Here is a 48,451-nt window from a genome sequence, read left to right on the forward strand (position 1 = left end):
TCAGTCTCGACGATGCACGCAGGCGAATCGAAGCGTGGCGCATGGACTACAACTCGGTGCGTCCGCATAGTGCCCTGGGGCAACTGGCGCCGGACCAATTCCGGCAATTGCATCAACCGAAAATTGGCGAGTCCACTAACTTACGAATGGTGTACTCGGCGGGGTAAGGTCAGACGATCTACAACTGGCGGCAGCATTTCGGCGGCCTGGAGGCGGCCGACGTGAAGCGGCTCAAGCAGCTCGAGCAGGAGAACGCGCGACTGAAGAAGATGCTGGCGGAGCGTGATCTCGAACTGGACGTGATGAAAGAGATCAACGCAAAAAAGTGGTGAGCGCGCTCGCCCGACGCCAGCAGGTCACGTACGCGAAAGTGCGGGGCCTGTCGGAGCGACGTGCGTGCGCGCTGATGTCGGTGGCGCGATCTGCATTGCATTACGAATCGAAGCTCGCCGTGCGGGACGCACCGGTACTTGCGGCGATGAGCATTCTGTCGGCGCAGTATCCCCGCTACGGCTACCGTCGAATCCAGATTTTTCTGGAGCGGCAGGGTCACCCGATGAGCGCGGACCGGGCGTGGCGGCTATGGCGTCTTGCCGGCTTGCAGGTCCCGCGCAAGCGACCACGCAGGCGTGTGGCGGTTCGCCGTCCCCGGCCACAGCCGGCGACGGCGGCACGGCACGTCTGGGCGTACGACTTCGTCTTCGATGCATGTGCCAACGGCCAGCAGTTGAAGTGTCTGACGGTGATCGACGAGTACACGCGTGAATGTCTGGCGATCGATGTGGCTGGATCGATTCGCTCGGGCCGCGTCATCGAAGTCCTGTCCCAACTGGTCAGCGTTCATGGCGCGCCGCGCTACTTGCGTTCGGACAATGGCCCGGAGTTCGTGTCGCGGGCCATCCTGAAGTGGGCCGCGCAGAACAGCATGGAGATGGCGCTCAACGATCCCGGCAAGCCTTGGCAGAACGGCGCAGACGAAAGCTTCAACGGCAAATTCCGGGACGAATGCCTGAGCCTTGAGTGGTTTCGAACGCGCCCGGAAGCGAAGGTTGTGATCGAGCAGTGGCGACGTCACTACAATGCTATCCGACCGCATTCGAGTCTGGCATACCTGACGCCCGACGAGTTCAAGCAGCAGTATTGTTCAACTGAAGCAACCGAGGCCGTTCCTCAAGATTGAAATGGCTCGAAGAAATCAGGCAGGTCACGCGGGCGATGCCCCGCCCCATATGCTCCGGGTGGAAGAATAGCCAACCGGGCGTCGGGCGATCCGAATCCACTGACGTCCGGATCCAGAATCCGATGACCGTTCCTTCGGCTTCGGCGACGTAACCGATCGATCCTTCTATTACCTCCGGTGAGATCTCGAGATCCTGCTGCCACAAGTCGAGCCATTTCTCCGGATAACCCCAATGCGGCTCCGAACGAAAGTCAAGTCTGAGTTGATAGAACCCAACGCAGCACCTCGTAAAAATCGCAGGTGTCGTGTGAATCGACTGACGCCACGTATGCGTGTTACCCCCTGCCGCGAAAGGCCATTGCCTCTCAAGAGAGAGGTATCTGTCGAGTAGATTTTAGTTAACTGAAACCTTTTTTAACCTTTCTGTCCGATTCTAAGGCGCCGTATGGCCGATGTGGCTCGGCATGAAAGCCGTGACAGGCAAGGGCGTGCGTCGCTCCAGCCGAGAGCATCTTTCTTTTCGAATAAATCAATCTCAAAAATAATCAAGTGATTTCACATTTATCATGCTGCGGATCGTTTAATGTTCTATGCCTCAATCGTCGTGAAGGCGCTTTGTAACAACGCATTTGATGGTAAGTAATGTCATGACAATTGTTGACCATCTTTCGGTTTTGGCTGTGCGAGCATCTGCTGAAAATTCCGAGTGAGACCAACCATGCGCCGACTGATGCGCGAAATAGAAGCTCGGCGCGTTCAACGGGGAACGGCCAAACAGAAAATTATCTTCGATCAAGCTTCGCTGAAAAGCGAAGAGCATGCGCTTTGGGTCAAGGCGACCGCATGGGTCATGTCGGTCGTGATGTATCTCAGCCCCGCAGCGCTTCTGATCGACCAAACTGCGCATGCTGCGCCGATCATCGATCCGCGCGCGCCGATCCCGTTTCAGCCGACGGTGACCGCGACTAGCTCGGGCGTCCCCGCTATCAATATCCCGGCGCCGAACTCCAATGGTGTGAGTCTCGGACAGTATCAGTCGTTCAACGTGGGACCCGAAGGCCTCGTGCTGAATAACAGCACGATTCCGGGTACGCCTCTGCTGGGCGGTACGCTTGGCGCGAACCCGAATCTGAACGGTCGACCTGCGTCGTTGATCATCAACCAGGTCACGTCGAACAATATCGCGGTACTGAACGGACCGCTCGAGACCTTCGGTGCTGCGGCGCCGATCGTGATCGCGGCTCCCGGCGGGATATCGACAAACGGGTTGTCGCTGACGAATATCCCGAATCTCACGCTGACGACCGGCACGCCACAATTCATCACAGGCATCGGTGGCACACCGACCGATTTCGCACATGCGGGTGCGGTCGCGTACGACGTTCGATCCGGCAACATTTCGATCAACGGACCGGCAGGCGTAAACGGCCCGGGAGCAGGGATAGAAGGGACGGTGGGGAATATCGACCTGATCGGGCAAACGGTGACGTTGGCGGCCCCGATCCGCGCGGATCAGCGCATCAACGTTGTGACAGGCAACCAGCTCGTCACTCCGACCACAACTGGCAATACCGGCACCGCATACGGTACTGCAGCAAACGGCTTGCGGAACAACGTCACGGCCATTCAGACGCCGAACGGCCTGGCGATCGACGCGAACCAGTTTGGATCGGTCACCGCTGGGCAGGTTTATATCGTTCAAACCGCGGCTGGTCTTGGCGCCAACATGCAAGGTCCGCTGACCGCGACGGCGGGGAACGTCGTCGTCAATTCGAACGGCGACGTCACGGTCGGTCAAACGTTTGCCAGCCAGAACGTGAATCTGACGAGCGCGGGCAACACGACGATCAACGGCACCGGGCTCGCGAACCAGAATTACACGGTCAACGCAAACGGCGACATCAGCGCGCCGGGTTCGGTGTCGGCCGGGCAGAACGTCGCGATGACCGCAGGCGGCAATCTGAATGCCGCCTCGGTTGCCGCGAATGGAGAGGCCAGTCTCACGGCCGGTCAATCGATGTCGATCGGTTCGCTCTCCGCGCACGATATTGCGCTGCAGACGACCAACGGCGATCTCACGGTAGGCGGCTTGAGTGCACCGGGCACGGTATCGGCGAAGGCGGGGCGGGATCTGACGGTCAACGGGGCGGTGCAGGGCGGCAGCACGGTCGCGCTGACGGGCGCACGTAACGCGACCGTCAACGGCCAGGTGTCGGGCGTGGGCGACACCACGATTGCCGCGAAGATAGGTTCGGCGACCGTGAATGGCAACGCGCTGTCGAATGGAGCGCTGTTGGTGACGGCAGGCCAGAATGCGGCCGTCGGCGGCACGGTGCAGGCTCAGGGGCCGGTATCGATTGCGGCGAATGCCGGCTCGATTACGGGCCAAGGGAACGTCACGTCGTCGCAGGGCGCAGTGAACCTGAATGCCGGTCAGGCGATCGGGCTGAATGGCGCGGTGCAGAGCGGCAGCACGGTCAACGCGACGGCCGGTACGAACGCGAGTTTCGGCGGGACGGTATCCGCACCGGGCGCGGTGACGATTCAGGCCGGGCAGGATACGACGCTCGGCGGCGACATTACGAGCGGCGGAAATCTGAGCGTAACGTCGGGCGGCAATACGAACGTGCTGGGCACGGCCGCGTCGATCGGCGACATGACGCTCGCGGCCAACGGCGGATCGCTCTCGACCACCGGCAACGTGGTGTCGCTCGGCGCATTGAATGCCAGCGGCAAGCAGGGCGTTAGCTTGGGCGGTACGGTCTACAGCGGCGGCAACGCATCGATCGGTTCGAGCGCGGGAAGCGTCTCGGTCGCGGGTGCGGTGTCGACGCCGGGCGCGGTGACCATCAATGCCGGGCAGGACGCAATGGTCGCCGGCACCATCCAGAGCGGTCAGAGCACGACGATCGCCGCCGCGCGCGATGCAAACCTGAACGGTGGTCTCGCGGTCAGCAATACCGGTAACGTCAGCGTGACGGCGGGCCGCGACATCAACGGAACGGGTGGGCTCAGCGTCGCGAACGACACGACGCTCAATGCCGGCAACAACATCGCGATCTCCGGCGCGATTCAGACCGGCAACAATCTCAGCGCGACGGCCGGTCAAAATCTGTCGGTCGGTGCGACGACGGCGGTCGGCACCAGCACGCTGACCGCGACCAACGGCAGCGCGACGCTCATTGGAGATACCCTTTCGGGCGGGACGACGACGATCACGGCTGGCACGGACCTCAATGCGCAAGGCAGCGTCAAGAGCCTGGGCGATCTGAGCGCGAATGCGAAGGCGGGCAACCTGATGGTGGCCGGTCCGGTCTCGATGGCTGGGAACGCGACGCTAAACGCCGGTCAGAACTTGACGCTTAACGGCCAGACGACCGCCTCGAAAGATGCGAGCCTGACGGCGACCAACATGACGACGCAGGGCGTTGCAGTTGGCGGCAATCTGAACGCGACGGCAACGAACAACCTCGACACCTCGGCGGGTCAGCTCAATCAGCCGTTCAGCGCCACCGCACCGGCCTTGTCGGTGGGCGGTAACGCGACGCTGTCGGGCGCGAACGTGACGACAGCGAACGCGGTGGTGGGCGGCACGACGCTGATCACCGGCACGCAGAGCATCACGACGGGCGGCTTCGCAGCGTTCAAGGGTGACGCGACGCTGGCCGGTGGCACGGTATCGAACGTCGGTACGCAGATGGCGGCCGGCAACCTGAATGTGTCGGGCACGAGCGTCACGAACACGGGCAGCCTGTCATCGCTGCAGACGGCGAATGTCACTGCGGCGACCCTCAATAACGCCGGGACCATCTACGGGCCGACCGCAAATTTCAACGTGTCGGGCGCGACGACCAACTCGGGTGGTTTGCTCGCGACCAACGCGCTGAACTTGACGACCGGCAGCCTGAGTAACGCGAGCGGTCTCATTTACTCGGGCGACGTCAACAATCCGACCGCCGTAGTCGGCAACACGACCGTGACGGTGACGGGCGGCAATGGCTCGTTCGACAATACCAATGGTCGGATTTTCGGGCAAAACGTTGCAACGCTGAACCTGCCGAACCAGACGCTCGATCCGTCGGTAGCCAGTTATGGGACCGTCAACGGCGGTAACGGCTTGAACCTGTCCGCGCAGTCGGTGAGCAATTCCGGGACGTGGACGCTGCCGGGAACGGCCGTCACGGTCTCGTCAGCCAACGGCATCAACAACGCCGGCACGATCAACCAAGGCGCGGGTTCACTGACGCTGAACGGCGCGGTGGGCAACACGGGTGCAATCAACGGCAACGACCTGACGATCAACGGAACGCTCGCCAACGCGGCGAGCGGTACGGTCACGGCCAATGACGGGTTCACGCTGAACGGTTCGGGCACGAACGCCGGCACGGTGCAGGCGGCTAACACGCTGACGATTACGGGATCGAGCTACGACAACGCGGGCGGTACCACGAAGGCGGGCAATAGCAACAGCCCGGCCGGCAGCGGTAACGCGACGATCAATCTGAGTGGTGATCTCGGGAACGCAGGCGGCACCCTGACCGCGACGAACGATCTGTCGATCACGGCAAACAACGTCAACAATACTGCCGCAGCGTCGGTCACGACGACCACGACCACGAAGACGGTCGACAACGCGGGGCTATTGATGGCCACGCAGATCGGCACCGAAACGATCTATGCGATCTATAACCTCGGCAAGGACGGCGGAACACTGACCCTTTCGCAGGCAACGCTGCCGGCCACGCTCGGCGGGCTCTTGTCGACTGGGGGTGAGCAGCCGACCAACACGACCGTTTGGTCGACACAGGTCAACCGTCTGACCTATCAGGGTTGGGGGGATCCATCGTCACCGGTTGCGACGTCGGGATCGGTCCAGTTCGCACTCGTGCCCACGAGCAATGCGCCTCGCGGCGCCATCTGGGTGATCCAGTCGCCGTCGACGCCGGTTTCGGGCGCAACGGCGGTCCAGACCTTGGCTTTGCCGACGGTCACCGAGACCACCACTACGACCGGCGCGTCCGTTACGCCTTCGATCATTGCGGCCGGCCACGACCTCACGCTGACCGCCAATACGCTTAACAACCAGAGCGGGACCGTAAGCGCTGGCCGCGATGCCAACGTGGATGTGCAGCAGCTCCAGAATGGCGGTTCGAGTTTCACATCGTCTGTGACGGACACGGTTGATGCTGCTTCTCTGAATGCGTTCCTGACGTCGTTGCAGACATTGCAGAAATCCGGACCGATTGGCGTGGCTGGCACGGCGAATCCGGATGGCACGTACCAGTGCGTTGGGGGAAGCTGTCTGGTTGGCACGCCGACACCACCGGCCACATACACGATCAGTGCGCCGGGTACGGTACAACTGAAAACAGTCTCGTCGAGCACTACGACGCAAGGAGCCGTCGGGCAGATCCTCGCCGGTAATAATCTGAATCTGTCAGGCGGCAACCTGACCAATGCCGGTACGCTGTCTGCGGCCAACGATGTGAACGTGAAGGCAGCCAGCTTCACGAATCAAGGCTCGAACGTCGGCTCGAAAACCGTCACGGCGGGATGTGCATCCGGTTTTTCCAACGCAGGCTGTTCGTCACTGATCACGACTAATCCGAACTCGGAGACATACAGCTACCAGCAGACCAACAGTAACGTAACGGCAGGTCACGACATCGTCATTGCAGCGACCCAAGTCAATAACACGTATGGCAATCTGGTCGCTGCACACGACATCGTGATCGGCGGTGCGGGCACGACGGCTAACGCTACGACGCAAGCATCGAGCGTCAGCAACACCTCGGGTGCGATCGAGGCGGGTAACAATGTCAATCTCAACGCCGCGGTAGTCACGAACACGATTGCCGCGCCGGTCACGGTTCATCAAAACTACGGCACCGCTTCGCCATACACGGGATGCGGGCAGAACTGCGAAGCATATATCGAAGTACAGTCTGCCAAGCCGTCGACGATCACCGCGAACAATAACCTGTCGATCACGGCGGGCGTGTTCAGCAATACGGGTAGTCTTGTCGCGGCGCTGAATACCGCGACGATCAATGCCAGCTCGAGCGCGTCCAGCGACAACCAGTATCTGCACGCGTACTGGACGGGCAATCCGGCCGGTATTCGCACGTGGGGCTGCCAAGGTTCAGCCGCGACCTGCCAGAATCTGTACGGCGGTGCTTTCAGCCTCGGCGATGCGCAGGCTGCCCCCGGCTTGCCGTCGAACGTCGGTCTGTCGGATTTCGTGCCGGCTACGATTCAAGCGGGCAACTCGCTGTCGGTGAATTCGCCGACGCTCACCAACACCGGTAACGTGATCGGTCAGACCATCGCGCTGACTGGCTCGCAGCTCGTCAACGGCATCACGAATCCGAACGTCTTTACACCGCCGCCTGTCGTGTCGGGACAGGTGATTTCATTGGGGCCGGTAACGACACCGAGCGGCGTGGCGACGTCCGTCAACGCGTTCGGACGGGTCGTCGACGCTAATGGTCAGCCTACGTCGGTGACAGGTGCGACCGGTTTGCCGGTGAACACACCGATCGGCACACGGACCGTCGGCATGCCGGTAGCGCCGATCGTCACGCAGGCGAATACGCCGCTGAGCACGACCGTCAAGACGATCTCGGGGCAAACCACGACGGTCACGTACCTGACGAACAACCCAGCTGTGCAGGTCGTGGACACGGTTTCGTCGGCGTCGCTGATTGCCAATCTGCCGGCGAATCTGCAGCCGGGCAGTGTCCCGTTCTATTACGACCCGTATACGGAGAATCAGCAGATCGAGCAGGCGGCGCTGCAGGCGACCGGTAAGAGCAGTTTCTATAGCACGACGAGCGCTACGGATAGCACGAGTCAGGCGTCGATCGCCAATCAGGACAAGGCGGCACTTTACGGTGCGGCACTGGAGTACGCGAAGGACCACAACATCGCGCTCGGCACGCATTTGTCGGACGCACAGCTGGCGATGGTCGATCATCCGATGCTCTGGTATGTCGAGCAGTCGGTGCCGGAGCCAGGTTGCAGCACGACCGGTGGCGCGACGTGCCCGACGGTGCAGGCGTTGATGCCGGAAGTGCTGTTGCCGAAGAACTTCGCGGTGGTGAACGCCGACGGTGAGATTACGGGCACCAACGTCACGCTCAACTATGCGAACAGCATCCTGAATACGGGGACCGTCACGGCGCAGAACCTGACGGTCAATACGAATTCGCTGACCAACGAGCAACGTTCGACGAACGTCGGCACGATTTATCAGACCGGGCAGGACGGCGTGCTCCTGCAAACCACGGGCACCGTGGTGCAGCAAGGCGGTTTCATGTCGGCCGCCAACTATCAGCTCAATGCGCAGTCGATCGCGCAGATCGGCGGGGCGCTGCAGCAGGTCAATGCCGACGGCAGCGTGAATCAGGCCGCAACGCAGCAGATGCTGTCCGACCTGAAGACGAAGCTCGGCGGAAATTTTTCGCAGCAGACGGTCAGCGACAACCTGCATACGGATGTTGTCGACGGCGACGCGTGGTACGACCAGCTCTTCATGACGGCGGTCATTACCGGACTGTCGATCATGTCGGGGATGGCGGCATCGGCCGCGATCGGGGCGATGGCGTCCGCAGCGTCGGGAACGACGTTTGCGGCGGCGGTGCCGGCGAGCACATCGACGATCGCGATTGGCGCGACGCAAGTGACGGTGACGACGGCGGCGGTTGGTGCGGGCACGGCCAACGTCGCGTTGTCGGCCGCTTTCGCCGGCATGATGAACAGCACGATGAGCCAGCTGAATGCCGGTGGCGCATTCAGTGTCGGGAAGATGCTTGAAACCGGGGGCGTTGCTGGGTTCACGGCCGGCCTGACTAACGGCATTACGTTTGACGGCGGCACTCCGGGCTGGTCGTGGAGTGCTTCGCCGAACAGTCTCGCGTCGCTGGCGGGCGTGCAGTCGGTGGGCAATACGCTCGTGCCGCAGGCCGGTGCAGCAACGGGTGCGTTGCCGACAACGATCGGTGCGCTAGCAGCCGAGTCGGTTCTACAAGCCGGCGTGCAGACGGCGATCGAGGGCGGCAGTTTCCTGACCAATCTGCGCAACAGTGCGGTATCGAACGTAGCGGCAGCAGCGGCGTTCGCGATCGGCAATGCGGCAAGCGTACAAGGGTCTCCTATCGAGGTCGGCACGCCAGGCTACTGGCTTGCTCACGCCGCGCTTGGTTGTGCTGCTGGAGCCGCATCGGGACAGGGCTGTGGTGGTGGTGCGATTGGCGGGGCCGTGAGCGCGGCGTTCTCGCCGGATGTGGTGAAGGCGATTGATCCGACGGGCGCGCCGCTTGATGCTGGTCAGCAGGCGGTACTCGCAGCGTTCGCAACGCTTGCTGGTGGTGGCCTTGCTGGTCTCGCCGGTCAGAATGCGATGGCCGGTGCGACCGCTGCGCAGAACGAGGCGCTGAACAACACGGGGGGCCATGCGGCCGACGCAACGAAAAAAGGCGGCCTGCTGAGCGCGGTCGGCACGTGGCTGCAGAATACCTACGGCGATCCGCTTGGCTCCTTCAAGAACTGGGGCAACCAGTTTGTAGGGCTGATGCAGGCCAACAACGGACAGACGCCCCCGTCCGATCCGGATCCGCTGGTGCAGGCTAACAACGGCAATCCACCGACCACCGGAGCCTCGCCGGTGACGCCAGCGGTGCCCATATGCGATCCGCCGATTTGCACGATGGTGCCGGGATCACCGGGCACGCCGAGTAATGCGATTCTGGCGAGCGGTAGTAGCGACAGCGGTTCAGGCGGCACGAACGGTCATGGTTCCACAAACAACGTCGGATTCGATACATCAAATCTTGAAAGCAAGTTGAACGGTTACTTGTTGGACCCGACACATCCTCAGAATCAAACTAAGGCGAACTGGTTCAGTCAGGCGCTGGGTTTCGACCAGAGCAACTGGCAAGATTTGGCTAAACAGTTGTACTTTGATACGGCCACTGCAGTGCAGACGAAGACTACGCAATACGGACAAACTTACGAACAGGTCATCCCGATCAAAGGAACTAACGGAAAAACTATAGAGACGACGTTTGTCTTCATGAAAGACAATTCCGGAATGGTGCGACTCGTGACAGGAATCCCTGCGAAAAAATGAATGCGATGAAAGAAAACGACACGTTTGCGTTGTCGAAGCCCGTTGAGGCAACAGTCATTGGGGAGCACCGAACTGTGGTGCTGCCACTCGGAACCGTTGTGACCGTAGTGTTGGTGTTCGGCGACCCGACTTCGCCCGCAGGCTACGAAGTGGAAGCCTTCTTGCCGAAGGACGATGCCTATGCGTTGGCAACTGTTGAGGCTCGTGACCTTGGGTAATTTGTTGCCACAAACAACGCGAAAAACGGGACGACATTTGATCAATTTGAAGAGGATGAGGTTGATGTGTCGATAGTTTCGGAAGTTATCGAGGCTCTTGATGTTCGGATTCTCGAATTGCAACGGAAGGGAAGCTGTAACATTGAATTTGTATATCGTTGGACCGCTGAAAAGCAGCCGCTTACAACTAGAGTTTCGACGGAAACGCTCGTTTTGGAGTTGAAGGGTTTTCGAGGGTTTCTTGCTGCTGCTTTAAATAAAAATCTCGGGGTCGTATTTTCCCTCTGAATAAAAATTCAATCTTTATGACTCTATTTGGTGTTGCGGTTCGATTTCCGAGTATTTGATGTAATGTCACGAGCAAGGGGGATTATTTTGGTGCAACTTGCGATTCGACAGTGGCCGATAACGATGGGTGAAGAATGACAAATATTGGGATGAAAGCGAGGATTCGGGTTCGTGGCTCCATTGCGATTACCGTGCTGAGTTTGCTACTTGGTGCGTGCGCATCGAAACCCCCTTACGATTTCGATGCGCAAAAAATGTCAACGGTCAAGACCATTGCGGTCGATGTGTCGAGGCCCACGGCATATTTTGCCGTTACGGCCGGGGGGCCGGTATTCGTTCCGATTCCTGGCGTGGGCCTGTTGGCTGCGGCTGTCGGCGGGGCAATCGCCGGCGGGACGGCGGCCGTATCGACTCGTACCAACAAGGATTTCAACGATCTCGTCAAGAGTGAGCTTGGCGATACCGGACTGAACCGCAAGTACATCGAGGCACTGGAGGCCGAGCTACGAGCGCAAGGCTACCAAGTGAAGGAAGTCAACCTTGCTCAGGCTGGCATGCCCAAAATTGCAGGAGATTGGCTGCATCCGACGTTGAAGGGTGACGCGTATACGGGAGCGGATGCGATTCTAATTGCGCCGGCTACTACCGGTTATGGCGCACAAGGGCTGGGTTGGCCATATGTTCGATCGGTTAACAGCCAAATTCGAATTTTTTCGGCGGCAACGTTTGAACCAATTTTTTCGCAGAATATATTTCTCCCGATTCCTACTCATCTGAATCCGACCTCCGGTGGTGGCGGCGTCAATAAAAATACCGGCTCTAACTCCGCCTCGGATGTCAAGGACAATGGTCCTTTTGTATATCCTTTCTATGCCGACCTGGTGAAGGATCTGCCCAACGCCATCAAGGGAATCGATGAAGCACTCATGAGCTTCGTCCCACAGTTCCGCACCGCGTTACTATCCGGCCGCGGAATAACTCGATCCGCCAGCGCAAGCCAGAAGTAAGAAAACGCCGGGATGACATGATGAAAGTCAACGGAATCGAGCGATTCGTGCGCGCCAAGCATCTCTCAATACTGCTAATGATCTCATGTCCGGCTTGGCAGAATGCTGTATTCGCCGGAACCATCGTTCCAGATGGTGGTACGGCGACGTCTGTTTCGGTGGGCGCAGGTGGCCGCCAAACGGTCAATATTGCTCCTTCGGTCGGTGGTGTCTCGAACAATACCTACTCGTCGTTCAACGTCTCGAAAGCCGGCGCGGACCTCAGCAACGTCGGCATCAACGCGCGCACGATCGTCAATCAGGTAACGAGCACGAATCCGTCGCTCATCCAGGGCAACATCAACGTTCTCGGACCGCGTGCGAACGTCATTTTGGCCAATCCGAATGGCGTGACGGTTGACGGCGGAAGCTTCACGAACACCGGCCACGTCGTGCTGTCGACGGGCCAGGTGAGCTTCGCCGACGTGGCGCTGGCACCCGGCACGGTGCAGCGCAACGTCGTGTTGAACACGGATCGCGGCACAATCACGATCGGTGCAGGCGGCCTGACGGGCAATCTCATCGGTCTCGATCTGGTCGCAAAGCAACTGGCCGTGAACGGACCGGTGACGAATACTTACGACAACAAGACCGGTGTGCCCAGTTTTGTCCGCGGCACCGTCGGCAGCAGCACCACGAGCTGGAACGGGGGCATGTCGCCAACCGATAACGGCCACGACTGGCTGATCGGTATGACCTCCCCCAGAGCGGCAAGCAACGCGCTCGCGGTCGACATCACGGCCGCCGGCGGACTCACGGCCGGCCGAGTGGAACTGATCATCACCGATCAGGGCGCCGGCGTGCGCAGCCTCGGCAAGCTCTACGCAAATGCGGGCGATGCCGTGGTCACGTCAACCGGCGACGTCACGATCGCCGACAACCAGGTCTTCGGCGCACACGACTTCTCGATCTCGACGACCGGCGCAGTAACGCTACAGGGTGCCCAACTGAACGCCGGGAACAACGTGACGGTACACGCTGGCTCGATTTCGCTCTCTGACGACGCAGCCGGCCCGTCGACGCTGAGTGCAAACAACGCCGTCAACCTGACGAGCAGCGGCACCATTACGAACGTCGGCAGCGTGATCCAGGCCGGTACGACGGCAAACGGCACACCTTCCGGGGGCGACCTGACGCTGAGCGCGGCTGGCGATATTCTCAACGGATCGAGCGACGGCAATCAGGGCATCATTTTCTCGGCCAACGGCAAGACATCGCTGACTGCGGGCGGGAACATCATCAACGATAACGCGCGCATCGCATCGAACGGTGGCATGAGCCTGACGGCGGCCGGCGACGTGCTGAACGTCATCGATCATTCGGGTGGCACGAATGGCGGCCAGCCAACCGCCTATACGGATCGCGGTGGCAGCTTCCTGTTCTTCACGCATTCGACGACGGGGGTCAACGTCGACTACGGGACCGTCAATCGCCCCGATCAAATTGCCTACCTCGCGACGACCAGCGGGCCGTTGACGATCACCGGACGCAACGTAACGAATTCGGGCGGTGTCATTCAAGCGACTGGCGGCGATGTCACCATTACGGCGCAGAACGCGTTCACGAATGCGGCGGTGTTCTCGGGGAAGGCGAACTATTCGCGCAGCTGCTGGATCTTTTGTCACGCCAACGCGTCGAGCAACGTCACGCCCTACGGCGGCACGATTCAGGCGAGCGGCGATTCGCAATCCAGGGCGGGCGGCAACATCTCGATCAAGAGCGGCACAGTCGCGCGCAACGTCGGTGGCAATGTCTTTACGACGGGTGACATCAAGGTCGACGCGCCGATCACCTACGCGCAGGGGGTGACCGGATATTCGGCGATCAATCAAGACCGCGGCTTCAAGGCCTTCTTCGGCAGCACGTGGGCGCAGTTGATCGCGATGGATATCGGCGGCGGCTTCGCCGCGAATGGACAGGTCTTTCTGACCGGAGACGGCGTGATCGACGGCGGCTCGTTCAGCGGCGCAAAGGGAGTGACGGCTACTGGCGGCATCACTACCGTGCGTGCGCCGTCGAGAACGCCGGTTTCGATCGATCAGCATTTGGGCCTGACGACGTGGTGGTGGCGTTAAGCGAATGAGCTATCGAACGAAAAATCGCCTCGAAATGGGCGTCGCCGCCTTTCTGGCAATCACGGTCGTATTCGCCGCATCGATGAGCGGCGCCGCCAGAACCGCTCGCGGGTTTCCGCACGCACAACAACGATGAAAGCACCCGTCTTCCTTCGATACAAGTTGCCGCTGCTGGTCGCGAGCCTCGCGGCATGGTACATGCCGGCGCATGCGCAATCGGTGCCTCCGGCGGCACGACCGGTGCAGGACCCCGCGCAACTGATCATCGAACAGCAGCGTGAACAGGCGCGCCAGCGTCAGCTCGAGCAACCGCCGCCTTCGGTGACGATCCCGCCGCCGGCCGATACGACGCTCGATGTTCCGCCCGGTACACCGGTCGACGCGATCGTCGAAAGTGGTCCGACATTTCGGGTCGGGGAGATCCTGCTGCAATCGGCCGACGGTAAGCCGTTCGAGTCGCCCGGCGGCATGTCGCGCGCGAAACTCGATGCCGTCGTCGCTGGGTTTGCGAATCACGAGCTCGGCACGCACCGCATCAATGTACTGTTGAAGCGTCTGACTGACACCTTTGTCTCGTCAGGTTACGTGACGACCCGCGCGCTGCTCGGCCCGCAGAATTTGTCGTCCGGCACCCTTCGGGTCACGATCCAGGTCGGTCACATCTCGGGTTTTGTGGTCAACGGGCAGCCGATACATCGCCTCAAGCCCGGTGAAGCGTCGGCAGGCGGTGGCTGGCTCACCGACGTCGGTTATGCAAATGCGTTCCCTGTGTCGTCCGGCGACCCGCTTCGTCTGTCGGACATCGATCAAGGTGTCGCGCAGATCAACCGCCTGCGCCGCAATCAGGCTGCGGTGCAGATCCTGCCGGGCCAGAATGCCGGCGATTCGGTTGTCGCGATCGACAACAAGCCCGGCGACCGGCTGTATTTCAATCTCGGTGTCGACAACTACGGCAGTTCGGCAACGGGCGTTACGCGCTATCGGGCCGGTGTCGAAGCAAACAACCTGATCGGGCTGCAGGAATCACTGAGTCTCAACTTCCTTGACACTCAGGACAGCAACGCACTGGTAGGATCGTTCGCCGTGCCGTTCGGGCGCAATACCTTCAGCTACACGATCGCGGATTCGGAATACCAGCAACTGATCGGCTCGACGGCGCTGCTGTATGGCCGCACGCTGTCGCATATTTTCGGCTGGAACTATCTGGTCGGCAGAACGGCAAGCGACATCACCAGCATTGACACGACGCTGTCGTGGCGGCGCACCGACCGGACCATCAACGGGGCAGACCTCGATCCGCAGCGCGTCGCCGTGCTCCGAATCGGCGGGAACTGGCTGCACAAGTTCGTGATGAACGACGCGCAGGGGAATTTCACCGTCAATGGCGGCGTGTCGCAGGGCCTGCCGTGGTTCGGTGCAAACCACGACGAGCACGGCATCGCGCGCGACGCGGCGCATAGTCAGTTCACCAAGCTCGATGCGACAGCAACGGTTACGTTGCCGCTGCCGAAGTTGAATGGTGCGGTGCTGGTGTACCGGGGCGTATTGGGCGGCCAGTACACGAATACGGCCCTGTACGGCTCGGAGCAGCTCTACCTCGGCGGCATGGATACGATCCGGGGCTTTCGATCGGGTGAGATCGCGGGGGACCGTGGCCTCTATGCGCGTAACGAGTTCGCGTGGGTGAACGTTCCGATGTGGAAGGAAGGCCGTATCGAGCCGTACATATTCCTCGATGCCGGCAAGACGAGCCTGATCGGTGCATCGGGCTTCCCGACGCTCGCCGGCATCGGGGCCGGCCTGCGCGCCCAATGGCAGTGGCGCAAGCAGTCGCTTTCGGGAGAGGTGCTGGTCGGTCGCGCACTGACGCAGCCGGCGGCACTCGGCAACAAGGCGACACTGGTACTCGGCACCTTGAACTGGTTTTACTAGAGCGAGTTTGGTCGTGTCCGATTACCCCTCAGTTTCGGACACTTTGCGCAGCGGCCGAGGTTGCTGTGCCTTCTTATACAAGCAGGAGCATCAAGCATGCAAACGACGTTCAACCGAATTCTGATCGCGACGACGATTGCCTGGCAATTGGCGCTGCCTGTCCAGGCGCAAGCACAAACTTCGGCGTTGCCCGCGGGTGTCGTCGCAACGGTGAACGGTACACCGATCACCAAGGCCGAGGTCGACGCCGTGTTGCAGGCATCGCGCCAGCCCGATACGCCGCAGTTTCGCCAAGCGATCAAGAATCAACTGATCGCGCGCGTGCTGATTCAGCAAGCGGCCGACAAAGCGAGCTACGGCAGCAAGCCCGAAGTGCAGGCGGCCATGCGGCTTGCGAAATCGACTGCCGAGACGCAACTGTTCGTGCGCGATAACGTGAAGCCGGAGCCGGTCTCCGATGCACAAGTGAAGGCGCGGTACGATGAAATCGTTGCGTCCCTCGGAAAAGAGGAGGTCAAGCCGCGCATCATCGTGACGAAAGATGCGGCGACGGCTGCGACAGTGCTGGCCGGCCTGAAAGCGGGTCAGTCGTTCGACGCACTGGCTCGACAGTACAGCCAGGCGCCGACTGCTGCGGCCGGCGGTGAGCTGCCGTGGCTGAGCTTCAAGACGCCGGTGACAGACGGGAATACGCAAGGGTTGCCGCTCGCCGTTGCACAGGCGATTACGCAATTGCCCGCAGGCGGTGTGACGCCGCAGTCGATCGCGCTTGGCAATGACGTGAATGGCCCACGCGCGATCGTTAAGGTCGATGCGAAGCGACCGACGCAGGTGCCATCGTTTGACGCTGCGAAGGCGACGATTCAGCAGCAGTTGCAAGCGTTGGCGCTCGAGAAGGCGACGGCGAATTTCGTCGGTGGACTGATGAAGAATGCAACGATTCAACAATAAACGTCGTCACCAGAATGGCGCAAAAGCGCCCGAATCGACGACCACGTAGCAAGGCTGAGCTATAAAAGTCAGAAAGCAGGTGAGCACGATCGCCGCCGTGCACCATGCAGATGGTCCGGCACCTGCGACGAACTGGCCGGCGGCCGCGATCGCCGTGACGACCGACCAGATGAGCCACGTGAACAGATGCGGGCGAACGGTGCGCCGGTAGATCGCGAGCGCGTACGGAATCGCTGCCAGCAGGGACACGGCAGATCCGACGATACCGGGCACCGAAGCGGCACCCTGATCGACAGTCAGCATCGAAGTGCTCTTGTTCGCATGTGCCGGTCAGTATGTGGTCAGGCAGCGCAACGCGCAACTTCGCGCCGGCATGCGGCACGGTCGATTCCGCGCTGCGTCGTTGTCGATGCCGGACGTGTTCGAGCGCCAACAATCAGCACAGTGATCGCGGGCTCGCAGCCGAATCGATTGCTTGGCCGTCGAATGAGCAGGAATCGCCTCTTGAAGCAAAGGAAGACGGTTCTTTCAGAACTTCCTTTGAAGGCCAACGGCTTGAGCAATCGCACGACTGCTGAAAATTCACAGTGGTCATGCACGTCGGCCTTACCCTTTGGCGCGCTCGCACCGAGCGTGGCGCCTGCGCCCCAATTCAATGCTCCGCCTGCGCCCCGTTGACTTCCCGCCGAAACGCCCCCGGGCTCGTCCCTGTCCATTTCCGGAACGCGCGATGAAACGCACTGGGCTCGGTAAAACCGAGTTCCGCCGCGATTTCCGCGACGCTGAGCGTGTGTCCGCGCAGCAGCGACTGGGCCAGCGCGCCGCGCAGCTCGTCCTTGATCGACGCGAAGCTCTGCCCCTCGCTGCGCAAGCGTCGCCGCAGCGTCGCGGGCGTCGTGCCGAGGCGCACCGCCAGTGTGTCGAAGTCCGGCCACTCGGCGGCCGGCAGCGCCTTCAGGTGCGCACGCGTCTTCGCGACCCACCCGGTGTCGTGCCGGTAGCGGACCAGCAGGTTGCCGGGCGCGCCGCGCAGGAAGGTCTTCAGCGCCTGCGCCGAGCGGATCGTCGGCAGCGCGAGGTATGCGGCGTTGAAGGCGAGCCGGCTGTCGGGGCGGTCGAAATGTACCGGTACGCCGAAGAACTGGTGGTAGTCACCGCGCTGGTCGGGGCTCGGGCACGCGAAATCGATGCGCTGCAGCGGAATGCGCCGGCCGATCAGCCAGCAGGCGACGCCGAGCAGGATCAGCCAGAACGTCCGGTAAGCGAACGCCGAATACGGTGCGCCTGCCTGCGTGAGGACGATCTGCGCCTGGCCGTCGGCGACCACGAGCTCGCCGTGCGGTTCGTCGAGCACGACACGCAGGAACTGCAGCGCACGCCGCAGCGCCTTCTCGAGCGTGCCCGCGTGCAGCACGGCATGGCACAGCAGCGTGAAGCTGCCGCGCCGCATCGGGCGGGCCGCGAGCCCGAAGAATTCGTCATCGATCGCGCTGGCGATCGCCAGCCACAACCGGCCGTACTGCTGCGGCGTGACCGGCTCGCGCACGGCGGCCGGCAGGCCGGCGGCACGCAGCACGGCCTCGGTCGGCATCCGCCGCCGGCGCAGGCTCTCGAGCGCATCCTCGACGAAACCCGGCGAGATCATCTGCGGCCCCATTTTTTCATGTCCTCCAGACATGGCAAAAGCGATCACGATTCTAGATTCTGTTTGTCATTGATTGCAATGTGACGGCTGTCTACCATCATCGATATACCCCCGGTTCGCCGGCGGTCATAACGAACAGGAGACACGCATGTGTGATGGAGCAACCGCCCGGGTGGTGCCGGCCTACGCCGACGCCGTGGCCGGCTTCCGTATCGAGACCGCCGCCGCACATCTGCACGGCGACCTGGAGCAGGGCCTGAACGCCTGCGTCGAATGCTGCGACCGGCATGCGGCGGCGGATCCGGATGCGATCGCGCTCGACTGGATCGACGTCGGCGGCCGGCACCGCAGCTTCACGTTCGCGCAGATGCAGGCGCTGTCGGCGCGGGTCGCGAACCTGCTGGTCGAGGAGGGCGTGAAGCCGGGCGACGTGGTCGCCGGCCTGTTGCCGCGCACGCCCGAACTCGTCGCGACGATCCTCGGCACGTGGCGCGCAGGCGCCGTCTATCAGCCGCTCTTCACCGCGTTCGGACCGAAGGCGATCGAGCACCGGCTGCGCATGAGCGATGCGCGTCTGGTCGTCACCAACATCGCGAATCGCGCGAAGCTCGACGAGATCGTGGATTGCCCGCGGGTCGCGACGGTGCGCGAGGCGGGCGACGCGCTGCCGGCGCGCGACATCGATTTCCGTGCGGCGCTCGACGCGCAGTCCGCGCTATTCGAACCGGTGCCGCGCAAGGGCACCGACCTGTTCATGATGATGTCGACGTCGGGCACGACGGGCCTGTCGAAGGGCGTGCCGGTGCCGCTGCGCGCGCTGCTCGCGTTCGGCGCATACATGCGCGACGCGGTGGACCTGCGCGCCGGCGATCGTTTCTGGAACATCGCCGATCCGGGCTGGGCATATGGCCTCTACTACGCGATCACGGGCCCGCTGCTGCTCGGCCACGCCACGACGCTGTACGAGGGCGGCTTCACGGTCGACAGCACCTACGACGTGATCGAACGGCTCGGCATCACGAGCCTCGCCGGTTCGCCGACCGCGTACCGGATGCTGATGGCGGCCGGCACGGAAGCGGCGTCGCGCCTGAAAGGGCAGCTGCGGGTCGTCAGCAGCGCGGGCGAACCGCTGAATCCGGAAGTCGTGCGCTGGTTCCACGCGGCGCTCGGCGCGCCGATCTACGATCACTACGGCCAGACCGAGCTCGGCATGGTCGTGAACAATCATCACGGGCTCACGCACGTCGTCCATACCGGTTCGGCCGGCCTCGCGATGCCCGGCTATCGCGTCGCGGTGCTCGACGACACCGGTCGCGAACTCGGCCCCGGCGAGCCCGGCAATCTCGCGATCGACATCGCGCGCTCGCTGCTGCTGTGGTTCTCCGGCTACTGGCAGCAGGACACGCCGGCGATCGCGGGCGGCTACTACCGGACCGGCGACAACGTCGAGCTCGAGCCGGACGGCACCGTGAGCTTCATCGGGCGCGCGGACGACGTGATCACCTCGTCCGGTTACCGGATCGGCCCGTTCGACGTGGAAAGCGCGTTGATCGAGCATCCGGCCGTCAGCGAGGTCGCGGTGATCGGCGTGCCGGACCCGGAGCGCACGGAGATCGTCAAGGCGTTCGTCGTGCTGTCGAAGGGCGTTGACGGCACGCCGGCGCTGGCCGACGAACTCAGCCAGCACGTGAAGCGCCGGCTGTCGGCCCACGCCTATCCGCGCGCGATCGCGTTCGTCGACGCGCTGCCGAAAACCCCGAGCGGCAAGATCCAGCGCTTCGTGCTGCGCAAGATGGAAGCCGAGAAGGTCGCTCAATCCTGACTATCGAATACTGACTACGGACTGCGAATGAACATCAAGGATCGCGTTTTTCTGATTACGGGCGCCGGTTCGGGCCTCGGTGCCGCGGTGGCGCGCATGGTGGTCGCCGAAGGCGGCAACGCCGTGCTGCTGGACGTCAATGAAGACGCCGGCGCGAGCCTCGCGCACGAACTCGGCACATCCGCACGCTTCGTGAAGACCGACGTGACGAGCGAAGCCGACGGGCAGGCCGCCGTTGCCGCCGCGCGCGCCGCGTTCGGCCGCATCGATGCACTCGTGAATTGCGCGGGCGTTGCACCGGGAGAGAAGGTGGTCGGCCGCGAAGGCCCGCATTCGCTCGACCGCTTCGCGCGTGCGGTATCGATCAACCTGATCGGCACGTTCAACATGATCCGGCTGGCGGCGGATGCGATGTCGAAGCAGGACGCCGACGCGGAAGGCGAGCGTGGCGTGATCGTCAACACCGCGTCGGTCGCGGCGTTCGACGGACAGATCGGGCAGGCCGCGTATGCGGCATCGAAGAGCGGCGTGGTGGGCATGACGCTGCCGATCGCGCGCGAACTCGCGCGGTTCGGCATTCGCGTGGTGACGATCGCGCCGGGCATCTTCGCGACGCCGATGATGGCCGGCATGCCGCAGGACGTACAGGACGCGCTCGGCAAGAGCGTGCCGTTCCCGCCGCGGCTCGGCCGCCCCGACGAATTCGCGGCGCTGGTGCGCCACGTCGCCGAGAATACGATGCTGAACGGCGAAGTCATCCGTCTCGATGGCGCGCTGCGCATGGCACCGCGCTGACACTGGAGGAATGCAATCATGACGACACAGGATCCGATCGTAATCGTCGGCGCGGCGCGCACGCCGATGGGTGGTTTTCAGGGCGACCTGGCCGCGGCCAGCGCGAGCGAGCTCGGCGCGGTGGCGATCCGCGCGGCGCTCGAGCGGGCGAACGTGCCCGCGGAGCGCATCGATGAAGTCGTGTTCGGCTGCGTGCTGCCGGCCGGCCAAGGGCAGGCGCCGGCGCGGCAGGCCGCGCTGAAGGCCGGCTTGCCGCTGGGTACGGGCGCGACCACGGTCAACAAGATGTGCGGTTCCGGGATGAAGGCCGCGATGTTCGCGCACGACCTGCTGCTGGCCGGATCGGCGGACGTGGCGGTCGCGGGCGGGATGGAGAGCATGACGAATGCGCCGTACCTGCTGCCGAAGGCGCGCGCGGGAATGCGCATGGGGCACGGCCAGGTGCTCGACCACATGTTCCTCGACGGGCTCGAGGACGCGTACGACAAGGGCCGGCTGATGGGCACGTTCGCGGAGGATTGCGCGCAGGCCTACCAGTTCACGCGCGAGGAGCAGGACGCGTTCGCGATCGCGTCGCTGACGCGCGCGCAACGCGCGATCGCGGAAGGGCGCTTCGTGTCGGAGATCGCGCCGGTGACGGTGAAGGCCGGGAAGACGGAAGCCGTCGTGTCGATCGACGAGCAGCCGGGCAACGCGAAGCTCGACAAGATTCCGACGCTCAAGCCGGCGTTCCGCGAAGGCGGCACGGTGACGGCGGCCAATTCGTCGTCGATTTCCGACGGTGCGGCCGCGCTCGTGATGATGCGCCGCTCGGAAGCGGACCGGCTCGGCCTCGCACCGAAGGCCGTGATCGTCGGGCATTCGACCTACGCGAACAAGCCGGGCCTGTTCGCGACGGCGCCGATCGGCGCGATCCGCAAGCTGTCGGAGAAAACCGGCTGGAACCTGCGCGACGTCGACCTGTTCGAGATCAACGAAGCCTTCGCGGTGGTTGCGATGGCCGCGATGCGCGATCTCGACCTGTCGCACGACAGGGTCAACGTGCACGGCGGCGCGTGCGCGCTCGGCCATCCGATCGGCGCATCGGGCGCACGCGTGATGGTGACGCTGCTGGCCGCGCTCGAAGCGTATGGGCTCAAGCGCGGCGTCGCGTCGCTGTGCATCGGCGGCGGCGAGGCGACGGCGATCGCGATCGAGCGCGTCGCGTAGCCGCGTAACGCGAACGCATTGACGCGTCACGCGCGAGACGGCACGCATGCCGTCTCGCGATGCGGGCGGCGGGCAGGGTGTCCGTCGCCCGTTCTGCTTTCCGGGGCGCGCGCGATCGCGCTACGCGTTCGCCTTCGGCGACACCGCGCCGCACGCACGGATCACGAGCTGCACGACCTGCTCGGTCGTCTCGGCGAACGCCTTCTGCGTGAGCGCACGCTTGCCGCTCAGCGCGCGGATCTGCGCATCGAAATCCGCATAGTGCTGCGTGGTCGCCCAGATCAGGTACATCAACGCGTGCGCATCGATCGGTGCGAGCAGCCCGCGCGCGATCCAGCCTTCGATCACCTTCACGCGCGTGTCGAACCAGGGTTTCACGCGTTCCGACAGGATGTCCTGCATGTGCGCGGCACCGTGGATGATCTCGTTGGCCCATACCTTCGAGCCGAGCGGGCGCCGTCGCGACAGATCCATCTTCGCGCGCACGTAGCTGCCGATCGCTTCGACCGGATCGTCGCCGGTCTCGAACGATCCGGCGGCACGGTGCCAGTCTTCGAACAGGTCGTCGAGCACACGGCGGTACAGCGCAAGCTTCGTCGGGAAGTAGTAATGCAGGTTCGCCTTCGGCAGGCCCGCACGCTCGGCGATCATCGCGGTGCTCGCGCCGTTGAGCCCGCGCTCCGCGAACACGGCTTCCGCGCAGGCCAGCAGATGCGCTTCGTTGGACTCGCGGATGTGCGCCTTGCGTCGCCGCAACGGCGTGCCCGTTTCGTCGTGGCCGGTGGCGTCCGCCGCCGTTTCGTCATGTCTCATCGTTGCCCTCGCGCGGCGTGCATGCCGCGTTGGGCTTCATTCTAGTCGCTGGTTCGCATCGAACGCACGCGCCGGCCCACATCGGCGCGCGCGATGCTGCGATGCGGTGGCACGTTTCTCGCTCGCTCGATTCGCGCAAGAAAGACATTGCGCTGGGCATTTTGATCGTCTAAAACCTGTCCAATCGGACAGGATTTGACGAGCGACGGAATGCGGTGCCGGCAGTCCGCCGAACGATCGGACGAATCACGCGAACGATGCGCATCTGCACCTCGCAGGTGCGGGTTTGCCCCGACGGCAGCAATGCGCGCACCGGCATCGGCCGGATGACGGCATGACCGACCCCACAGGAGCGATACGAATGGACACGGTATCGGAAACAGTGAAGCGGGCAGCATTCGACACGTCGATCAAGATCGACGGCAGGCGGTTGTGGGACAGCCTGATGGAGGTCGCGAAGATCGGCGCGACGCCGAAAGGCGGCGTCTGCCGTCTCGCGTTGACCGATCTCGACAAGGCCGGCCGCGACCTGATCGTCGGCTGGGCGAAGGCGGCCGGCTGCACGGTGACGGTCGATACGATGGGCAACGTGTTCATGCGCCGCGCGGGCCGCGTGGCCGACGCGGCGCCGGTCGTCACCGGCTCGCACGCGGATTCGCAGCCGACGGGCGGCCGCTTCGACGGCATCTACGGCGTGCTCGGCGGCCTCGAAGTGATTCGCACCCTGAACGATCACGGCATCGAGACCGAGCATCCGGTCGAGGTCGTGATCTGGACCAACGAGGAAGGCTCGCGCTTCGCGCCGGCGATGGTCGCGTCGGGCGTGTTCGCGGGCGTGTTCCCGCTCGAGTACGGGCTGTCGCGTAAGGACGTCGACGGCAAGACGATCGGCGAGGAGCTCGCGCGCATCGGCTACGCGGGCGACGTGCCGTGCGGCGGCCGCAAGCTGCACGCGGCGTTCGAGCTGCATATCGAGCAGGGGCCGATTCTCGAGGCCGAGTGCAAGACGATCGGCGTCGTGACGGACGCGCAGGGGCAGCGCTGGTACGAGATCACGTTCACCGGCCAGGAAGCGCACGCGGGGCCGACGCCGATGCCGCGTCGCCGCGATGCGCTGCTCGGCGCGTCGCGCGTCGTCGATCTCGTCAACCGGATCGGCCTCGATCACGCGCCGTTCGGCTGCGCGACGGTCGGGATGATGCAAGTTCACCCGAACTCGCGCAACGTGATTCCGGGCCGCGTGTTCTTCACCGTCGATTTCCGTCATCCGGACGACGCCGTGCTCGCGAAGATGGACGCCGCGCTGCGCGACGGCGTCGCGCGCATCGCGGGCGAGATCGGGCTCGAAACCGAGCTCGAGCAGATTTTCTACTACAAGCCCGTCGCGTTCGATCCGGCCTGCGTGGCGGCCGTGCGCGGCGCGGCCGATCGCTTCGGCTACTCGCATCGCGACATCGTGTCGGGTGCGGGGCACGACGCGTGCTACCTGGCGCAGGTGGCGCCGACGTCGATGGTGTTCGTGCCCTGCGTCGACGGCATCAGCCACAACGAGATCGAGGACGCGACGCCTGCGTGGATCGAGGCCGGCGCGAACGTGCTGCTGCACGCGATGCTGTCGCGTGCCTGCGAGCCGGCTTCATGACGGACGGGATATAGCGCAGCCGGCAGGCTGCGCACTGCGTGACCTTAGCATTCCCAAGCATGACCGCCCCGACTGTGCATTCGCAGCCGGCGGGGACGGCTTTGTCTCCACCCAGTCGAAGGAACGTGTATGACCACCAAGCCAACCGGCGATATCGCCGCGCATCGCCTGTCGTCCACGCAACTCTCGTGCGAATTCGCCGATATCGCGCCGCTGCTCGATCCGACCGCCGCCGCGGCCGCCGCCAGCCGCTGCCACTACTGCTACGACGCACCTTGCGTGCAGGCCTGCCCGACGCAGATCGACATCCCGGGCTTCATCCGCAAGATCGGCAACGGCAACCTGAAGGGCGCGGCGACCGACATCCTGTCCGCGAATCCGCTCGGCGGGATGTGCGCACGCGTGTGTCCGACCGAGATCCTGTGCGAAGGCGCGTGCGTGCGCAATCACCAGGATGCGCAGCCGGTCGCGATCGGCGCGCTGCAGCGCCACGCGACCGACTGGGCGATGGCGAGCGGCGCGGTGCGCTTCACGCGTGCGCCCGATACCGGGCGGCACGTCGCGGTGGTCGGCGCGGGGCCGGCCGGGCTCGCGTGCGCGCACCGGCTCGCGCTGGCCGGGCATCGCGTCACGCTGTTCGATGCGCGACCGAAGGCGGGCGGCTTGAACGAATACGGGATCGCCGCGTACAAGACCGTCGACGATTTCGCGCAGCGCGAAGTCGAGTGGCTGCTGTCGGTCGGCGGCATCGCGCTGGAGACGGGCGTCGCGCTCGGCCGCGACGTGACGCTCGACTCGCTGCGCGAGCGGCACGACGCGGTGTTTCTCGCGATGGGCCTTGGCGGCGTGCGCACGCTCGCGATCGACGGCGAGCAATTGACCGGCGTGATGAACGCGGTCGACTTCATCGAGCAGGTGCGGCAGGCCGACGGGCTGGAGAACGTGCCGGTCGGGCGGCGCGTGGTCGTGATCGGCGGCGGCAACACGGCGATCGACGCGTCCGTGCAGAGCCGCAAGCTCGGCGCGCAGCGCGTGACGATGGTGTACCGGCGCGGCGTGGACGCGATGAGCGCGACCTGGGCCGAACGCGAGTTCGCGCAGAAGAGCGGTGTCACGCTCGTCACCCACGCGAAGCCGGTGCGCATCGCGGGCGCGAACGGGCACGTGACGGGCGTCGAATTCGAGGCCGCGTCGGGTGAACGCTTCACCGTCGACGCGGACATGGTGCTGAAGGCGATCGGCCAGACGCTGGTGCCGGACGGTGTCGCGGCCACGCTGCTGACCGGGGACGGGTCGCGCATCGCGGTCGACGCGGACGGACGCACGGCTTTGCCCGACGTGTGGGCCGGCGGCGATTGCGCGGCGACGGGCGGCATCGACCTGACGGTGCAGGCCGTGCAGGACGGCAAGCGCGCGGCGGCCGCGATCGACGCGGCGCTCGCGCAGCGCGACGCCAGGGCCGCGTGAGCGCGGGATACGCACCTGCACCGCGGACCTCGCGCGCACCACGATAAACGCTCTCACCGACACGGAGCCGAACATGGCCGACCTTCGCTGCACCATCGCAGGCATCACTTCGCCGAATCCGTTCTGGCTGGCCTCCGCGCCGCCGACCGACAAGGCATACAACGTCAACCGCGCATTCGAGGCGGGCTGGGGCGGCGTCGTCTGGAAGACGCTCGGGCTCGATCCGCACGTCGTCAACGTCAGCTCGCGCTACGGCGCGGTGCAATGGAACGGCCAGCGGATCGCCGGGCTGAACAACATCGAGCTGATCACCGACCGGCCGCTCGACGTGAACCTGAAGGAAATCGCGCAGGTGAAGCGCGACTGGCCCGACCGCGCGCTGATCGTGTCGCTGATGGTGCCGTGCAACGAGCGCGACTGGAAATGGATCCTGCCGCTCGTCGAGGATACGGGCGCCGATGCGGTCGAGCTGAACTTCGGCTGCCCGCACGGGATGAGCGAGCGCGGGATGGGCGCGGCCGTCGGCCAGGTGCCGGAATACGTCGAGATGGTCACGCGCTGGGTCAAGGAAGGGACGAAGCTGCCATGTCTCGTGAAGCTCACGCCGAACATCAGCGACATCCGGATGGGATCGCGCGCCGCGTACAAGGGCGGCGCGGACGGCGTGTCGCTGATCAACACGATCAACTCGATCGTTGCGGTCGACCTCGACCAGATGGCGCCGATGCCGACCGTCGACGGCAAGGGCACGCACGGCGGCTATTGCGGCCCGGCGGTCAAACCGATCGCGCTGAACATGGTCGCCGAGATCGCGCGCGACCCGGAAACGCCCAACCTGCCGATCTCCGGCATCGGCGGGATTTCGTCGTGGCGCGACGCGGCCGAGTTCATGGTGCTCGGCGCCGGCAGCGTGCAGGTGTGCACCGCCGCGATGCATTACGGATTCCGGATCGTGTCGGATTTCGTCGACGGGCTGTCGAACTGGATGGACGAGAAGGGCTACGCGACGCTCGACGACATACGCGGCCGCGCGGTGCCGAACGTCACCGACTGGAAATACCTGAACCTGAAGTACGACATCAAGGCGCGCATCGACCAGGATCGCTGCATCCAGTGCGGGCTGTGCCATATCGCATGCGAGGACACGTCGCACCAGGCGATCACCGCCGTGAAGGACGGCGTGCGGCATTTCGAAGTGGTGGACGCGGAGTGCGTCGGGTGCAATCTTTGCATGCATGTGTGTCCGGTCGAGCAATGCATCACGATGGAGCGGGTCGATGCGGGCGACTACGCGAACTGGACCACGCATCCGAACAACCCGGCGCGGGCTGATGCGGGTGCGAGCCCGGCGGAACCCGCGAAGCACGCGAAGGCGGTCTGACCGACGGCCGGCGGCGCGGTATCGCCCGCGCTGCTGCTTGTGTCCTGTTCTGCCGGCATCGCACGATGCCGGCGTCGACGTTTACGTGGAGCGCATTCGATGAAACCAGCAGCGATTCCCGCCGAACCCGACAGCGCCGCGGCGCCGGCCGGCAGCCTGTACAACGACGACCTCGCGCCGACGACGGCGGCGCAGCGCACGTGGCGCTGGTATCACTTCGCGGCGCTGTGGGTCGGGATGGTGATGAACATCGCGTCGTACATGCTTGCGGCCGGGCTGATCCAGGAAGGCATGTCGCCGTGGCAGGCGGTGCTGACGGTGTTGCTCGGCAACCTGATCGTGCTCGTGCCGATGCTGTTGATCGGACATGCGGGCGCGAAGCACGGGATTCCGTACGCGGTGCTCGTGCGTGCGTCGTTCGGCACGCAGGGTGCGAAGCTGCCCGCGCTGTTGCGCGCGATCGTCGCGTGCGGCTGGTACGGCATCCAGACCTGGCTCGGCGGCAGCGCGATCTACACGCTGCTGAACATCCTGACCGGCAACGCGCTGCACGGCGCCGCGCTGCCGCTCGTCGGCATCTCGCTCGGGCAGCTCGCGTGCTTCCTCGTGTTTTGGGCGCTGCAGCTGTACTTCATCTGGCACGGCACCGATTCGATCCGCTGGCTCGAAAGCTGGTCCGCGCCGATCAAGGTTGTGATGTGTGTCGCGCTCGTGTGGTGGGCGACGTCGCAGGCGGGCGGCGTCGGCTCGATGCTGTCGGCGCCGTCGCAGTTCGTCGCGGGCGGCAAGAAGGCCGGGTTGTTCTGGGCGACGTTCTGGCCGGGCCTGACCGCGATGGTCGGCTTCTGGGCGACGCTCGCGCTGAACATTCCCGACTTCACGCGCTTCGCGCATTCGCAGCGCGACCAGATGATCGGGCAGTCGATCGGGCTGCCGCTGCCGATGGCGCTGCTGTCGGTGGTGTCGGTCGTCGTGACGTCGGCCACCGTCGTGATCTACGGCAACGCGATCTGGGATCCGATCGACCTGACGAGCCGGATGACCGGCATCGGCGTGGGCATCGCGCTCGTGATCCTCACGCTCGATACGATGTGCTGCAACCTCGCGGCGAACCTCGTCGGCCCCGCATACGACTTTTCGAGCCTGTGGCCGAAGGCGATCTCGTATCGCACCGGCGGGATGATCACCGCGACGATTGCGATCGTGATGATGCCGTGGAAGATCCTCGCGACGACGGAAGGCTATATCTTCACCTGGCTCGTCGGCTATTCGGCGCTGCTCGGGCCGGTCGCGGGCATCCTGATGGTCGACTATTTCCTGATTCGCGGCACGCGGCTCGATACGCGCGCGCTGTTCGACGAGCGCGGCGACTTCAGCTATGCGCGCGGCTGGAACCCGGCCGCACTGGCGGCGCTCGCCATCGGCGTGCTGCCGAACCTGCCCGGCTTCCTGCACACCGCATTCCCGGCGTCGTTCCCGAACGTGCCGGCGTTCTTCAACACGCTTTACACGTATGCGTGGTTCGTCGGCCTCGTGCTGGCGTCCGGCGTGTACGGCACCTGGATGAAGTGGCGCGCCGGACAGCGCGCGCAGATCGCGAACGCGTGATGCGCGAACGCATGCGGCACCCGACAGTCAACGAGGAGGCAACGACATGGCAATCCTGATTCGCGGCGGCACCGTGGTCGATGCGGACCGCACCTATCGCGCGGACGTACTGTGTGCCGACCCGCAGGACGGCGGCACGATCCTGCAGATCGCCGAGACGATCGACGCGCCGGCCGGCGCGACGGTGGTCGATGCGCACGACCAGTACGTGATGCCGGGCGGCATCGATCCGCATACGCACATGGAACTGCCGTTCATGGGCACGACGGCGAGCGACGATTTCTATTCGGGCACGGCTGCGGGGCTGTCGGGAGGCACGACGAGCATCATCGACTTCGTGATCCCGAGCCCGAAGCAGCCGCTGATGGACGCGTTTCACGAATGGCGCGGCTGGGCCGAGAAGGCGGCCGCCGACTACGGCTTCCACGTGGCAGTCACGTGGTGGGACGAATCGGTGCACCGCGACATGGGCACGCTCGTGCGTGAGCACGGCGTGTCGAGCTTCAAGCACTTCATGGCGTACAAGAACGCGATCATGGCCGACGACGAGGTGCTCGTGAACAGCTTCACGCGTTCGCTCGAACTCGGCGCGCTGCCGACCGTGCACGCGGAGAACGGCGAGCTCGTGTTCCAGTTGCAGAAGGCGCTGCTCGCGCGCGGGATGACGGGGCCGGAGGCGCATCCGCTGTCGCGCCCGCCGGAGGTCGAAGGCGAGGCCGCGAACCGTGCGATCCGCATCGCGCAGGTGCTCGGCGTGCCGGTGTATATCGTGCACGTGTCGTCGAAGGACGCGGTCGATGCGATCACGCGCGCGCGCAGTGAAGGGCTGCGCGTGTTCGGCGAGGTGCTGCCGGGCCATCTGGTGATCGACGAGGCCGTGTATCGCGACCCGGACTGGACGCGTGCGGCAGCGCACGTGATGAGCCCGCCGTTTCGCTCGGCCGAGCATCGCGAAGCGCTGTGGCGCGGGCTGCAGGCCGGCCAGCTGCATACGACGGCGACCGATCACTGCGTGTTCTGCGCGTCGCAGAAGGCGATGGGCCGCGAGGACTTCACGAAGATCCCGAACGGCTGCGGCGGCGTCGAGGACCGCATGTCGGTGCTGTGGCATCACGGCGTGAATCAAGGCCGCATCACGCCGAACGAGTTCGTGCGGATCACGTCGACGAACGCCGCGCAGATCTTCAACCTGTATCCGCGCAAGGGGGCGGTGCAGGTCGGCGCCGATGCCGACCTGGTCGTATGGGACCCGGCCGCGACGAAGACGATCTCGGTGAAGACCCATCACCAGCAGGTCGACTTCAACGTGTTCGAAGGGATGACGGTGCAGGGCGTCGCGACCCACACGCTGACGCGCGGCGCGCTCGCGTGGGCCGACGGCGAGCTGCGTGCGGTGCGCGGTGCGGGCCGTTACCTGAAGCGGCCGCCCGCGGCCGGCTACTACGAGGCCGCACGCATCGCGAACCGGCTGCGCGAGCCGCATCCGGTCGAACGTGCGGGCTGAGTGTATCGGCCGAGGCCGGGCGAGCGCGCAGCCGGCGCGCTCGCCGCGGTGATCAGCGCGCGTCGCCCGCGCCTGCCTCATGGATCGGAATCACGGTGCGCGCGCCGCACTGGCGCAGCAGGTCGCGCAGCTCGATGATGACCGGAAACACCTCGTGGTTGCAGTCGGCGCCCTGCCGGTCGTGCGCTTCCTGCTCGCGCTCGACGATCCAGCGATCCTCGCGGAAGATCCGCTCGGTGAACCAGACGAGCAGCGGCCACGCGAGATCGAGCGCGAACGGGATGCCCGGCTTGTGGATCGACAGCAATCCGAACGTGCGGTTGGTGCGCTGCTGCGCGTCGAGCGGCACGTAGACGATCCACAGGTCCATCACGAGCGTGCCTTCGCTCGAGCGGATCTGCAGCGTCTGGTACGGGTAGCCCGTGCGGACCGTCATCACGCTCTTGTCGGCCTGGTCGGTCGGTTTCTTGCTGGCGCCGAACACGAGCGCCTCGCCGACCGGCTGCTTGCCTTCCATACGCGCGAACGTGTAGTCGACCTCGACCCAGTCGTCGCCGCGCCGGCGGCCGACGCTGCGTGCGCGCATCTGTCCCATCTGCTTGCGATGCAGGAACTGATGGTTCATGTCCATCAGGTTCTCGTGCATGAACGAGTAGTGGCACTTGACCTCGCGACCGAAGCGGCGCGTCTTGTACGCGGGATCGTCCGCCGATTCCAGCGCGGGGAACGGGCGTTCGTCCGCGAGCGTCGCGTCGCCGGGGAAGACGAAGATCAGCCCGTGCGCCTCGCGGCACGGATACGCGCGCACGCCGTTGGGCAGGCGCTCGCGGCCGAGGTACGGCACGTCGACACAGCGGCCGCTGTCGCACGCGTAGGTCCAGCCGTGGTAGCAGCAGCGCAGCGTTTCGCCGCTCACGACGCCCGCATGCAGCGGCACCTGGCGGTGCGCGCAACGATCTTCGAGCGCGTAGACGGCGCCGGATTCGGTGCGCACGAGCACGATCGGATCGCCGGCGAAGCGCACGCCGAGCGTCTTGCCGCGCTTGAGTTCGCGCGACCACGCGAGCGGATACCAGTGATCGGGATGGATGGGCACGCGGCGCAGGTCGCGTACGACCGCGCCGCTGGACGGTTCTTCGAGAGCACTGCTGTCAGACAAAGGCACTGCGCGCATGCGTGTGACGCCTCCTGGCTGGCTGGAGAGTTCCGGGCGCCGCGCGGTGCGCGGCGGGGATCTGATCTGGAGAAGTCTACGCGAAGTTGGCCCGCGAAGCTGACCCGATGCGGGTTTGCCCGGTCGCGGCAGCATGCGTTTCGTTGATGCAGCGCAAACGCGGCCGGCGGCGCGGGCCGGCCGGGTCGGCGCGCACACCGGCCGCCGCGGCGCCGGCGGTCCCTCACAGGCCGGCGTCGCGCCACAGCACCGCGTCGGTGCGGTACAGCGCCGGGAAGCGCTGCTTCAGCCCGGCGACCTTCGGCAGGTCGTTGAACGCGATGTACGGCGCGTCGGGATGCAGCTCGAGGTAGTTCTGGTGATACGCCTCCGCCGGATAGAAGCCCTTGTACGGCTCGACGCGCGTGACGACGGGCGCCGGGAACGTGTGCGCGGTGCCCAGCTGCGCGATGTAGGCGGTCGCAACCGCGCGCTGCTGCGCGGTGGTCGGGAAGATCGCGGAGCGGTATTGCGGCCCTTCGTCGGGCCCCTGACGGTTGAGTTCGGTCGGGTCGTGCGCGACCGAGAAGAACACCTGCAGCAACCGGCCGTAGGTGACCTGGGTCGGGTCGTACACGATGCGCACCGATTCCGCATGGCCCGTCAGCCCGCTGCCGACCAGCGCGTAGTGCGCGGTTTCGGAGGCGCCGCCCGCGTAGCCGGCCGTGACCTGCTTCACGCCCTTCACGTGCTCGAACACGCCCTGCACGCCCCAGAAGCAGCCGCCGGCGAGCACGGCCGTTTCCTCGTGGGAGGCGCCCGGGGTTTCGTCGAGCGTCGGTGCGGGCACGGTGCGCATCGGTTCCGCCGAACTGACGACGCGCTGGTAGCCGAACACGGCGGCGGCCGCGATGGCGATCGCGCCGATGCGGCGCAGCATGGCCGCCCGCTGCCGCGGTGCGGAATCGCGAGTGGATGTCGGGATCATGAGTTGCTCCTTCGAAATGCGGGACGGAATGAGGTGGACGGCAGGCGGACGGGAGGCGGCGCGTGTGACGGCGTCCGCCACCGCGTCCGCCACTGCGTGCGCGTTCAGCCGAACGTAAACGCATAGGCATCGACGCCGGGATCGAGAAACTCGATCGAGAACGTGCGGTCGGCGATCGCGCCCGGCTGCCGGACGAGCTGGTACAGGCGTTGGCCGGTGACGGTGCCGTAGCCCTGCGCATCGACGTCCGCGCCGTGTGCCGCGCCGGGCGCCGCGCCGTCGAGCGTCACGCGGAAGCGCACCGGGCTGCCGTTCGCGCCCGGGCCGAGCACGAGGTGCAGGTCGCGCGCATGGAAGCGGTAGACGATCCGGCCGGACGGCGCGGCGAGCGTCGCGCGCTCGGCGCCGACCTGCCAGGTGCCGGCGAGGCCCCAGTCGTTCAGGTCGGGGTGCGCGGGCGCGTCGTAACGGTGTGCCGTGTCGCGCACGACACCGCCCGGTGACGTGAAGTCGTCCGCGCGCGCATAGCCGACATAGGTTTCGGGCGAGCGGACGTCCGCGCTGTCGGCCGCTGCGAGCGCGCCCTTCGCGGGTGCGCCGGCGAGCCCGAGCGGCACGTTCAGCGCCTCCGGGTGGCCGGCTTCGGCGAGCAGCGACTGGATCGCGCGTTCCGACTGCGCGTATTCGCCTTCGCCGAAGTGGTGGTGACGGATCCGCCCTTGCGCGTCGACGAAGTAGTGCGCGGGCCAGTATTCGTTGCCGAACGCGCGCCAGATCGCATAGCCGTTGTCGATCGCGACCGGGTAGTCGATGCCCAGGTCGTGCACGGCCTTCTTCACGTTGCCGAGGTCGCGCTCGAACGCGAACTCCGGTGCGTGCACGCCGATCACGACGAGGCCGTACGGCGCGTACTTGCGCGCCCAGGCGGTCGTGTACGGCAGCGTGCGCAGGCAGTTGATGCACGAATACGTCCAGAAATCGACGAGCACGACCTTGCCGCGCAGGCCGGCTGCGCTCAGCGGCGGCGAATTCAGCCACTGCACGGCGCCGTCGAGCGACGGCAGCGTGCCTTCGACGGGCAGCGCGGCCGGTGCCTGCGGCGCCGGCGTCGTGCCGGCGGTGCGCATCATCGCGCCGCCTGCCGCCGGTGCATCACCGGACGTCGCGGCCATCATCGCGCCGCCTGCCGCGGCACCGTTGCCGCTGGCGGTATCGCTCGTCGCGGACGTCGCCGCCGGTGCGCCATGCGAGCGGCCACCGAGCTGGTCGACGAGCTTCGTCTCGAGGCCGCCCGTCGTGACGGTCGACAACTGCGCGAGCGCCCCCGTGTCGAGGCCGAGCGCGATCGCGCCGACGCCGGCCAGCAGCGCCGCGCCGATCCCGCGCTTGATCCATTCGCCGGCGCCGAGCGAGCGCTTCATCGCGGCGAACACCTTGCCGCCGATCACGAGCGCGACGCCGAGCGACGTCGCCGCGCCGGCCGCATACGCAACCAGCAGCAGCGTCGTGCCGACGCTCGCGCCGCGCAGCGCCGCGCCGGTCAGCACGAGCCCGAGGATCGGACCCGCGCACGGCGCCCACAGCAGGCCGGTCGCGACGCCGAGCAGCAGCGACGACGCGGGGCCGGCCGGGCGGCCGTCGCGCTGTGCGAACCCGGTGAGGCGGTTGCCGGCCGCGACGAGCGGGCGCGTCAGGTGCTCGGCGAAGCGCGGCAGCAGCAGCGTCAGGCCGAACACCGCGAGCAGCACGATGGCGAGCCAGCGGCCGGCCTGGTTGGCCTGCGCGACCCAGCCGCCGCCGACCGCGGCGAGCGTCGCGACGACGGCGAACGTGAGCGCCATGCCGATCAGCAACGGCAGGCCGGTACGCACGAACGGCTGGTCGGCGCGCGCGAACACGAACGGCAGCACCGGCAGGATGCACGGGCTCAGGATCGTGAGCACGCCGCCGAGATAGGCAAGGACGATGAGCAGCATGGAGCGGTCTCCAGGGGTTCGGGAAGGCGGCGGCCGGTCAGGCGGCGGCCGGATGGAAGGCGAGCGCGAGCCCGTTCATGCAGTAGCGCAGGCCGGTGGGCGGCGGGCCGTCGTCGAACACGTGGCCGAGATGGCCGCCGCAGCGGCGGCAGTGCACTTCGGTGCGCGACATCCCGTACGACGGATCGAGCGCGGTCGCGACCGCGTGGTCGAGCGGCTTCCAGAAGCTCGGCCAGCCGGTGTGGCTGTCGAACTTGGTGTCCGACGAGAACAGCGCGAGGTCGCAGCCGGCGCACGCGAACGTGCCGTGGCGGTGCTCGCCGTTCAGCGGGCTGCTGTACGGCGGCTCGGTGCCGGCGTCGCGCAGCACCGTGTATTGGGCGGGCGTGAGGCGGCGGTGCCATTCGGCGTCGCTGCGGGTGATCTCGAACGGGGCGGCCGTCGGTCCGGCGGCGGGCGGCGCGGCGAACGCGCGGCCGACCAGCGCACGGCGGCCCGTCGACGACAGCGCCGCGAGTGCCGCAAGGCCGGTCGCGCCGGCGAACAGCAGATGTCTGCGGGTGGGCATGATGGGCTCCTGGAAGCAGGTCCTGAAAACATGCGCACAGAGTAGGAGGCGGGCGGTGTCGAAGTCCTCACGGAAAGTTAAATGAATCGTGATATATCGATCGGCGTCACCACCCGGGGTCGTGACGCCGAAGCGCTGACGCAATCTCGTCCGCGCCTGGCGCATTTCGGTAGATCGAGAATCCGCCGATCGTCCCGTTGAAAATACGGAGCATCGGCCGGATACCGCGAAGTAGCGGACCGCGCCGCGGCCTTGCCGGTCGCGTCATCATGTTCTTTACATTATCCTGCTGTCTCCAACCGCCCGCCCGATCCGATGAAGCGTCCGCCGTTCTCCACTCAACTCATCATGCTCTGGGCGCTCGTCGCGGCGCTCTGCGCGACGCTTGTCGCGGTGGTCTGGATCATGGCCAGTTCCGCCGAAGGGCAACAGATCGCCGACGCGCGGGCCGCGGGCGAAGCGGCCTGCGAAGCGGTCGCCTCGCGTTACGACGCGTCTTCCGCCTCGCCCGGCGCCGGATCCGGACCGGAACTGATGCACGCGATCCTCGACATCGTTCTGGCCCGCGCACCGGACATGGAGGGCGGATTCTGGCGATCCGGCGCGACACCTGCCGAGGGCAGTTTTCTCGCATACTCGTTTCCCACCTATCAGGGCAGCGGCATCAAGCGCGACGTTCCGGAAGCGGAAATGCCGCTGATCCTCCGGACGCTGCGCGCCGCGGTCGCGACGCACGCCACGACCGCGACCGTTGTCGAAGGCGCGCAGGATGCCGTGATTGCGGTGGCATGTCCGGTACGCACGGGATCGGGGCTGTTCGTGTGGATGCTGACGCGCGCGCGCCCGCCGCTGGGCCGTCACGGGGAACTGCTGGCAACGGGCCTCGCCGCCGTGCTCGCCGTGATTCTCGCGATCGCGGCGGCGCTGGTCGTGGCGCTGCGCCGATGGAAGCGCAATCTGGCACGGATCGAGAGCGGGCTCGGGCCGGACGGTCGCGAGCATCACCTTCCGTACGTCGGCGAACCCGATCTCGACCGGGTCATCGATGCGTTCAACGAGCGGGCGCGCCGCGCCGACCGGTTGCAGCAGCAGGCCGTCGAACTCCGCACGCGCCTCGCGCAGGCCGAACGCTTCGGCATGCTGGGCAAGCTGGCCGCGCAGGTCGCGCACGAGATTCGCAATCCGATGGGCGCAATGCGGCTGAAGGCAGAAAACGCGCTGGCCGGCGATGGCGGGCGGCAGCGGGATGCATTGCGCGTGATCCTGGCGCAGATCGAGCGCATCGATGCGCAACTGTCAGGCCTGCTCGCGCTGACGCAGCCGGTGCGCGCGCATGCGACACGTGTCGACGTCGATGCGTGGCTCGTACACGCGGTGGACGCGCACCGCGAGCTTGCGCAGCGGCAAGCGATCGACTTGACGTTGTCGCTCGAGGGTCACGTCGAACGACTCGCGCAGCCGGCGGATTTTCCCGCATTCGATCCCGACCAGATGCGGCGGGCGCTCGACAATCTGTTGCTCAACGCGCTGCGCCATGCCGGCGACGGCGGCGCGGTCACGCTTGCTGCCGCGCGTCGTGACGTTGCCGGACGTGACTGGCTGAGGATCACCGTGTCGGACAGCGGCCCCGGGGTTCCCGCCGCGCATCGCGAGCGGATTTTCGAACCGTTCGTGACGGGGCGTGCGGACGGCACCGGCCTTGGCCTTGCCGTCGTCCGCGAAGTCGCCGCCGCGCACGGCGGGCGGGCGTGGCTTGACGATGTACCGCGCGATGCATCATTCGTTATTGAAATCCCATGGCAACCCTCCTCATAGTCGACGACGACGCGGCATTTCGCGACGGCCTGGCCGAGACGCTGGCCGATCTCGGTCATCGGGTCGTCGAAGCCGCAACCGGGCGGGCGGCGTTGAGCACGCTGCGCGACGGCGGCCGCATCGATTGCATCTTTCTGGATTTCCGCCTGCCGGACCTGGACGGGCTCGCCGTCCTCGCGCAGTTGCGCGGCGATCCGGCACTGGCAGCCATTCCGGTCGTGATGCTGACGGCCCATGCGACCAGCGACAACACGATCGACGCAATGCGGCTCGGTGCGTTCGATCACCTGACGAAACCGATCGGGCGCCGCGACATCGCGCAACTGCTCGCGCGCATCGTTTCCGCGAACCAGCCGCCGGCGGCCGCCGAGCCGCACGGCGGCGGGTTCGCGCACGAACCCGCATCGAACCGCCCGCGGCTGCTGGGCGTGAGCGCGGCGATGCGCGACGTGCAAAAGCAGATCGGCCGCGCGGCGACGAGCGACGCGACCGTGCTCGTCACCGGCGAGACGGGCACGGGCAAGGAGGTGGCGGCCCGCGTGCTGCATGCCGCGTCGATGCGGCATGCCGGACCGTTCGTCGCGGTCAACTGCGCGGCGATTCCGGCCGATCTGCTCGAAAGCGAGCTGTTCGGGCATCGCCGCGGGGCGTTCACGGGCGCGCACGCCGATCGCGCCGGGCGGCTCGTCGAGGCCGACGGCGGCACGCTGTTCCTCGACGAGATCGGCGACATGCCCGCAGCCATGCAGGCCAAGCTGCTGCGCGCGCTGCAGGAGCGCCAGGTGACGCCGCTCGGTGCGGATCGCCCGACCGGCATCGACATTCGGGTGGTGGCCGCGACGCACCGCGATCTCGCCGCGGCCGTCGCGAACGGCACGTTTCGCGAAGACCTGTTTTATCGGCTGAACGTCATTCCGCTGCACCTGCCGCCGCTCGCGGAGCGCGTGGCCGACGTCCTGCCGCTTGCCGCGCATTTCCTGGCGTGCGCGGCAGGCGCGCGCCCGTTGCACCTGACGAACGACGCCCAGCGCGCATTGCTCGATCATCGCTGGCCGGGCAACGTTCGGGAATTGCGCAACGTGATGGAACGGGCCGCCGCGCTGGCGCCCGGGCCGGCCATCGCCGCAACCGATCTCGGGCTCGGCGACGTGCAGAAGCTTCAGTCCGGCGGCGACGCGCTCGCGCTGCCGGCCGGGCTGTTCGACATGCCGCTGCCCGATGCGCTGGCGGCGGTCGAGCGCGCCGCGATTTTGCGCGCGCTCGAGCGCGCGAACGGCAATCGCGCGGAGGCGGCGCGACAGCTCGGCATCGGCCGTCAGTCGCTCTATGCGCGCATCGCGCATCTGGGTATCGAGCGCGACGACTAGCGGTGCCGTCGAGGCTGTCGGCATTGCCGACAACCTGTGGGGAAACGTGTCGCGAAACCCGACACGTTCCGGGCGGTGCGGCGTCCGATGCCCCGCCTGGCGGGCGTGCGCATGCTGGCACGCGGGTTGCAGATAACGATGCATCGCAACCCTTTGCCGGAGCCCGTCATGATGTCGCATCCCTTCGCCAGCCGCTCGCGGCCGCCGCGCCGCACGGCTATTCACCGTACCTGTCGTGGACTGTGCGCCGTCGCGTTGATTGCCGCTGCGACGGCGAGCGCGGCGCAGATGCCGCCCCCGCCGGGTGTCGATGCGCCGCCCCCGCCCCCACCCCCGCCCAGGGCCGGCGTCGTGCCGCCTCCGCCGCCTTTGGCTGCCGTTCCCGGCAACGACATCGCACCGGATGCACTCGTGTCCGGCACGCTTTCGCGCCTGACGATCAACCCGGAAGGTGCGGTCGACGGCTTCGTGCTGACCGACGGGACGCTCGTTGGCGTGCCGCCGCATCTCGGCACGCAGCTGATCGCGCTCGTGCGGCCGGGCGAGCGCGTAACGGTGGCCGGCGAGCGTCGCTTCGGCGACGACATCCACGCGCGCGTCGTGCGCAATGATCGCACCGGCGCGTCGCTGTCCGACCAGCCGCCGCCGCCTGCCGCGCCGGTGCCGCCCGCGCTGCGCGGCGTCAATCTTGCCCGGCTCGGCGTGTCCGGCGTCGTGCGCCGCGTGACGCGCGCGCCGCGCGGCGAGCCGGACGGCGTCATGCTCGACAACGGCGCGATCGTCAAGCTGACCGTGCCGGCCGCCCAGCAGTTCGGCGGGCTGCTCGTGCCCGGTGCGCGTGTTGCGGCGGTCGGGTACGGCACGCGCAATGCCTATGGCGAAGCGCTGCAGGCCACGGCATTCGGCTCGCCGGGCCATGTCGTGAATCTCTATGACGATGTCGCGCGCTGATCGCGCGACGCCTTTCCGCTATTTCTCAAGGAGTCCTGCCATGCACTGGATCGATCCCGCCTGCCTGCCCGAAACGCGCGGCCGCGTCACGCAGTTCCTGCTCAACCCCCACGGGGAAATCGACGGCCTGATCCTGAACGGCGACTTTCAGATTCACGTGCCGCCGCATCTGGGCCGCGAGCTGGTCCGCCATGTCGAGGTGGGTGACCGCATCCGCGTGCGCGGCATCAAGGCGCGCGATGCCCGGATGATCGCGGCCGTGCAATTGACCGGGCGCGACGGTGTCGACCTCGTCGACAACGGGCCCGCGCACGCCGCACCGCGGCCGTCGCAGGCCGCCCGCAAGACGATGGAGATGAGCGGCGAAGTCGCGTTCACGCTATACGGCGCGAAAGGCGAGTTGAACGGCGCGTTGCTGACGAACGGTGTCGCGCTACGTATGCCGCCGCATGCGGCAGCCGAATTGAGCGACTATCTGCGTGCCGGTGTCCATGTCATGGCGTGGGGGCATGGCGTCGTCACGCCATACGGTGCCGTGCTCGAGGTGCACGAGATCGGCGAACTCGTCGACGCGGACGACGAATGACCGCGCGTCGACCATGAGACCGGCGCGCGCGCTCGAGGCGCTCAATTTCTTTCTGGCCGACGTGCAGGCCGGCATCGGCCCGTTCGTCGGCGTCATCCTGCTGTCGCGCGGCTGGAGTGCCGATGCGATCGGCTCGGTCATGGCGCTGGCCGGGTTCGCCGCGATGGCCGCGACGCCGTTCGCCGGGGCGCTCGTCGATGCGCTGCGCGCGAAGCGCGCGCTGATCGTCGCCGCGACGGCCGCGACGACGCTGGCATCGCTGGCGCTGATGGTTGCCGACGACTATCCGGTGGTGGCGGTGTCGCAGATCCTGGTCGCCGTCAGCGGCGCGGTGCTGGCGCCGGCCGTTGCGGGCGTGACGCTCGGTATCGCCCGCCCGCAGGGCTTCGACCGGCAGTTCGGCCGCAACCAGATGGTGAGCCACGCGGGCAACGTCGCCGGCGCGGCGCTCGCCGGGTGGCTCGGCTGGCATGCGGGATTCGACGCGGTGTTCGCGCTCGTCGCGGTCTTCACGATCCTCGCGATCGCGAGTACGTTGGCGATTCCCGGGCGGGCTATCGACCACGCGTGCGCGCGTGGCCTCGATGCGGAACCTGCGGCGCCGCGAACGAATGCCGCGTATCGAGATGCATGCGGAGATGCGTGCGCGGGAACGGCGACGTCGCGCGTCGGCGGCTTGCGCACGCTGGCCGCGAACCGGCCGCTGGTCGTGCTCGGCGCGTCGCTCGCGCTGTTCCATCTCGGCAACGCCGCGATGCTGCCGCTCTACGGGATGGGCGTGGTCGCCACCCATCGCAGCAACGCGACCGTGTTCACCGCGCAGACCATCGTCATCGCGCAGCTCGTGATGGTCGCGGCGGCGTGGCTCGCGCCTCGGCTGATTCGCGCGCAGGGTTACTGGCGCGTGCTGCTGCTTTCCTATCTGGTGTTGCCGGTGCGGGGCGCGCTTGCCGCGATGCTGATGAGCGAGGCGGGCGTCTGGCCGGTGCAAGTGCTCGACGGTATCGGTGCCGGCCTGCAAAGCGTCGTCGTGCCGGCGCTCGTCGTGCGCCTGCTGCACGGTTCCGGCCGCGTGAACGTCGGGCAGGGCGCCGTCGCGACCGCGCAGGGTATCGGCGCGGCGCTCAGTCCGGCGCTGGGCGGCGTGCTCGCGCAGCACTTCGGTTATCCGACCGCATTCGTCGTGCTGGGCGCCGTGTCGACGGGCTCGCTCGTGCTCTGGCTCGGCCATGCGCGCTCGCTGAGCGGCGTGTGCGGCAAGCCGGGCGATCTGTCGGCCACGTCGTCATGAACGTGCTTTCCCTCTTCATGCCATTCCAGGCCTGCCCGTGAATTCCGTTTCGCTTGCCTGGCTGATTGCCGCGTCGCCACGGCGGGTGGCGTCATGCGTCCGGTCGGCTGGCCCGGCGCGCATTCCGATCGATTCCAGGCCTGGCATTCTGTCGAGGCGTGCGGTGCGATGGCCTGACGGCGCATCGCACCCGGACGCGGTGCCAGAAGCGGCAGGGCATGGCGCTTCCAACCCGTGTGCGAGATCGAATCAGAACAAATGCTGGATGCCCGCATAGACACCCGTCTGGCTATGGCCGGGTGTCGGATTGTCGTTGTAGCCGCCGCCGGCGATCGGGCCGCCGGCACCCGCCGCGTTCGACTCCAGACCGAAGTTCGCGTTTTTGCTGTTGCGAACGGTAGCAATCTGCATGTCGAAGAGCGTGCGCTTCGAGATGTTGTACGTGCCGCCCACCGTATAGATGTTGGCGTTGCCGCCGCCATGGTTTGCGTTGACGTGATAGACGGCACCGGTCAAGGCCGCAGCCGGCGTCGCCTGCCACGTGACGCCGCCCCAGACTTGCTGCGTCGACGTAATCCCGTTGTTGGCGGTCGGCGCGCCGTTCGCGTGCGAGGCCTGATAGGCCGCCTGCAGCTTGAACTGGCCCAGGAATACGTTCACGCCCGCGAAGTACTCCCGGGAATAGTTGAACACGTCCGAGAACTTGCCGTTGACGTCGCGCGCCTCGTCGTAGATGCCGCGCACCTGGAAGTACGAATTCGTGTAGGTCAGTTGCAGGCCGTCGGCACGACCTTGTGCGGTCGTGCCGTTGCCATTCCAGCTGGTTGCGTTCGACAGCGAATACTGGCCGTACACGTCGAAACCGTAGAAGCTCGGCGACTGGTACGAAATGTTGTTGCTCGTCTTGTTCCAGTTGCGCCCGCGCACGAGCGAACCGGACGACCAGGACGTCTGGCCGAGCGGATCGAAGTCCCACAACCCGTTCGAAATCGAGAGCTCGCGGCCGAGCAGCAGCGTGCCGTAAGCGTCGTTGGAAAAACCGACCGTTGCCCAGCGATCCCAGATGGAGCCGGTACCGCCGAGGCTGCCGTTCATCGCATTGAACGAGCCTTCGAGGTGGAAGACCGCCTTGTTTCCACCGCCGAGATCCTCGGAACCTTTCAAGCCCCACAGGCTGGTACCCCAGTCGCCGCTCTCGGCACGCCAGCGGCTCGTCGTGCCGCCATTGCCGTTGGCAATGCCGCTCAGGTACTCGATGCCGGCGTCGAGGCGGCCGTAGAGCGTGACACTGCTTTGTGCGTGGGCGACGATGCCTGCGGACATCAACGTGGCGGTGAGTATTGCTTTTTTCATAATTGTCTCCAAACCTGTCAGAAAGAAAAAAACGTGTTACTGCGGCACAACAGACCCGGTAAGTTCTTTTATTGAATAAATTAAGGAAAACGAAATTATCTGTCGTGAAAAACGGATCGCGTATCAACAGGGAAAGTGAGATGTTCTTTGCTTGCGGCATGTCCAGCCGGGAAAACTGGACGAAAAGGTCTCCTTGGTCGGTATTGATGTGGGACGAAACTACTGGCGAGTCACGTAGTACAACTATTCATATATGAAATGCCGGACCGTCCGATGCTCATGAAGCCGGGCTTGGGCCAGCGCCCCTTGCCGACGATCCGGAGCGCGATCAGTCCGATCCACGATGCACGCCTAACGTGCAGCGAGCACCTCGAATCGGTAAGCGATTTCAGTTGGCGTGTCACGATTCAATGCAAGTGCCGTCCGGACACCGCGGGAATTGATCGGATTGGGCGCGAGCGAAGCCGCACGGCCAAGCTCGAATGCACTCGCGACCGGCTCGATGCCCACGCAGAGGTTGCGGCTGTTCCACGGCGCGTACGCACGTCCGCGGTTGCTGATCCACAACAGCAGTGACGGCAGCGCATCGGCATCCCAGGTCAGGCGATAGCGTGTGCCGGCGACGGCGTCGGTCATCGTGACGGAACCGTCGATTCCGCAGAGCTGCAGGATTTCTTCCGTGGGCTGCGCGAGCGGTAGCTGGTCGAATGCACCGAAACCGCCCTCGCCGAGCGGTACGCGCTCGAGTGTTTCGAACGTCGCGCCGGCCAGCGCGCTCGATACGCGCGGTTCCGGACCTGCCGGGTGCACCATGCCGAAACGGTATGTGCCGGGCTCGATTCGGAATGCGCCGGTGAGCGTCGGCAGCGCGAGATTCGGGTGCAGACCGATGGGGCAGCGAGCCGACTTGCGCGCTTCGATACGGAGAACGATGTCGAAGGCAGCGCGAGCCGGATCGGCGCGCACGATGCGAGTCAGTCGTGCGATCGACGATGTCTCGGGGTATTCGATTTCAATTTCGATCTCGTGTGCGGTTTGCCTCACGAGTGACCACACGCCGGTACAGCCGTAACCATGTTGAAGGTCGTCGCTGGAGTCGAGTGCGACGTCATCCGGGACGATCGGCGTTGCGGCGGCCTTCCGCCAGCCGGGGGGCAGTCGGTCGGGAGAGTAGGGAACACCGAATGGCACGCACGGGAATTCGCTTCGCATGACGCCCAGCAGCCCGGCGGGTTGCGGCTCCGCCTGGCCGATCCACGGCGCTTCGTAAAACGGACGGATCGTGCGGCCGCCTTGCTGTAATGCAATGCCGCCGAGCATACCCCCAGCTGCATGGAGATCGAGCGCGCCGTGCGCCCATTTGAGATGCCAGACTGTATCCATTGCTTCGTCAGGTGTAGTCGGAGAGAACGCTTCTACGATAGGAAGAGGCATGCCGGAGCGGGTCAGTTCTCTTCCTCGCTCCAGCAGGTGCCGTATCTCGCCAGCAACGCGCTGGCCTGCGCAGGCCCCCAGTTCCCGGCCGAATAGGGTTTGGGCGCAGTTTTCAGGTCGAGAATCGGCGCGACCCAGCGCCATGCGGCTTCCTGTTCGTCGCGACGCACGAACAGCGCGAGCCGGCCGGCGATCACGTCGAGCAACAGGCGCTGATACGCCTCCATCCGGTCTTGCTGAAAGAAGCGGTCGAACGCGAGATCGAGGTAGACGCCTTGCAAGGTCATGCCGAGCCCCGGCCGCTTCGCGAGCGTGCTCAGGCGAATCGATTCGTCCGGTTGCAGCTGAATCGTCAACCGGTTCGAGCCTGCCAGCAGCGCCGTTGGACCGAGCGTCGAATGCGGCGGGCGCTTGAACGTGACGACGATTTCAGCCACGCGTCGCGCCAGCCGCTTGCCGGTGCGCAGAAAGAACGGCACGCCGGCCCAGCGCCAGTTTTCGACCTCGGCCTTGAGCGCGACGAACGTTTCGGTCGGACTGTCGGCCCGGATCCCGGATTCGTCGAGGTAACCCGGTACCGACTCTCCGCGGACCACCCCCGCGCGATACTGTCCGCGCACGACGCTCTGATGCAAGGCTTCCTCGGTGAGCGGCTTGAGCGCGCGCAGCACGCGCAGCTTCTCGTCGCGGACGGCGTCGGCTTCCATCGACTGAGGCGGTTCCATGGCGACGATCGCAAGCAACTGCAGCAGATGGTTCTGCACCATGTCGCGCAGCGCGCCGGTCTGGTCGTAAAAGCCGCCGCGCCCGCCGACGCCGAGTTCCTCGGCAACCGTGATCTGAATGTTGTCGATCCATTCACGGCGCCACAGAGGCTCGAACATCACGTTGGCGAACCGCAGCGCGAACAGGTTCTGCACGGCTTCCTTGCCGAGGTAATGATCGATCCGGTAGATCTGCTCTTCGGAAAAAATCTGGCCGACCGCATCGTTGATCGCCGTCGACGACGCGAGATCGTAGCCCAACGGCTTTTCGAGCACGATTCGCGAGGTCGGCGGGGCAAGCCCTGCCTGCGCGAGCGCGCGGCAAATCGGCACGAACAGCGATGGCCCGGTCGCCAGATAGAAGATCTGGCGCGATGACGCCGGCGAGAGCGCGTCGGCCAGACGCGAGAAGGCGCCGGGCTGGCTTGCGTCGAGTGCCACGTACGAGAGCCGTTCGCGGAAGCCGCGCCATGCGCTTTCATCGAACCGGGCCTGCGTCAGATGCGGTCGCACCGAAGCGTCGACCCAGTCGAGGTAGCCGGCGGTATCGAGTTCGTTCTGCGCAACCGCGATGATGCGTCCTGCGGGGGCGAGCAGGCCATCACGGTGAGCGGAGTAGAGCGCCGGCAGGATCTTGCGCATCGCGAGATCGCCGGTGCCGCCGAACAGCACGAATTCGAACGGAGCCTGGGTATCGGAGAACGGGGTGTGCGCATTCATGGGGCTTCGCTCGCGGATGCGTTGGCCGATTCGATCAGCGCGTGTACTTCGGCCGCCGTCGGCGCATAGGCGCCGGCGTGCGAGGCAACGAGCGCCGCACAGGCGGCGGCGAATCGAAGATGTTCCGTCGCGGGCGCGTCCGGGCGCGTCAGCAGGCTCGCCATCCAGCTGCCGACGCACGCGTCGCCGCAGCCGACCGTGTCGGCGACCGTGACCTTGAAGCCCGGCTGAACCAGCGTTTCATGACCGGCGAAGAGTTCCATGCCGGCCGCGCCGCGCGTGACGAGCACCGCGGCGTGCGGCGCCCACGCACGGATTTGCGCGAGTGCGGCTGCCTCGTCGAATTCCGGGAACAGACCGGCGAGATCCTCGTCGGACACCTTGATGTAGTCCGAGAGACCGATCATCGTGCGCAAGGTGTCGCGGTACGACGGGTCGGCCATCGGCGCACGAAAGTTGGGATCGAACGAAATCCGCTTGCCGGCGGCGCGCGCCGCGAGCGCAAGGTCGATCAGACGCGAAGCGAGGGGCTCGCGCACCAGGCCGAGACAGCCGAAATGAATGATGTCGGCGGCGTCGAGCCAGTCCGAAGGCAACGCAGCGGGATCGAACGCGAGGTCGGCGCTATTCTCGCCGATGAAGAAATATTTCGGCGGCCGCGTCTCGACCACCATCGCAAGCAGCGGCGGGCGGTCGACCTGCTGCGTGAAGCGCATGTCGAGGCCGGCTTCGGCGCTCTTTCGCATGAGCTCGTCGCCGAATATGTCGGCGCTCACGGCACCGGCAAAGCCGGTCGGCGTGCCGAGGCGCGCGCCGACGCGCGCGACATTCCAGCATGCGCCGCCGGCAACGCTGTGCCAGCGGTTCGTGTCGTCTCGAATGAAATCGGTCAGGGCTTCGCCGAAGATGACCAGTCGCGGTAGCTTCATCATGGGATTCGGGAGATCAGGCCGCAGCGTGGCGCTGCGTCTTGAAGCGGTTGATCAGTTGGTTGGTCGAGCCGTCGTGCGAATGAATCTGCGCGGGGGTGAGTAACTCGCCCTCGATCGCAACCGCGAGCTTTTTGCCGAGTTCGACGCCCCATTGATCGAACGAATTGATCCGCCATACGACGCCTTGCACGAATACCTTGTGTTCGTACAACGCGATCAGCGCGCCGAGGGTTGCCGGATCGAGCGTGTCCAGGCAGATCGTGTTCGTGGGCCGGTCGCCTTCGAAATTGCGATGCGGTTCGGTCGTCGAGCGCGATCCGTTCATCAATGCCTCCGACTGCGCGAAACAGTTTGCGACGAGGACGGCATGGTGATGATCGAACGCGTGATGCGGCCGCATGCACACGATGAAGTCGGTCGGGATGATCGCGGTACCCTGGTGCAGGAGCTGGAAGAACGCGTGTTGCCCGTTCGTACCCGGCTCGCCCCAGATGACCGGGCCGGTGGCGTAATCGACGCGCTCGCCGCCGAGCGTCACCGATTTGCCGTTGCTTTCCATGTCGAGCTGCTGCAGGTATGCGGGCAACCGGTGCAGATAGTTGTCGTATGGCGCGATCAGCTGGCTCGTCGTACCGAGGAAGTTCTGATGCCAGATGCCGATCAGGGCGAGCAGGACGGGCAGGTTGCGGGCAAGCGGTGCTTGCGCGAAGTGACGGTCCATCGCGTGCGCGCCGTCGAGCAGTTGCTCGAACGCGTCCATGCCGGCCATGATCGCGATCGGCAACCCGATGGCGGACCACAGCGAGTAGCGTCCGCCCACCCAGTCCCAGAACGCGAACATGTTGTCGGTATCGATGCCGAATTCCGCAACGGCCGTGGCATTCGTCGAAACGGCGACGAAGTGGCGGGCGATCGCCGCGTCCGGCGCACCGCTGTCGAGTAGCCAGGCGCGGGCGGTGTGGGCGTTCAGGAGCGTCTCACGGGTCGTGAACGTTTTCGACGACACGATGAACAGCGTCGTCTCCGGGTTCACGCGCTTGAGCACTTCGGCGATGTCGGCTGCGTCCACGTTCGACACGAAATGCATCGTCAGCCGTTCGTGCGCGTAGGGCTTGAGCGCCTCGCACACCATCTTCGGCCCCAGGTCCGAGCCGCCGATGCCGATGTTGACGACGTCGGTGATCTCGCGGCCCGTGTGGCCGCGCCACTCACCGGAGCGAACCGCATGGGAGAAGCGCCGCATCCGGGCCAGCACGTCGCTGACCTGCCGCGACACGTCGACGTCGTCGACGATACGCGGCGTACCCGAACGGTCGCGTAGCGCGACGTGCAGCACCGCACGGTTCTCCGTGCGATTGATGCGCTCGCCGGCGAACATCGCGTCGCGATGCGCATCGACGCCCGCCTCCTGGGCGAGGGCGACCAGTAGGGCGATGGTTTCGTCGTCGACGGGGTTCTTCGAGTAATCGACGAAAAGCCCGGCCGCCTCGAGGCTGAAGCGCGATGCGCGCGTCGGGTCGCGGTCGAATCGTGCGCGAATCGACACGCCGGACAAGGCGTCCCGATGGCTGGCGAGCGCGCGCCACGCGCGCGTTTGGGTCAGTGAGGTCATGGTCGTGTCAGGCCTGGGATGCGTTGGGACGGGTCAGTGCGAGCTCCAGCCTTTGTAAGCCTTCACGTTGTCACGCGTGACGAGCGTCGGCTCGATCAGGATCATCGGGTTGGCCGGCTTCTGGCCGTTCATGATCCCGTAGCCGACGTTCACGGCCTGCTGCGCCATCGCCCACGGATCCTGGCTCGACGACGCCTGCACGAGCGTGTTCGACTTCAGCGCGACCTCGATGTCA

General features: G+C 65.6%; 32 protein-coding genes and 4 pseudogenes. 22 read left to right on the forward strand and 14 right to left on the reverse strand.

The features are described from left to right. Window positions 1-167: integrase core domain-containing protein (locus U4Y91_RS35045; protein WP_321808944.1), on the forward strand; the 167-nt coding region annotated here is incomplete at its 5' end. Between the two features lie 3 nt (window positions 168-170). Beyond that, window positions 171-1,180, forward strand: a pseudogene (locus U4Y91_RS35050) (IS3 family transposase); the annotation flags it as partial. A 28-nt stretch (window positions 1,181-1,208) separates the two neighbouring features. Here U4Y91_RS35050 and U4Y91_RS35055 read toward each other — a convergent pair. Beyond that, window positions 1,209-1,475: pseudogene (locus tag U4Y91_RS35055) on the reverse strand (hypothetical protein); the annotation flags it as partial. 423 nt (window positions 1,476-1,898) lie between these two features. Between U4Y91_RS35055 and U4Y91_RS35060 the strand changes: the two are divergent. From U4Y91_RS35060 to U4Y91_RS35090, 7 genes are all read left to right on the forward strand, one after another. Continuing rightward, window positions 1,899-10,310 carry a DUF6883 domain-containing protein gene (locus tag U4Y91_RS35060; RefSeq protein ID WP_321808916.1) on the forward strand — a complete coding sequence of 2,804 codons (8,412 nt, stop codon included), beginning with the start codon at window positions 1,899-1,901 and terminating at the stop codon, window positions 10,308-10,310. Continuing rightward, window positions 10,307-10,528, forward strand: a complete 222-nt coding sequence (locus tag U4Y91_RS35065) for a hypothetical protein (protein ID WP_321808917.1) — start codon at window positions 10,307-10,309, stop codon at window positions 10,526-10,528. Before U4Y91_RS35060 ends, U4Y91_RS35065 begins: the two co-directional genes overlap by 4 nt. A gap of 422 nt (window positions 10,529-10,950) precedes the next feature. Further along, window positions 10,951-11,823: a hypothetical protein gene (locus U4Y91_RS35070; protein ID WP_321808918.1), complete on the forward strand. Its 873-nt coding sequence runs from the start codon at window positions 10,951-10,953 to the stop codon at window positions 11,821-11,823. A gap of 77 nt (window positions 11,824-11,900) precedes the next feature. After that, window positions 11,901-13,937 (forward strand): filamentous hemagglutinin N-terminal domain-containing protein, encoded by a 2,037-nt coding sequence (locus U4Y91_RS35075; RefSeq protein ID WP_321808945.1) that lies wholly within the window; start codon window positions 11,901-11,903, stop codon window positions 13,935-13,937. 4 nt (window positions 13,938-13,941) lie between these two features. Continuing rightward, window positions 13,942-14,073 carry a hypothetical protein gene (locus tag U4Y91_RS35080; protein ID WP_321808919.1) on the forward strand — a complete coding sequence of 44 codons (132 nt, stop codon included), beginning with the start codon at window positions 13,942-13,944 and terminating at the stop codon, window positions 14,071-14,073. Window positions 14,074-14,135: 62 nt separating this feature from the next. Continuing rightward, window positions 14,136-15,869: a ShlB/FhaC/HecB family hemolysin secretion/activation protein gene (locus U4Y91_RS35085; protein WP_415750529.1), complete on the forward strand. Its 1,734-nt coding sequence runs from the start codon at window positions 14,136-14,138 to the stop codon at window positions 15,867-15,869. A 96-nt stretch (window positions 15,870-15,965) separates the two neighbouring features. Beyond that, window positions 15,966-16,820 (forward strand): peptidyl-prolyl cis-trans isomerase, encoded by an 855-nt coding sequence (locus tag U4Y91_RS35090; RefSeq protein WP_321808921.1) that lies wholly within the window; start codon window positions 15,966-15,968, stop codon window positions 16,818-16,820. 57 nt (window positions 16,821-16,877) lie between these two features. On the opposite strand, the pseudogene U4Y91_RS35095 reads toward U4Y91_RS35090, so the two are convergent. Then, a pseudogene (locus U4Y91_RS35095) lies at window positions 16,878-17,123 on the reverse strand (hypothetical protein); the annotation flags it as partial. Between the two features lie 349 nt (window positions 17,124-17,472). Next, window positions 17,473-18,477: an AraC family transcriptional regulator gene (locus U4Y91_RS35100; RefSeq protein WP_321808922.1), complete on the reverse strand. Its 1,005-nt coding sequence runs from the start codon at window positions 18,475-18,477 to the stop codon at window positions 17,473-17,475. A 136-nt stretch (window positions 18,478-18,613) separates the two neighbouring features. On the opposite strand from U4Y91_RS35100, the gene U4Y91_RS35105 reads away from it, so the two are divergent. The 3 genes from U4Y91_RS35105 to U4Y91_RS35115 are packed head-to-tail and all read left to right on the forward strand — an operon-like array spanning window position 18,614 to window position 22,291. After that, a complete protein-coding gene (locus U4Y91_RS35105) occupies window positions 18,614-20,287 on the forward strand; it encodes an acyl-CoA synthetase (RefSeq protein WP_321808923.1) in 1,674 nt (557 codons plus the stop codon). A gap of 27 nt (window positions 20,288-20,314) precedes the next feature. Continuing rightward, a complete protein-coding gene (locus U4Y91_RS35110; protein ID WP_321808924.1) occupies window positions 20,315-21,082 on the forward strand; it encodes a 3-hydroxyacyl-CoA dehydrogenase in 768 nt (255 codons plus the stop codon). A gap of 18 nt (window positions 21,083-21,100) precedes the next feature. Then, window positions 21,101-22,291, forward strand: coding sequence for an acetyl-CoA C-acetyltransferase (locus U4Y91_RS35115; protein ID WP_321808925.1), 1,191 nt, complete (start codon window positions 21,101-21,103; stop codon window positions 22,289-22,291). Between the two features lie 120 nt (window positions 22,292-22,411). Here U4Y91_RS35115 and U4Y91_RS35120 read toward each other — a convergent pair whose 3' ends face one another. Beyond that, window positions 22,412-23,104, reverse strand: coding sequence for a TetR/AcrR family transcriptional regulator (locus U4Y91_RS35120; protein WP_321808926.1), 693 nt, complete (start codon window positions 23,102-23,104; stop codon window positions 22,412-22,414). 361 nt (window positions 23,105-23,465) lie between these two features. Here U4Y91_RS35120 and U4Y91_RS35125 point away from each other — a divergent pair, with 361 nt between their 5' ends. From U4Y91_RS35125 to hydA, 5 genes are all read left to right on the forward strand, one after another. Continuing rightward, complete coding sequence (locus tag U4Y91_RS35125) at window positions 23,466-24,746, forward strand: Zn-dependent hydrolase (protein ID WP_321808927.1); 1,281 nt, start codon at window positions 23,466-23,468, stop codon at window positions 24,744-24,746. 129 nt (window positions 24,747-24,875) lie between these two features. Further along, window positions 24,876-26,213, forward strand: a complete 1,338-nt coding sequence (locus tag U4Y91_RS35130; RefSeq protein ID WP_321808928.1) for an NAD(P)-dependent oxidoreductase — start codon at window positions 24,876-24,878, stop codon at window positions 26,211-26,213. A gap of 73 nt (window positions 26,214-26,286) precedes the next feature. Next, entirely contained in the window at window positions 26,287-27,594 is a 1,308-nt protein-coding gene (preA, locus tag U4Y91_RS35135) for an NAD-dependent dihydropyrimidine dehydrogenase subunit PreA (RefSeq protein ID WP_321808929.1), read from the forward strand. Window positions 27,595-27,693: 99 nt separating this feature from the next. Continuing rightward, complete coding sequence (locus U4Y91_RS35140; RefSeq protein WP_321808930.1) at window positions 27,694-29,202, forward strand: NCS1 family nucleobase:cation symporter-1; 1,509 nt, start codon at window positions 27,694-27,696, stop codon at window positions 29,200-29,202. Between the two features lie 46 nt (window positions 29,203-29,248). After that, window positions 29,249-30,706 carry a dihydropyrimidinase gene (gene hydA, locus U4Y91_RS35145; RefSeq protein WP_321808931.1) on the forward strand — a complete coding sequence of 486 codons (1,458 nt, stop codon included), beginning with the start codon at window positions 29,249-29,251 and terminating at the stop codon, window positions 30,704-30,706. Between the two features lie 52 nt (window positions 30,707-30,758). On the opposite strand, the gene U4Y91_RS35150 is transcribed toward hydA, so the two are convergent. The 4 genes from U4Y91_RS35150 to msrB all read right to left on the reverse strand — a co-directional run bounded on the left by U4Y91_RS35150 (window position 30,759) and on the right by msrB (window position 35,391). Continuing rightward, window positions 30,759-31,880: an aromatic ring-hydroxylating dioxygenase subunit alpha gene (locus tag U4Y91_RS35150; protein ID WP_321808932.1), complete on the reverse strand. Its 1,122-nt coding sequence runs from the start codon at window positions 31,878-31,880 to the stop codon at window positions 30,759-30,761. A 223-nt stretch (window positions 31,881-32,103) separates the two neighbouring features. Next, window positions 32,104-32,847 (reverse strand): peptide-methionine (S)-S-oxide reductase MsrA, encoded by a 744-nt coding sequence (gene msrA / locus U4Y91_RS35155; protein ID WP_321808933.1) that lies wholly within the window; start codon window positions 32,845-32,847, stop codon window positions 32,104-32,106. A 104-nt stretch (window positions 32,848-32,951) separates the two neighbouring features. Further along, window positions 32,952-34,823 carry a cytochrome c biogenesis protein DipZ gene (locus tag U4Y91_RS35160; RefSeq protein ID WP_321808934.1) on the reverse strand — a complete coding sequence of 624 codons (1,872 nt, stop codon included), beginning with the start codon at window positions 34,821-34,823 and terminating at the stop codon, window positions 32,952-32,954. Between the two features lie 37 nt (window positions 34,824-34,860). Further along, window positions 34,861-35,391: a peptide-methionine (R)-S-oxide reductase MsrB gene (msrB, locus tag U4Y91_RS35165; protein ID WP_124523624.1), complete on the reverse strand. Its 531-nt coding sequence runs from the start codon at window positions 35,389-35,391 to the stop codon at window positions 34,861-34,863. A gap of 315 nt (window positions 35,392-35,706) precedes the next feature. Between msrB and U4Y91_RS35170 the strand changes: the two genes are divergently transcribed. The 5 genes from U4Y91_RS35170 to U4Y91_RS35190 all read left to right on the forward strand — a co-directional run bounded on the left by U4Y91_RS35170 (window position 35,707) and on the right by U4Y91_RS35190 (window position 41,401). After that, complete coding sequence (locus U4Y91_RS35170) at window positions 35,707-37,206, forward strand: HAMP domain-containing sensor histidine kinase (protein WP_321808935.1); 1,500 nt, start codon at window positions 35,707-35,709, stop codon at window positions 37,204-37,206. After that, on the forward strand, window positions 37,188-38,573 hold the full coding sequence (locus U4Y91_RS35175; RefSeq protein ID WP_321808936.1) for a sigma-54 dependent transcriptional regulator: 1,386 nt from the start codon (window positions 37,188-37,190) through the stop codon (window positions 38,571-38,573). Before U4Y91_RS35170 ends, U4Y91_RS35175 begins: the two co-directional genes overlap by 19 nt. Window positions 38,574-38,984: 411 nt before the next feature. After that, the gene (locus U4Y91_RS35180; RefSeq protein WP_321808937.1) at window positions 38,985-39,524 is read left to right on the forward strand and encodes a hypothetical protein; all 540 of its coding nucleotides are present in this window, start codon (window positions 38,985-38,987) and stop codon (window positions 39,522-39,524) included. 40 nt (window positions 39,525-39,564) lie between these two features. Continuing rightward, a complete protein-coding gene (locus U4Y91_RS35185) occupies window positions 39,565-40,110 on the forward strand; it encodes a hypothetical protein (protein ID WP_321808938.1) in 546 nt (181 codons plus the stop codon). A 13-nt stretch (window positions 40,111-40,123) separates the two neighbouring features. Next, entirely contained in the window at window positions 40,124-41,401 is a 1,278-nt protein-coding gene (locus U4Y91_RS35190) for an MFS transporter (protein ID WP_321808939.1), read from the forward strand. Between the two features lie 249 nt (window positions 41,402-41,650). On the opposite strand, the gene U4Y91_RS35195 is transcribed toward U4Y91_RS35190, so the two are convergent. From U4Y91_RS35195 to U4Y91_RS35220, 6 genes and pseudogenes are all read right to left on the reverse strand, one after another. Next, a complete protein-coding gene (locus tag U4Y91_RS35195) occupies window positions 41,651-42,754 on the reverse strand; it encodes a porin (protein ID WP_124524080.1) in 1,104 nt (367 codons plus the stop codon). Window positions 42,755-43,105: 351 nt separating this feature from the next. Further along, a complete protein-coding gene (locus U4Y91_RS35200) occupies window positions 43,106-44,137 on the reverse strand; it encodes a hypothetical protein (protein ID WP_321808940.1) in 1,032 nt (343 codons plus the stop codon). 62 nt (window positions 44,138-44,199) lie between these two features. Next, window positions 44,200-45,672 carry a glucose-6-phosphate dehydrogenase gene (zwf, locus tag U4Y91_RS35205; protein ID WP_321808941.1) on the reverse strand — a complete coding sequence of 491 codons (1,473 nt, stop codon included), beginning with the start codon at window positions 45,670-45,672 and terminating at the stop codon, window positions 44,200-44,202. After that, the gene (locus tag U4Y91_RS35210; RefSeq protein WP_321808942.1) at window positions 45,669-46,604 is read right to left on the reverse strand and encodes a carbohydrate kinase; all 936 of its coding nucleotides are present in this window, start codon (window positions 46,602-46,604) and stop codon (window positions 45,669-45,671) included. The genes zwf and U4Y91_RS35210 overlap by 4 nt, the downstream gene beginning before the upstream one ends. 13 nt (window positions 46,605-46,617) lie before the next feature. Then, complete coding sequence (pgi, locus tag U4Y91_RS35215) at window positions 46,618-48,216, reverse strand: glucose-6-phosphate isomerase (protein ID WP_321808943.1); 1,599 nt, start codon at window positions 48,214-48,216, stop codon at window positions 46,618-46,620. Between the two features lie 33 nt (window positions 48,217-48,249). After that, window positions 48,250-48,451 (reverse strand): annotated as a pseudogene (locus U4Y91_RS35220) (ABC transporter); the annotation flags it as partial.

The organism is Burkholderia sp. BCC1993 (assembly GCF_905339865.1).
Taxonomy (GTDB): Bacteria; Pseudomonadota; Gammaproteobacteria; order Burkholderiales; family Burkholderiaceae; genus Burkholderia.

Coding starts and splice junctions, on each gene's coding strand:
- U4Y91_RS35060 (WP_321808916.1), top strand. CDS start 1,899: ATGCGCCGACTGATGCGCGAAATAGAAGCTCGGCGCGTTCAACGGGGA.
- U4Y91_RS35065 (WP_321808917.1), top strand. CDS start 10,307: ATGAATGCGATGAAAGAAAACGACACGTTTGCGTTGTCGAAGCCCGTT.
- U4Y91_RS35070 (WP_321808918.1), top strand. CDS start 10,951: ATGACAAATATTGGGATGAAAGCGAGGATTCGGGTTCGTGGCTCCATT.
- U4Y91_RS35075 (WP_321808945.1), top strand. CDS start 11,901: ATGATCTCATGTCCGGCTTGGCAGAATGCTGTATTCGCCGGAACCATC.
- U4Y91_RS35080 (WP_321808919.1), top strand. CDS start 13,942: ATGAGCTATCGAACGAAAAATCGCCTCGAAATGGGCGTCGCCGCCTTT.
- U4Y91_RS35085 (WP_415750529.1), top strand. CDS start 14,136: ATGCCGGCGCATGCGCAATCGGTGCCTCCGGCGGCACGACCGGTGCAG.
- U4Y91_RS35090 (WP_321808921.1), top strand. CDS start 15,966: ATGCAAACGACGTTCAACCGAATTCTGATCGCGACGACGATTGCCTGG.
- U4Y91_RS35100 (WP_321808922.1), bottom strand. CDS start 18,477: ATGGGGCCGCAGATGATCTCGCCGGGTTTCGTCGAGGATGCGCTCGAG.
- U4Y91_RS35105 (WP_321808923.1), top strand. CDS start 18,614: ATGTGTGATGGAGCAACCGCCCGGGTGGTGCCGGCCTACGCCGACGCC.
- U4Y91_RS35110 (WP_321808924.1), top strand. CDS start 20,315: ATGAACATCAAGGATCGCGTTTTTCTGATTACGGGCGCCGGTTCGGGC.
- U4Y91_RS35115 (WP_321808925.1), top strand. CDS start 21,101: ATGACGACACAGGATCCGATCGTAATCGTCGGCGCGGCGCGCACGCCG.
- U4Y91_RS35120 (WP_321808926.1), bottom strand. CDS start 23,104: ATGAGACATGACGAAACGGCGGCGGACGCCACCGGCCACGACGAAACG.
- U4Y91_RS35125 (WP_321808927.1), top strand. CDS start 23,466: ATGGACACGGTATCGGAAACAGTGAAGCGGGCAGCATTCGACACGTCG.
- U4Y91_RS35130 (WP_321808928.1), top strand. CDS start 24,876: ATGACCACCAAGCCAACCGGCGATATCGCCGCGCATCGCCTGTCGTCC.
- preA (WP_321808929.1), top strand. CDS start 26,287: ATGGCCGACCTTCGCTGCACCATCGCAGGCATCACTTCGCCGAATCCG.
- U4Y91_RS35140 (WP_321808930.1), top strand. CDS start 27,694: ATGAAACCAGCAGCGATTCCCGCCGAACCCGACAGCGCCGCGGCGCCG.
- hydA (WP_321808931.1), top strand. CDS start 29,249: ATGGCAATCCTGATTCGCGGCGGCACCGTGGTCGATGCGGACCGCACC.
- U4Y91_RS35150 (WP_321808932.1), bottom strand. CDS start 31,880: ATGCGCGCAGTGCCTTTGTCTGACAGCAGTGCTCTCGAAGAACCGTCC.
- msrA (WP_321808933.1), bottom strand. CDS start 32,847: ATGATCCCGACATCCACTCGCGATTCCGCACCGCGGCAGCGGGCGGCC.
- U4Y91_RS35160 (WP_321808934.1), bottom strand. CDS start 34,823: ATGCTGCTCATCGTCCTTGCCTATCTCGGCGGCGTGCTCACGATCCTG.
- msrB (WP_124523624.1), bottom strand. CDS start 35,391: ATGCCCACCCGCAGACATCTGCTGTTCGCCGGCGCGACCGGCCTTGCG.
- U4Y91_RS35170 (WP_321808935.1), top strand. CDS start 35,707: ATGAAGCGTCCGCCGTTCTCCACTCAACTCATCATGCTCTGGGCGCTC.
- U4Y91_RS35175 (WP_321808936.1), top strand. CDS start 37,188: ATGGCAACCCTCCTCATAGTCGACGACGACGCGGCATTTCGCGACGGC.
- U4Y91_RS35185 (WP_321808938.1), top strand. CDS start 39,565: ATGCACTGGATCGATCCCGCCTGCCTGCCCGAAACGCGCGGCCGCGTC.
- U4Y91_RS35190 (WP_321808939.1), top strand. CDS start 40,124: ATGAGACCGGCGCGCGCGCTCGAGGCGCTCAATTTCTTTCTGGCCGAC.
- U4Y91_RS35195 (WP_124524080.1), bottom strand. CDS start 42,754: ATGAAAAAAGCAATACTCACCGCCACGTTGATGTCCGCAGGCATCGTC.
- U4Y91_RS35200 (WP_321808940.1), bottom strand. CDS start 44,137: ATGGATACAGTCTGGCATCTCAAATGGGCGCACGGCGCGCTCGATCTC.
- zwf (WP_321808941.1), bottom strand. CDS start 45,672: ATGAATGCGCACACCCCGTTCTCCGATACCCAGGCTCCGTTCGAATTC.
- U4Y91_RS35210 (WP_321808942.1), bottom strand. CDS start 46,604: ATGATGAAGCTACCGCGACTGGTCATCTTCGGCGAAGCCCTGACCGAT.
- pgi (WP_321808943.1), bottom strand. CDS start 48,216: ATGACCTCACTGACCCAAACGCGCGCGTGGCGCGCGCTCGCCAGCCAT.